This window comes from Winogradskyella psychrotolerans, assembly GCF_018860545.1.
In the GTDB taxonomy this organism is placed as follows: domain Bacteria; phylum Bacteroidota; class Bacteroidia; order Flavobacteriales; family Flavobacteriaceae; genus Winogradskyella; species Winogradskyella psychrotolerans_A.
This window is the reverse complement of record NZ_JAHKPN010000003.1, coordinates 1-57,671: the sequence shown is the minus strand read 5'-3', so window position 1 is coordinate 57,671 and position 57,671 is coordinate 1. Positions and strand designations below refer to the sequence as shown.

39 protein-coding genes and 1 tRNA gene (1 of these 40 running past the window's edge) are annotated in these 57,671 nt (G+C 34.1%); 23 read left to right on the top strand and 17 right to left on the bottom strand.

Features of this window, described 5'->3' with window-relative positions; all coding sequences use genetic code 11:
* From KO515_RS02070 to KO515_RS02035, 8 genes are all read right to left on the bottom strand, one after another.
* Positions 1-1,487, bottom strand: partial view of a cytochrome c oxidase subunit I gene (locus tag KO515_RS02070; RefSeq protein ID WP_215934725.1) — the 5' portion only. 310 nt of this gene lie to the left of the window's left edge; 1,487 of the gene's 1,797 nt are visible here — the first part of the coding sequence; its start codon is at positions 1,485-1,487; its stop codon lies beyond the left edge, outside the window.
* 30 nt (positions 1,488-1,517) lie between these two features.
* The gene (locus KO515_RS02065; RefSeq protein ID WP_215934724.1) at positions 1,518-2,576 is read right to left on the bottom strand and encodes a cytochrome c oxidase subunit II; all 1,059 of its coding nucleotides are present in this window, start codon (positions 2,574-2,576) and stop codon (positions 1,518-1,520) included.
* Between the two features lie 25 nt (positions 2,577-2,601).
* Positions 2,602-3,957: a quinol:cytochrome C oxidoreductase gene (locus tag KO515_RS02060; protein ID WP_215934723.1), complete on the bottom strand. Its 1,356-nt coding sequence runs from the start codon at positions 3,955-3,957 to the stop codon at positions 2,602-2,604.
* Positions 3,958-3,978: 21 nt separating this feature from the next.
* A complete protein-coding gene (locus tag KO515_RS02055) occupies positions 3,979-4,539 on the bottom strand; it encodes a c-type cytochrome (protein WP_215934722.1) in 561 nt (186 codons plus the stop codon).
* 1 nt (position 4,540) lies between these two features.
* The gene (locus tag KO515_RS02050; protein ID WP_215934721.1) at positions 4,541-5,080 is read right to left on the bottom strand and encodes a DUF3341 domain-containing protein; all 540 of its coding nucleotides are present in this window, start codon (positions 5,078-5,080) and stop codon (positions 4,541-4,543) included.
* Positions 5,081-5,088: 8 nt separating this feature from the next.
* Positions 5,089-6,822: an NrfD/PsrC family molybdoenzyme membrane anchor subunit gene (gene nrfD, locus KO515_RS02045; RefSeq protein WP_215934720.1), complete on the bottom strand. Its 1,734-nt coding sequence runs from the start codon at positions 6,820-6,822 to the stop codon at positions 5,089-5,091.
* 73 nt (positions 6,823-6,895) lie between these two features.
* The gene (locus KO515_RS02040) at positions 6,896-10,201 is read right to left on the bottom strand and encodes a TAT-variant-translocated molybdopterin oxidoreductase (RefSeq protein WP_215934719.1); all 3,306 of its coding nucleotides are present in this window, start codon (positions 10,199-10,201) and stop codon (positions 6,896-6,898) included.
* A 99-nt stretch (positions 10,202-10,300) separates the two neighbouring features.
* Complete coding sequence (locus KO515_RS02035) at positions 10,301-11,590, bottom strand: c-type cytochrome (RefSeq protein ID WP_215934742.1); 1,290 nt, start codon at positions 11,588-11,590, stop codon at positions 10,301-10,303.
* 297 nt (positions 11,591-11,887) lie between these two features.
* Here KO515_RS02035 and KO515_RS02030 point away from each other — a divergent pair, with 297 nt between their 5' ends.
* Positions 11,888-12,268: an SPOR domain-containing protein gene (locus KO515_RS02030; protein ID WP_215934718.1), complete on the top strand. Its 381-nt coding sequence runs from the start codon at positions 11,888-11,890 to the stop codon at positions 12,266-12,268.
* Positions 12,269-12,343: 75 nt separating this feature from the next.
* Here the strand turns inward: KO515_RS02030 and infB are convergent, their stop codons facing one another.
* From infB to rimP, 3 genes are all read right to left on the bottom strand, one after another.
* Positions 12,344-15,142 carry a translation initiation factor IF-2 gene (gene infB, locus KO515_RS02025; protein WP_215934717.1) on the bottom strand — a complete coding sequence of 933 codons (2,799 nt, stop codon included), beginning with the start codon at positions 15,140-15,142 and terminating at the stop codon, positions 12,344-12,346.
* 116 nt (positions 15,143-15,258) lie between these two features.
* Positions 15,259-16,491, bottom strand: coding sequence for a transcription termination factor NusA (nusA, locus tag KO515_RS02020; protein WP_215934716.1), 1,233 nt, complete (start codon positions 16,489-16,491; stop codon positions 15,259-15,261).
* Between the two features lie 12 nt (positions 16,492-16,503).
* Positions 16,504-16,968 (bottom strand): ribosome assembly cofactor RimP, encoded by a 465-nt coding sequence (gene rimP, locus KO515_RS02015; protein ID WP_215934715.1) that lies wholly within the window; start codon positions 16,966-16,968, stop codon positions 16,504-16,506.
* A 154-nt stretch (positions 16,969-17,122) separates the two neighbouring features.
* On the opposite strand from rimP, the gene KO515_RS02010 reads away from it, so the two are divergent.
* Complete coding sequence (locus KO515_RS02010; RefSeq protein WP_215934714.1) at positions 17,123-17,947, top strand: universal stress protein; 825 nt, start codon at positions 17,123-17,125, stop codon at positions 17,945-17,947.
* A gap of 250 nt (positions 17,948-18,197) precedes the next feature.
* Here KO515_RS02010 and KO515_RS02005 read toward each other — a convergent pair.
* Positions 18,198-18,271: transfer RNA gene (locus KO515_RS02005), tRNA-Gln, on the bottom strand.
* 151 nt (positions 18,272-18,422) lie between these two features.
* On the opposite strand from KO515_RS02005, the gene KO515_RS02000 reads away from it, so the two are divergent.
* Both KO515_RS02000 and KO515_RS01995 read left to right on the top strand, forming a co-directional pair.
* A complete protein-coding gene (locus KO515_RS02000) occupies positions 18,423-21,821 on the top strand; it encodes a glycosyltransferase family 117 protein (RefSeq protein WP_215934713.1) in 3,399 nt (1,132 codons plus the stop codon).
* A gap of 7 nt (positions 21,822-21,828) precedes the next feature.
* Positions 21,829-22,521: a polysaccharide deacetylase family protein gene (locus KO515_RS01995; RefSeq protein WP_215934712.1), complete on the top strand. Its 693-nt coding sequence runs from the start codon at positions 21,829-21,831 to the stop codon at positions 22,519-22,521.
* Between the two features lie 121 nt (positions 22,522-22,642).
* On the opposite strand, the gene KO515_RS01990 is transcribed toward KO515_RS01995, so the two are convergent.
* Together KO515_RS01990 and KO515_RS01985 are read right to left on the bottom strand one after the other, a co-directional pair.
* On the bottom strand, positions 22,643-22,939 hold the full coding sequence (locus KO515_RS01990) for a thioredoxin family protein (protein ID WP_215934711.1): 297 nt from the start codon (positions 22,937-22,939) through the stop codon (positions 22,643-22,645).
* Between the two features lie 107 nt (positions 22,940-23,046).
* Entirely contained in the window at positions 23,047-24,276 is a 1,230-nt protein-coding gene (locus KO515_RS01985; RefSeq protein WP_215934710.1) for a metallophosphoesterase, read from the bottom strand.
* A 345-nt stretch (positions 24,277-24,621) separates the two neighbouring features.
* On the opposite strand from KO515_RS01985, the gene KO515_RS01980 reads away from it, so the two are divergent.
* From KO515_RS01980 to KO515_RS01925, 12 genes are all read left to right on the top strand, one after another.
* On the top strand, positions 24,622-25,956 hold the full coding sequence (locus KO515_RS01980; RefSeq protein ID WP_215934709.1) for a sugar MFS transporter: 1,335 nt from the start codon (positions 24,622-24,624) through the stop codon (positions 25,954-25,956).
* Between the two features lie 61 nt (positions 25,957-26,017).
* Entirely contained in the window at positions 26,018-27,028 is a 1,011-nt protein-coding gene (locus KO515_RS01975) for a N(4)-(beta-N-acetylglucosaminyl)-L-asparaginase (RefSeq protein ID WP_215934708.1), read from the top strand.
* A 235-nt stretch (positions 27,029-27,263) separates the two neighbouring features.
* Positions 27,264-29,168, top strand: a complete 1,905-nt coding sequence (locus tag KO515_RS01970) for a histidine kinase dimerization/phosphoacceptor domain -containing protein (RefSeq protein WP_215934707.1) — start codon at positions 27,264-27,266, stop codon at positions 29,166-29,168.
* Positions 29,165-29,881: a LytR/AlgR family response regulator transcription factor gene (locus KO515_RS01965; protein ID WP_215934706.1), complete on the top strand. Its 717-nt coding sequence runs from the start codon at positions 29,165-29,167 to the stop codon at positions 29,879-29,881. Before KO515_RS01970 ends, KO515_RS01965 begins: the two co-directional genes overlap by 4 nt.
* A gap of 105 nt (positions 29,882-29,986) precedes the next feature.
* Positions 29,987-30,190, top strand: a complete 204-nt coding sequence (locus tag KO515_RS01960; protein ID WP_215934705.1) for a hypothetical protein — start codon at positions 29,987-29,989, stop codon at positions 30,188-30,190.
* Positions 30,191-30,202: 12 nt separating this feature from the next.
* Positions 30,203-30,895: a hypothetical protein gene (locus KO515_RS01955; protein ID WP_215934704.1), complete on the top strand. Its 693-nt coding sequence runs from the start codon at positions 30,203-30,205 to the stop codon at positions 30,893-30,895.
* 29 nt (positions 30,896-30,924) lie between these two features.
* Positions 30,925-31,536 carry a hypothetical protein gene (locus tag KO515_RS01950; protein WP_215934703.1) on the top strand — a complete coding sequence of 204 codons (612 nt, stop codon included), beginning with the start codon at positions 30,925-30,927 and terminating at the stop codon, positions 31,534-31,536.
* Positions 31,537-31,577: 41 nt separating this feature from the next.
* Positions 31,578-32,315, top strand: a complete 738-nt coding sequence (locus tag KO515_RS01945; protein WP_215934702.1) for a hypothetical protein — start codon at positions 31,578-31,580, stop codon at positions 32,313-32,315.
* Between the two features lie 61 nt (positions 32,316-32,376).
* Entirely contained in the window at positions 32,377-32,724 is a 348-nt protein-coding gene (locus tag KO515_RS01940) for a hypothetical protein (RefSeq protein WP_215934701.1), read from the top strand.
* Positions 32,725-32,770: 46 nt separating this feature from the next.
* Positions 32,771-39,031 carry a T9SS type A sorting domain-containing protein gene (locus tag KO515_RS01935; protein WP_215934700.1) on the top strand — a complete coding sequence of 2,087 codons (6,261 nt, stop codon included), beginning with the start codon at positions 32,771-32,773 and terminating at the stop codon, positions 39,029-39,031.
* Positions 39,032-39,043: 12 nt separating this feature from the next.
* Positions 39,044-41,704 (top strand): leucine-rich repeat domain-containing protein, encoded by a 2,661-nt coding sequence (locus KO515_RS01930; protein WP_215934699.1) that lies wholly within the window; start codon positions 39,044-39,046, stop codon positions 41,702-41,704.
* A gap of 24 nt (positions 41,705-41,728) precedes the next feature.
* Entirely contained in the window at positions 41,729-42,832 is a 1,104-nt protein-coding gene (locus tag KO515_RS01925; RefSeq protein ID WP_215934698.1) for a phage tail protein, read from the top strand.
* Positions 42,833-42,898: 66 nt separating this feature from the next.
* Here the strand turns inward: KO515_RS01925 and KO515_RS01920 are convergent, their stop codons facing one another.
* Positions 42,899-44,311: an aldehyde dehydrogenase family protein gene (locus KO515_RS01920; protein ID WP_215934697.1), complete on the bottom strand. Its 1,413-nt coding sequence runs from the start codon at positions 44,309-44,311 to the stop codon at positions 42,899-42,901.
* Between the two features lie 277 nt (positions 44,312-44,588).
* On the opposite strand from KO515_RS01920, the gene KO515_RS01915 reads away from it, so the two are divergent.
* Both KO515_RS01915 and KO515_RS01910 read left to right on the top strand, forming a co-directional pair.
* Positions 44,589-44,849 carry a hypothetical protein gene (locus tag KO515_RS01915; protein ID WP_215934696.1) on the top strand — a complete coding sequence of 87 codons (261 nt, stop codon included), beginning with the start codon at positions 44,589-44,591 and terminating at the stop codon, positions 44,847-44,849.
* 671 nt (positions 44,850-45,520) lie between these two features.
* Positions 45,521-45,781, top strand: a complete 261-nt coding sequence (locus KO515_RS01910; protein ID WP_215934695.1) for a hypothetical protein — start codon at positions 45,521-45,523, stop codon at positions 45,779-45,781.
* A 91-nt stretch (positions 45,782-45,872) separates the two neighbouring features.
* On the opposite strand, the gene cphA is transcribed toward KO515_RS01910, so the two are convergent.
* A complete protein-coding gene (gene cphA, locus KO515_RS01905) occupies positions 45,873-48,515 on the bottom strand; it encodes a cyanophycin synthetase (RefSeq protein WP_215934694.1) in 2,643 nt (880 codons plus the stop codon).
* Positions 48,516-48,612: 97 nt separating this feature from the next.
* Between cphA and KO515_RS01900 the strand changes: the two genes are divergently transcribed.
* Positions 48,613-49,476, top strand: a complete 864-nt coding sequence (locus KO515_RS01900; RefSeq protein ID WP_215934693.1) for a cyanophycinase — start codon at positions 48,613-48,615, stop codon at positions 49,474-49,476.
* 665 nt (positions 49,477-50,141) lie between these two features.
* On the opposite strand, the gene KO515_RS01895 is transcribed toward KO515_RS01900, so the two are convergent.
* Positions 50,142-51,071: an isoaspartyl peptidase/L-asparaginase family protein gene (locus tag KO515_RS01895; RefSeq protein ID WP_215934692.1), complete on the bottom strand. Its 930-nt coding sequence runs from the start codon at positions 51,069-51,071 to the stop codon at positions 50,142-50,144.
* A 116-nt stretch (positions 51,072-51,187) separates the two neighbouring features.
* Between KO515_RS01895 and KO515_RS01890 the strand changes: the two genes are divergently transcribed.
* From KO515_RS01890 to KO515_RS01875, 4 genes are all read left to right on the top strand, one after another.
* Complete coding sequence (locus tag KO515_RS01890; protein ID WP_215934691.1) at positions 51,188-52,939, top strand: histidine kinase dimerization/phosphoacceptor domain -containing protein; 1,752 nt, start codon at positions 51,188-51,190, stop codon at positions 52,937-52,939.
* A 204-nt stretch (positions 52,940-53,143) separates the two neighbouring features.
* Positions 53,144-55,555, top strand: coding sequence for a T9SS type A sorting domain-containing protein (locus tag KO515_RS01885; protein WP_215934690.1), 2,412 nt, complete (start codon positions 53,144-53,146; stop codon positions 55,553-55,555).
* A gap of 173 nt (positions 55,556-55,728) precedes the next feature.
* Positions 55,729-56,343 (top strand): response regulator transcription factor, encoded by a 615-nt coding sequence (locus KO515_RS01880; RefSeq protein ID WP_215934689.1) that lies wholly within the window; start codon positions 55,729-55,731, stop codon positions 56,341-56,343.
* Between the two features lie 481 nt (positions 56,344-56,824).
* Positions 56,825-57,671 (top strand): hypothetical protein (locus tag KO515_RS01875; RefSeq protein WP_215934688.1); only part of this gene is annotated, 847 nt, incomplete at its 3' end.

The following is a 57,671-nucleotide window of genomic DNA, read 5'->3' as shown; positions in this document are numbered from 1 at the left end:
GGGAAACTAGAATTAGTATAATAACGTCTAGGTAAACCTGCCATCCCAATAAAATGCATTGGGAAGAATACACCATAGGCACAAATCGCCGTAATCCAGAAATGTAAATATCCTAAGTTTTTGTTTAGCATGCGACCAAACATTTTTGGATACCAGTGATAAATCCCAGCGAACATACCATATAAGGCTGAAATACCCATAACTAAGTGGAAGTGAGCAATTACAAAATATGTATCATGTACATTGATATCTAATGCGCTATCTCCTAAAATAATACCTGTTAATCCACCTGTTATAAATGTTGAAACGAAACCAATACTGAACAGCATGGCCGGATTCATTTGTAGATTTCCTTTCCAGAGCGTGGTAATCCAGTTAAATGCTTTTACAGCTGAAGGTATAGCAATCAATAATGTTGTAAATGTAAATACAGATCCTAAGAAAGGATTCATACCGGATACAAACATATGGTGACCCCAAACAATGGTTGATAAGAATGCGATAGCTAATATCGACGCAATCATAGCACGGTAACCAAATATCGGTTTACGTGAACTTGACGCCATAATTTCAGACACTAATCCCATTGCTGGAAGAATAACGATATATACTTCTGGGTGACCTAAGAACCAAAATAAGTGCTCAAATAATACTGGTGAACCACCTTGATAATGTAATACTTCACCTTGAATAAATATATCTGATAAGAAGAATGATGTACCGAAACTTCTATCCATTATTAATAACAATGCTGCTGACAATAAAACTGGGAATGATACCACACCAATAACGGCAGTTACAAAGAACGCCCAAATTGTTAAAGGTAATCTTGTCATAGACATCCCTTTTGTTCTCAAATTGATTACGGTAACAATGTAATTTAATGATCCTAACAATGAAGACGCAATAAAAATAGCCATAGATATAAGCCATAAGGTCATCCCTAAACCAGAACCACCAGAAGCCATAGGTAATGCCGACAATGGAGGGTAGATTGTCCACCCTGCAGCAGCTGGACCAGCTTCCACAAATAAAGAACTTATCATAATAACACATGATAAGAAGAATAACCAATATGATACCATGTTAAGAAAACCAGACGCCATATCTCGGGCACCAATTTGTAACGGTATTAATAAGTTACTAAACGTACCACTTAAACCAGCAGTTAATACAAAGAATACCATAATGGTACCGTGTATGGTTACTAATGCTAAATAAACATCCGCATTCATAACTCCGTCAGGAGCCCATTTACCTAATAATGCTTCAAATAATACATTTGGCTCTTCTGGCCAAGCAATTTGCATACGAAACATAATAGACATTAAAACACCAATAACACCCATTATCGTACCAGTAATTAAATACTGTTTAGCAATCATTTTATGATCAATACTAAAGATGTACTTAGTTACAAATGTTTCTTTGTGATGATGTACGTCGTGGTCTTCGTCGTGACCGTGTGTATCTACTGTTGCTGACATAATCTGTTTATCTTTTTCTTAAAAGCTTAGTTAGTTTAATGAATTTGGGAATGTTTTTTGTTCTTTCATCCACGCATCAAATTCTTCTTGTGTTTCTACAATTATCTTCATTTGCATATTGTAGTGCGATTTTCCACAAATCTTATTACATAATAATAGGTAATCAAATTCGTAAAGTAATTCTTGACCAGATTCTTCAATCTCAACTATTCTTTCTTTTCGAAGGTCATTAATGTTTTTAACTTTCTCTACAATATCAGGATTCTGACGCATATCAGCAGTCGTCACAGTCGGAGTAAAAGCAAATTGCGTTACCATTCCCGGTACACAATTCATTTGCGCTCTAAAGTGAGGCATATAAGCTGAGTGTAGAACATCTTGAGAACGCATTTTAAATACAACTTGTTGACCAACTGGCAAATGCAATTCAGAAACAACAACATCATCCTGTGCATTTGGATCATCTTCATCAACTCCTAATGTATTAGCACGGTCAATATCAATTAATCTCACGTTAGCTTTTCCTAAAACGTTATCATTACCACTATATCTAGCCGTCCATTTGAATTGCTGAGCATATAATTCAATAACCATTGGGTCTTCGTCTTCATCGACATTCATGATGTCATTCCAAGTGAATAAACCATAAATAATTAAACCAGCTAAAACAATAACAGGTATAATCGTCCAGATAAATTCTAACGTATTATTATCAGCATAGAACAACGCTTTTCTTCCTTTCTCACCTTTATACTTATAGGCGAAATAGTGTAATAGAAATTGCGTGATCGTTTGAACTATGAAGATCACTACCATAGAGATAATCATAAGATTATCCACTTCAGCACCATGTTCAGAGGCCGCGTTTGATAAAAGTGGTAAATCACCGATATACCAAAAACACAGGATGGTAATCAGGTAGATAAACACTAAAAAACCTATCATTAAGTAACCATTAATCTTGTTGTCGTGATCATCCGCTATCTGCGAATTAACCGTTCCAACCTGAGCGAGGTCAAATATTTTTACCATTTGCCACAAGGCAACAGCTACAAAGAGTACAATTATAATTGTTAATAAAGCAGTCATTATCGTTTCTGTTCTAATTTAAAAATTAATAATGGAAATTTTCACTTTCCTTAACAAATGGATTTCCTTTTGCTAACAATGGATATTTACCAAGTGATGTAAATACTAAAAATATAAATAAGCCAGCAAAGAATAATATTGAGCTTATTTCTGGAATTCCAATAAACCATCTGTCACCTACAGTTGCAGGCATAATCATATTGAAAATATCTAAATAATGTCCGCAAAGAATAACAATTCCTGTCATAATTACAAACCAATTTACACGTTTAAAGTCACTATTCATTAATAATAATAGTGGGAATAAAAAGTTCATAGCCACCATACCAAAGAATGGTAATTTAAAATCATTAATACGTGTGATAAAGTATGTTACTTCTTCAGGTATATTTGAATACCAAATTAGCATAAATTGAGAAAACCATAAATAGGTCCAGAAAATACTAAAACCAAACATAAACTTTGCTAAATCATGAATATGACTATCATTTACATGCTCTAATAAACCTTTAGACTTCAAATAAACGGTAACCATCGCAATAACCGTAATACCACAAACTAGCATACCAGATAACACATACCATCCAAATAAGGTACTAAACCAGTGTGGGTCAACACTCATTATCCAATCCCAAGACATTATTGATTCTGTATATATAAAAAATACTAGGAAACCAGCCGAAATTCGGAAGTTCTTTTTAAAGTTACTTTTATCATTAATATCTGCATTGTCTTGTGCTAGTGAGAATTTTCTAGAAAAATACTGGTAAGCAGACCAACCTGCTAAGAAAATAATAGCACGTATAAAGAATCCGGTTTTATTTAACCAACCTGATTTATTAGCCACTAAAGCATCATAATTAGGACTCCCTTCTGTTGTCATACCATCTGTTAACCAAATAAATACATGGCTATCAGCAAAAAATGCAACTAATAGTAAAAGTATTCCACCCGGCAAAACATATGAAGTGATACCTTCCATCACTCTAAATAATACTGGAGACCAACCTGCTTGTGCAGCATGCTGTATAGCATAAAATGCCAATACACCTAAAGCTATCATAAAGAAAAAGAAACCTGCGACGTACAATGCTGACCAAGGTCTGTTATGTACTTGATGTAATACGTGCTCAACATGCGCTTTATGCTCATCAACATGACTACCATCTGAATGGTCACCTTCAGCATGCGAAGCCCCATGTGCTTCCTCAACAGTAGCAACTTCAGAAACCTCACCATGATGAGATTCTTCGTTTAGCATTGTTTCGATATCCTCAAAAGACTTATGAGAATCCATGAAGCCATAACCAACACCTAATGCACCTAAAATCATTAAAATGATTGCTCCTATTCTTAATCGATTTGAAATTTTATATTCCATTATATAATCTTTATCTAAATCTTATTTTTCTAAATCAGCCTTAAGTTTCTCAACATAAGCAACAACTTGCCAACGCTCTTCTTCATTCAATTGGTTAGCGTAAGAACCCATTGTATTTTTACCGTAATATAACGTATGGTAAATACTTCCGGTTGTAATGGCTCTACCAACATCAGCATAACTAGGTACACCTAAAATCTTTTCGCGAGAGACTAACTTACCTTTACCATCACCTTTATTCCCGTGGCAAATACCACAGTAAATTCCGTATAGTTCACCACCTCTATCATAATCGATATCAGCTGCATCAATAGGATTAGTTAGATTTGCTTTAGCAAACGTAAATCCTTCAACTGTGTTATCAATCTCAAACGGCATAAAATCACCTCTTGGTATTGAACCTTCAGCTGGTAACTGACCTTGCTTTCCATTTGGAAACGCATCTGATTCTTGATAAGTTTCATAACCAATCGGTTCATACATATTTGGCATGTATTGATAGTTTGGCCTAGAATTCTCTTGGCAAGATACAAGACTTACCAATAATCCTAATACTACGATATATTTTGTGGCTATCTTCATATTAATGTGCATCTTCATCTTTATCAATAATGTTTATCTCAACAGCCCCTGTTGATTTCAACAAATTCGTTAATGATTCTTCGTTATTATGAACTGCGATTTCCATTAAAAAATGGTCATCTGTAGTTCTTGGATCAGGATTCTCGGCGTCCTTAAATGGCCACATTCTACTTCTTAAGTAAAACGTTATTACCATTAAGTGCGCAGCAAAAAATACCGTTAGCTCAAACATAATAGGAACAAATGCAGGCATATTTTCTAAATAACTAAAGCTTGGTTTACCTCCAATATCTTGTGGCCAATCTTTAATCATTATAAAATTCATCATAGCAAAAGCGACAGATATACCAATACAGCCATAAATAAATGCTGTAATAGCTAAACGTGTCGGAGCTAATCCCATTGCTTTGTCTAGTCCGTGAACCGGAAAAGGTGTATATACCTCTTCGATATGATGTTTTTCTGCTTTTACCGTTTTAACGGCAGACATTAATACATCATCATCTGTATAAATAGCATGAATTACTTTCGAAGCTTCCATAAACTATATTAGTTGTTTAATAAATTTTTAGCTTGTCCTGACCAATCATCACGTTCTGCTCTTCCTGGGAAAGAACCTGCAATTTCATCTAACAAGTCGTATTCTCTTTTTGTCATTTTACTTACTTGTGCATAAGTAAAGATACCAATGTTATTAAGTACCTCTTCCATTTTTGGACCAATACCACTAATCACTTTTAAGTCATCTGCAGTTTGTAAAGAAGCATCAAATCTTCCGACACCTTCTAATAAGTTCCCTAATTTCTCCGTATTATCTTGAAGCGGTTTAGAGGCTGTTGTTTCTTCTGGAATCTTAAAATTAGATGTTCTTGCATCTGCACCAGAACCTACCAAGCTATCTCCACGCTCTCTAATATTCTTATAACTTTCACCTGAAGATTTTAATATGGTTTTAACTTCTGCTTGTGCTATTACTGGGAATGTACGTGCGTACAATAAGAATAATACAAAGAAGAATCCAATAGTTCCGATAAAAATACCGATATCCACAAATGTTGGAGAGAACATGGTCCATGATGATGGCAAGTAATCTCTATGTAATGAGGTTACAATAATTACAAAACGCTCAAACCACATTCCGATGTTTACAATAATCGATATAAAGAACGAGAACATAATACTTGTTCTTAGTTTCTTAAACCACATAAACTGTGGAGAGAATACGTTAAAAGTCATCATACACCAGTATGCCCACCAGTATGGTCCTGTTGCTCTGTTTAAGAATGCAAACTGTTCGTATTCTACACCAGAATACCATGCAATAAACAATTCTGTGATATAGGCTACACCAACGATAGAACCTGTAATCATAATGACAATGTTCATTAACTCGATGTGTTGTACTGTAATATAATCTTCAAGGTTACATACTTTTCTCATAATAATAAGAAGTGTGTTTACCATAGCGAATCCAGAGAATACCGCACCTGCAACAAAGTAAGGTGGGAAAATCGTTGTATGCCAACCTGGAATAACTGATGTTGCGAAATCAAAAGATACAATAGTGTGTACAGAAAGTACTAACGGTGTAGCTAAACCAGCAAGTACCAAAGATACTTCTTCAAAACGTTGCCAATCTTTTGCTCTACCAGACCAACCGAAACTTACTAAAGCATAAATTTTCTTTTGAAAAGGTTTGACAGCTCTATCTCTTAACATTGCAAAATCTGGTAATAAACCTGTCCACCAGAAAACTAATGATACGGATAAATACGTCGAAATTGCAAATACATCCCAAAGTAAAGGCGAGTTAAAGTTTACCCATAACGAACCAAATTGATTAGGAATTGGTAATACCCAATAGGCTAACCATGGACGACCCATGTGAATAATTGGGAACAATCCTGCTTGGAAAACCGCAAAGATGGTCATTGCTTCTGCAGAACGGTTAATTGCCATTCTCCATTTTTGACGGAATAATAATAGTACTGCAGAAATTAATGTTCCTGCGTGACCAATACCAACCCACCAAACGAAGTTAGTAATATCCCAAGCCCAGTTTACGGTCTTGTTAAGACCCCAAACTCCAATACCAGTTGATACGGTATAAATAATACAACCTATTCCCCAAAGAAATGCTACTAAAGCAATGCTGAAAACAATCCACCATGCTTTGTTGGCTTTGCCTTCCACTGGTCCTGCTACATCTAATGTAACATCGTGATACGATTTCTCGCCAGTGACTAAAGGTCTTCTAATAGGTGCTTCGTAATGAGACGCCATAATTATATACTTGTTTCTTTAATTATTTTATTCATTTGAAATTGAAACTCTCCAACTTCAGACTTATTACTTTCTATGTGTTTCTAACCTTTGTTTGATAAATCACGTTAGGTTTTGTACCTACGTATTCTAACATGTGATACATACGGTCATCTTCTTTTAACGCTGATATTTTGCTGTCTTTATCGTTAACATCACCAAAGATCATTGCTCCATTTCCACATGCCGCTGAACAGGCTGTTTCAAATTCACCATCTTTAATTTCTCTACCATCACGCTTAGCATCTAGAATTGTTTTCTGTGTTTTTTGGATACACATAGAACATTTTTCCATAACACCACGAGACCTTACAACAACATCTGGATTTAATACCATACGGCCTAAATCGTCATTCATGTAATAATCAAACTCATCATTCTTGTTGTATAAGAACCAGTTGAAACGACGAACTTTATACGGACAGTTGTTTGCACAATAACGTGTACCTACACAACGGTTATATGCCATTTGGTTTTGACCTTGACGACCGTGTACTGTTGCTGCAACAGGACAAACCGTTTCACATGGTGCATGATTACAGTGCTGACACATTACAGGCTGAAAAACAACTTGAGGATTATCTGCAGGATCTTCTAATCTAGCAAAAGTAGATAATGATCCATCACTCTGTCCATCACCAAACACATAATTTCCTAATCCAAGACCATCTGTAGCTTCTTTTTCTTCAATATCTTCACTAAACGTATCTTGATGAGAATAATAACGATCAATACGCAACCAATGCATATCTCTACTACGTCTCATTTCAGATTTACCAACTACTGGCACATTGTTTTCTGCATGACATGCAATTACACATGCTCCACAACCTGTACACGCATTTAAGTCGATAGATAAGTTAAAATGATGACCTATTGAACGATCAAACTCATCCCATAAATCAACATCTGGAGATGTTACAGGAGTCTCAACGTGATTAAGAGATACATTAGGAGTTTTGTTCCATCCATGCTCTTCATCTTCTTTGCCGTAAGTATTAAAAATTTCTAATCGTGTTTCTTTGATAATGTCACCACGACCCATTAACGTATTATGTAATTGTACACAAGCAAACTCATGTTCACCAGCTACTTTTTCAATAGTTACATTTTGAACGGCATTGAAACCTTGGTATAACGGATACGCGTTAACACCAGTTTTCATTTCGTCTTTTAGTGCATTAGATGTTCTACCATAACCAAATGCTAGACCAACAGATCCTTTTGCTTGACCTGGTTGAATAATAACAGGTAAAGTAATCGCTTCCGCTCCATTAACTGAAACTTTTGCATAACTACCATTTAATCCACCATTCGCAACATTCCAGTTTTTTATTTCTAATGTATCGGCATCAGCTTGAGAAATGGTTAAATAGTTATCCCAAGTTGTTCTTGTAATAGGATCTGGAAATTCTTGTAACCAAGGGTTATTAGCTTGTTGACCATCACCCATACCTGTTTTAGTATAAAGTGACAACTCCATACCTTCAACTAATTTCGTTTGCGCTAATGCTCTTGCCGCAGCACCACCAGTTAACACGGATGCTACATTTATACTATCAGATGTATTATTTACAGTTGTAGACGTCGTAGTAGTTACATACTCGTCTTTATCTTCATCTTTGATACCAACACCTACAGCAACATCATGAATGACACCACCTAAAAATGTTCTATCCTTTTTATCTTTTAATTCAGTAGTACTGGTTTCAGTAGTTGTAGAAGATCCTGTTGAACCACTTCCATTTCCAGAAGTACCTACAACAAAAACACCATCTTGAACTGCTTTATTAAATGAAGCACCATTTAATATACTTTGTGTCCAAACTGATTTTAAATAATCTCTATAGGCCCCAGATGTTTCAGTCCAGCTCATTAAAATTTCTTGAAACTGCTTCGTATCAAACAAAGGACGAATCGTTGGCTGCATCATTGAATAATGTCCAGCTTTTAATTCAACATCTCCCCAAGATTCTAAATAATGAGGTGCAGCTGCTATATAATGACATTTTGTTGACGTCTCATCTTGTTTCATTGAGAACGCAACAGATAAATCTGTCTTGGCAAGACCTTCAGCAAAATCAGCGGCATTTGGCAGCGTGTACATTGGGTTAACACCATTCATAATGATGGCTCCAACTTTACCCGCTTTCATATCAGCTACTAATTGGGTTATTGCCTTAGCACTACCCTGTCTAGTTTTAATTGTTGTTTTCGGATCAAACGCTTTACTTCTTAAGTGCGCATTGATTTCTAAAACTGTTGTTTGGGCATCCACATCTTGGATACCTGTAACTACAACAGCATTACTACCAGCTTTACTTAATTCGTTAGCCGCAGCTTGAACCGCTTTGTCTAATGCTTCAGGAAGACTAATACTTCCAACAGAATTTCCAGTAATACTACTATATAATTTAGCTAAAGCTAATTTTTGTTCACTTGGTGTTAAAGGCACACGCTTATCCGCATTAGCACCAGATAATGTCATATTAGATTCAAACTGAATATGTCTCGACATTTTACCGTTCTCTGGGATACGCTTTTTAGCATACGCAGACTCAAACCCTCCACCTTGCCAATCACCTAAGAAATCCGCACCAACGGAAACAATAGTCATGGCTTTAGAGAAATCGTAATTCGCCATTCCTCTTGAGCCATACTTTGCTTGGTAGGCATCTAAAGTTGCAGATTCTGAAACTGCATCATATGCAACGTGATTTACATTACCATATTTAGCTTTGAATTCTGCAATTAATTTATTTGTAGATGGACTTGGCATCGATTGCGTTAACAACACAATTTGTTTACCATTAAGCCCCTTTAATTTTGAAGTTGTTTCCGATAAAAACGTATCCCAAGAGATTTTAGACTCACCTTTCATTGGAGACTTCACTCTAAGGTTATCATACAATCCTAAAACTGAAGCATTAACTCTAGCATTTGCTGTTCCGTTTGTGGCAGCATCCGTATTGTTTTCAATTTTAATAGGACGTCCTTCTCTTGTCTTCACTAAAACACTAGCAAAATCAAAACCATCTGCAATTGTGGTTGCATAATAGTTAGCAACACCAGGAACAATCTCAGTGGGTTGCACTACATAAGGAATGGATTTAATAACAGGTCCTTCACAGGCCGCTAAAGAAGCAGCTGCTGTACTAAAACCAACGTATTTTAAGAAATCACGACGCGACGTAGATGAAGACTCTAAAGACTCTTTATCTCCCAAAAAATCGTCTGTAGGAATCTCTTCCACAAATTCATTCTGTTGAAGCGCCTCAACAATAGAGCTATTTTCGTTTAGCTCTTCAACACTTTTCCAGTATTTCTTGTTTGATGACATAATATATATTTACGATTTTTGATTTCTGATTTACGATTACTCGGCATTTTCAACACGTCGTAAATCGTCAATCGTAATTCTTTAAACTTCTTCTAATTATTAATAATGGCACTTACCACATTCCAAACCACCCATTTGTGCGACTGTCAATTCCTCAACACCATACTTTTTAGATAATTCTTCATGAATTTTAGTGTAATACTCGTTATCCTTAACTTTTACATTCGTTTCTCTGTGACAGTTAATACACCATCCCATAGTTAAAGGAGCATGCTGATACATGATTTCCATTTCTTCAACAGGACCATGACATGTTTGACATTCAATACCTCCAACCTCTACGTGTTGAGAGTGATTGAAATAAGCAAAGTCAGGCAGGTTATGAATACGTATCCATTTTACAGGGTGTGATTCGCCAGTGTAACCAGTTCCATCCCATCCAACAGCATCATATAATTTTTGAATTTCAGCGTTGTAGTCTACACTATGTTCACTCATCCCTTCTGCAAAGGTATCCTCAGATACTTCTGAAATCGATTTATGACAATTCATACAAACATTTAACGAAGGAATACCAGATGTTTTACTCACCCTGGCAGAAGAGTGACAATATTTACAGTCAATACCATTATCTCCAGCATGAATCCTGTGCGAATAATGAATTGGTTGCACTGGCTCGTAACCTTGATCTACACCCACCTGCATAAAGAAACCATAAACAAAATATCCACTAGCCAATAAGAAGACAACCGCAGTAACCAATACTAAAAATTGATTCTGAACAAACGCTTTCCATAATGGTGTTCTTTTATTTTCAGCCTCAACCTCGATTCCTTTAGCCTCAGCAAAACGATTCAATGTTTTATTAACTAAAAACAACGCCATTGCTAATAATGCGAATAATAAGGCGAGCGCTCCAAGAATTAAATCATTGGATATTCCACTTGTTTGAACAGCACCCCCATCAGTCGCACCCTCCACAACTACAGGTTCTGGTTTTGGTGCAGCCGTATAAGCTAAGATGTCAGAAATATTCTGATCACTTAACTGAGGAAAAGGTGTCATTGGAACATTATTCCACTCAGCTAATAATTTATTTGCATAAGCATCACCAGATTTAATAACTGATGCGCTATTTCTAATCCAAGCACTAATCCATGCTCTATCTAAACCTTGTTCATCCGCTAATCTTGCTTCTACATTACGCAAAGCTGGACCCGTCATTGGCTTATCTAGTTTATGACATGCTGCACAATTAGAATTAAAGAGCGATTTTCCATTTACTGGATCACCGTCTTGAGCTATAAGGGAGGTTGAAAAAGAAAGCAATAGAACAAGACAAAGACTAAAAATCTTTGAGGTTAAACTACAGTAAATCACCTGTTTCATATTATAAGTTGGATTATCTTCTAAACTTTGGTACGATTTTTTCATTCAAAAAGTGAAAAAAGATGTTATAAAAACTCTGGCAAAAGTAACATTTAAAGTGGATTTTGAAAATCTTAGAGAAGTGTTAATAGATAATTTATACTAATTCTAAATAATAATTTTTAAAATTTATTGTGCGAATATTCGTTACCCATTTATCGACCTCTTGAAGTGCAATTGATTACAATTGGAATGTCGATTAAAAAATATGACACAGGTTAATTAGAATACTTTACCTTTGTCAAATAATTTAAACTTATGAAATTAAAAAATAGAACAATTGCCCTTTTAATCGTTGGTTTTAGCCTGACCACTTCCATGCATGCACAACAAGGTGTGGTTAACGTGAGTCAAGACAGTGATATTGACAAATTACTAGAGTATAAAAAGGACATTAAAACCTTAAAGGTATATAAAATACAAGTGTATCAAAGTGTAGATATTGATATGGCGAAGCGAGAGAAAGAAAATTTCTTAAACACCTATGACGAATGGCCTACAGAGATTATTTGGAATACGCCAAATTATAAGGTTTGGGTCGGTAATTTTGCCACTAGACTGGAAGCTGATCGTGCTTTAGCGAAGATTAAAGAAAACTATATGTACGCTAATATTCTTCAGCCAAAAACCGAAAAATAAATATTTCATTTTATACCATAAAAAAAACCGACAATCTCTTGTCGGTTTTTTTATTTCTATAACTATTTATAGTTGTTATTTCAACTTTTTCTTCACTTCTACTTCTTGGAATGCTTCAATAACATCACCAATTACAATATCGTTATAGCCTTTAATTTGCATACCACAATCGTAGCCTTTTGCCACTTCTCTTACATCATCTTTAAAACGTTTTAAGGCTTCTAACGTTCCTGTATGCACCACAACTCCTTCTCTAATTATTCTAATGTTCGAATTTCTAAATATCTTACCATTCATTACCATACATCCGGCAATATTTCCAACTTTAGAGACTTTAAATATTTCTCTGATTTCGGCAGTACCTGTAACTTCTTCTTTTACTTCTGGAGATAGCATACCTTCCATAGCATCTTTAAGATCGTTAATCGCTGCATAGATAATTGAGTAAGTTCTGATATCAATTTCTTCCTTATCAGCTATCATTCTCGCATTTCCAACAGGACGCACATTAAATCCAACGATAATCGCATCAGACGCTGTTGCTAATAACACATCACTTTCTGTAATGGCACCAACACCTTTATGAATAATATTAACTTGAATTTCTTCAGTAGATAGTTTCTGGAATGAATCTGTTAATGCTTCAACAGAACCATCAACATCACCTTTAAGAATAATATTTAATTCTTGGAAATCACCAAGAGCAATACGTCTTCCAATTTCATCAAGTGTAATATGACGTTGTGTTCTAACGGATTGTTCACGTTGTAACTGTGCACGTTTTGTAGCAATTTGTTTCGCTTCACGCTCATCGGCAAAGACATTAAACTTATCACCTGCTTGAGGAGCACCATCTAAACCAAGAATAGATACTGGAGTTGCAGGACCTGCCGCTTTCACATCTTGTCCACGCTCATCTTGCATCGCTTTTACTTTACCGCTATTCTTACCAGCTAATACATAATCACCAACTTTTAAAGTACCTGCTTGTACTAAAATTGTTGAAACATAACCTCTACCCTTATCTAAATAAGCCTCCACAACTGTTCCACTTGCCGCTTTATTAGGATTAGCTTTTAATTCTAATAATTCAGCTTCAAGCAATACTTTTTCTAATAACTCTTTAACACCAGTTCCTTTTTTAGCCGAAATATCATGCGATTGAATTTTACCACCCCAATCTTCGACTAAGAGATTCATTTGTGCCAATTGCTCTTTTACCTTTTCAGGGTTAGCATCTGGCTTATCAATTTTATTAATTGCGAAAACGATTGGTACACCTGCAGCTTGCGCATGAGATATGGCTTCCTTTGTTTGAGGCATGATAGCATCATCCGCAGCAACCACAATAATCGCTATATCGGTTACTTGAGCACCACGAGCACGCATCGCTGTAAAGGCTTCGTGACCTGGTGTATCTAAGAATGCTATTTTTTGTCCGTTTTCTAGTTGTACTCCATAAGCACCAATATGCTGCGTAATACCACCAGATTCACCTGCGATAACATTTTCTTTACGTATGTAATCTAATAGTGATGTTTTACCGTGATCGACGTGACCCATTACAGTAACGATAGGAGCTCTTTCTACTAAATCTTTAGGATCGTCTTCAACAACCTTTATTGATTCTTCGATATCCGCCTTGATAAATTCTACATCGAAACCAAATTCTTCAGCAACAATAGTTAACGTTTCGGCATCTAATCTTTGGTTCATGGTTACCATCATACCTAAAGACATACATGCAGAAATAACTTGTGTAACTCCAACTTCCATCATGGTTGCCATTTCACTTACCGTAACAAATTCAGTAACTTTAATGGTTTTACTTTCTGCTGCAGCAATTTCTTGATCGATTTCCGTTTGTTGACGGTGTTGATCTCTTTTATCTCTACGGTATTTTGCTCCTTTACCTTTGTTAGATTTTCCTTGAAGCTTTTCTAAAGTTTCACGGATTTGCTTTTGAACATCTTCTTCACTTGGCTCTTCTTTAACTACCTTAGGTCTAGCAGCACCACCTCTTCCTTTTTGTCCACCTCTTCTATTATCGAAGTTTGGCTTTCCTGAAGTATCATTTCCACTTTTACTAATACGACGTCTTTTACGTTTATTAGCATCACCAGGTTTAGCTGTTTCAACCTTTTTCTTCTTAGGTTTATTAAATTGAGATAAATCAATTTTCTTACCTGTTGTTACTGGTCCTGTAAGCTTCTTATATTGTGTTTTCAGTGTTTCCTCTACAGGTTCACTTGGTTTTGGAGTAGGCTCTTCTTTTTTAGGCTCCACTTTAGGTTTTGCCTTTTCAGTTGTCTCTACTTTTTCAACCTTTTCTACTTTCTCAGCTTTCTCAACCTTTTCAACCTGTTCAGTTTTCTCAACCTTTTCAACATTTTCAGTTGCCTTTGGTTGTTCAACTTTAGGTGCTTCCTTTGGTGCTTCAGACTTCACCTCGGGTTTTTCAGCTTTAGGTTCTTCCTTAACTTCGGGAGCTTTAGGTGTTTCCTTTGTCTCTGCTTTAGGCTTGTTGTCTAAGTCAATTTTACCAACTTGTTTTGGTCCACTTAACTCAGCTTTAGCCTTAACCACAGATTCTCTTTCAGCTTTCTGCTTTTGCTTTTCTTCAATTTCACGTTCTCTCTGTTCGCGAAGCTCTTCCTTTTCTTTAAGTTTTGCTTCACTTACTTCTTGAGCTTTTTCACGCTTTGATGCATCTGTCTGAAATTCATCAGAAAGCGTGTTGTAAACCTCTTCCGAAATTTTAGTATTAGGGCTTTTCTCAATTTCAACACCTTTGGATTCTAAAAAATCCACAGCGCGATCTATTGAGATATTTAATTCCCTTAATACTTTGTTTAATCTTGTCATTTGAGCCATAAACTGCCTGTAAAATACTTAAATATATTATATATTAATTTTAAATAAAAATTAATATGATACCAATTAAACTTAAAAATGAGATAATACAAATCATTTTTAATATTTTTTTGATATTATTCTTCAAATTCTTCTCTTAGAATCCTAATGACATCTAAGATGGTTTCTTCTTCTAAATCTGTACGCTTCACTAAATCAACTAAATCTTGTTCTAAAATACTTTTCGCAGTATCTAAACCAGCTTTGCTAAATTCAGAAATTACCCAACCCTCTATTTCATCAGAGAATTCTTTTAATTCAACATCTTCTTCTGCACCTTCTCTAAACACATCAATCTCGTAACCTGTTAACTGACCAGCTAAACGAATATTGTGACCACCTCTACCAATGGCTTTAGAAACTTCTTCTGGTTTTAACAACACCTCAGCGCGCATCGTCTCTTCGTTTAATTTCAAAGATGTTACTCTTGCTGGGCTTAAGGCTCTTGTTACAAAAAGTTGAACATTATTAGTATAGTTAATAACATCGATATTTTCGTTTCCTAATTCACGTACAATACCATGAATTCTTGAACCTTTCATACCGACACAAGCTCCAACTGGGTCAATTCTATCATCATAAGAATCTACGGCCACTTTTGCTTTTTCACCAGGAATACGTACTACTTTTTTAACCGTAATTAAACCATCAAAAACTTCTGGTATTTCTTGTTCAAATAATTTCTCAAGAAATACAGGAGAAGTTCTAGACATTATAATTGCCGGCTTGCTTCCTTTTAATTCCACACTCTCTATAATTCCTCTTACATTTTCTCCTTTTCTAAAGAAGTCTGAAGGAATTTGTTTGTCTTTCGGAAGTATAATTTCATTACCATCATCGTCTAACAAAATAATTGCTCTATGACGAATGTGATGCACTTCTGCTGTATAAATCTCACCTTCAAGTTCTTTAAAGTGCTTGTAGATGTTCGTGTTATCATGCTCGTGAATCTTAGAAATTAAATTTTGTCTTAATGCAAGGATAGAACGTCTTCCAAGGTCAATTAACTTAACTTCTTCTGCAACGTCTTCACCAACTTCAAAATCTGGTTCTATTTTCTGAGCTTCTGACAACGCTATCTCTTGGTTTGGCTCTTCAACCTCACCATCTGCAACAACGATACGGTTTCTCCAAATTTCTAAATCACCTTTATCTGGGTTTATAATGATATCAAAATTATCGTCATCACCATATTTCTTCTTCAATGCATTACGCAATACATCTTCAAGAATCGCCATTAGCGTAACTCTATCTATTAATTTGTCGTCTTTAAATTCTGAAAATGACTCAATTAACGCTACATTTTCCATAATTAATATGAATTAAAATTTTATTTTAACTTTCGCTTCTTTAATATTATCAAAAGTAATAGTAGCCGTTTTAACCACTGTTACTTTTCCTTTTCCAACGGGTTTTGGTTCGCGTGCTTTCCAGCTTAAAACCACATCAGATTCGTTTACCTCTATGAGTTCTCCCTCTAAATCTTGATTATCTAAAGTCTTTACTTCTAAATTTCTACCAATATGCTTATTATACTGTCTTGGTAAAATTAACGGAGATGCTGCACCAGATGATAAAACTTCTAAAGAAAAATCATGTTCCTCTCTATCAATATGATGTTCAATGGCTCTACTAATAAACATACAATCTTCTACTAAGACACCATTATCACCATCTATTACAATTTTTATAGCGTTATCTCCAGACATAGAAAAATCTATTAAGAACAGATCTTGTCTTTCTGCTAATGCCGTTTGTAATAAGTCTTCTACTATTTTCTTAATCATTTCTTGATATAAAAAGAGAGGACTTTTCGTCCTCTCGCTTATTCATTTTTAGTAAATAACGGTGCAAATATACGTATTTTATATTAAATTACCCAAGCTATGTAATGTGGATTTATTTTCTTAAATTTAGAAGAACTAACATAAATCAATAAATATGAATAGAATATTAGTTCCAACAGATTTTTCGGAGCAAGCAGAAAACGCTCTAAAAGTAGCTGCTATGCTAGCGAAAACTTACAATGCAGAAATTTATTTATTGCATATGATGGAAATACCAATGCAACATCCAGACCCTGGACACGCTGAAAGCGATATTCCTGAAACCTTGTTTTTTATGAATTTGGCACGAAAAAGATTCGAAAATCTAATGGCACAAGACTATTTAGAAAACATAACGATACACGAAACAGTTAAGGCTGACATAACATTTGACGAAATTAAAGATTCTTGCAATGAATTTAATATTGACTTAATTATTATGGGGTCTCATGGTGCAACAGGCATAAAAGAAATGTTTGTGGGTTCTAATGCAGAAAAAGTGGTTCGCTCTTCCGAAGTACCTGTATTAGTTATCAAAAATGAACATCATAACTTTAAGGTTTCTAACTTTGTATTCGCTTCCGATTTTAAAAACGACAATAAAGAAACTTATAAACAAGCTGTAAAATTCGCTAAAGCCTTTGGGTCAAAAATCCATTTACTCTTGGTAATTACGTCTGGCAATTTTTTGACATCGTATGAAGCAAAATCTAGAGTCAATGATTTTATTTCCGGACAAGATTTTGATAATTACACCATTACCATACACAACGATCACACTGTTGAACAAGGGGTTTTAAATTTTTCCAAAGATATAGATGCAGACCTTATAGGAATTAGCACACATGGCAGACAAGGCATTGCGCATTTCTTCAATGGTAGTATCAGTGAAGATTTGGTAAATCATGCAAAACGACCTGTGATTACGTTTAAAATATAAATTACTTCACTTTTAAACTTAAAAACTAAGACTTCATAGTTTAAGTTTTGAAAAACATGTTTCGACTCCCCCCTAATAAAGAGGATGCCTTCAAAGCCTTCCTCTTTGTTGTTTTTAATACTTTTATAAAGCTATAGTATTTATTACAAAGGTATTTAGATGGACCTTAGCACTATACTCCCAGCTATTGTACAGAAAGACTTAAATAAAAAAATCCTAATTCATTTCTGAATTAGGATTTAAACTTTAGTTGGCCTACTAGGTTTCGAACCTAGACTCTTCTGTACCAAAAACAGATGTGTTAGCCAGTTACACCATAGGCCAATCTCTCATTTTGAGGGTGCAAATTTAATACAAAGTTTTACTTTGACAAAAAAAAAGAAGAAAATTTTTTAAAATACTTAACGTTAACTTAAAAATGTAGGCTTTTAGGGATTAATTAGTAAATTCGCCAGCATTAATAAGCAACGTTTTCATGAAAGATTTTAACTTTAAAAAGTGGAACAACATCTTAGGATGGTCTGTTTTTGCAGTAGCAGTTGTAGTTTACGGATTAACTATAGAACCAACCGTTAGTTTTTGGGATGCTGGAGAGTATATTTTAACCTCTTCCAAATTACAAGTCGGCCATCCACCAGGAGCTCCATTATTTCAAATGTTAGGTGCGTTCTTCTCAATGTTTGCTTTAGAACCCTCACAGATTGGAGCCATAATGAATATGATGAGTGGTGTTGCAAGTGCATTTACCATTCTTTTTATGTTTTGGACAATTAGTCTTTTACTTGTAAAGCTTACTAAATATAATGAGGACAAAGACACAAGTAAAGCTTATGCTATTTTAGGTAGTGCCTTAGTGGGCAGTTTAGCATTTACGTTTACGGATTCATTTTGGTTTAATGCTGTTGAAACAGAGGTTTATGCCATGGCTACCTTAATTATGGCGGTTTTATTTTATTTAGGTTTACGTTGGGAACGCGACATGAATGAACCACGAGGTAACCGCTGGTTAATCCTTATTGCTTTTGTGATTGGGCTATCGTTTGGAGTTCACTTTATGGGACTACTAACCATTCCTGCCATTGGTCTGCTTTATTATTTCAAGAATTACAAAACCATTACGGTCAAAAACTTCATCATTGCCAATATAGCTTCAGCAGCAATTTTACTTTTTATATTCAAATTACTTTTACCTTCTACCTTAAAACTCTTTGGTTATTTAGAAGTCTTTTTTGTGAACTCAATAGGCCTACCATTTAATTCAGGAACCATTATTACAGGTTTAATGGTGATTGCCTTGTTTTATTTTGGACTGAATTACACACGACAAAAAGGTATGAAACACACCAATACCTTAGTATTGTGTTTGATGTTTATTTTTATAGGATTTTCATCTTGGATGATGCTTCCTATTCGTGCCAATGCACAAGTTGTTATTAACGAAAACAACCCTTCAGATGCGAGAGAACTTTTAGCGTACTACAACCTAGAGCAATACCCTGAAACGCACTTATTTTATGGCCCATTCTTTACAGAAGTATATTCTGGTGCCGATAAAGACGAACCGTTTATTGATGATAAAAAGAATTATGAGCGCGATGATGAAGCTGGGAAATACGTAATTATAAACGAATGGGAAAAAAGTAAGCAGAATTATAACCACGAACACGCCTCAATTTTACCAAGAATGTGGAGTGCCGAACATGCTGAAAACTACATGATGTTTACGGGCTTAATTGATTTTAAAGTTGACCCCTCTTTACAAACACGTGCGTACAACGAAGCTATGAATGCTGGTTTAACCGAAGAGCAATCTGCGCAATATGCCCTTGGTGAAAAACAACAATTTGATCAGCTCGTTAATGATTTCAGAATGCGTGTTGCCAATGGCGAAATTGATTATGAAGGGTATAATCAGTTTTTAAAGCGCTACGGTCAACAGTATTTAATTATTGAAAAACCGTCCTTTATGGACAATATTATGTACATGTTTCAATATCAGTTTGGCTATATGTATTGGCGCTATTTTATGTGGAATTTCACAGGACGACAAGATGATATCCAAGGACGATACACTCACAAAAATGGAAATTGGATTTCGGGTATAAACTTTATAGACTCAATCCATATAGGCATGTCTCAAGATAATTTACCAACTGATGTTTTGGAAAACAAAGCGAGAAACACCTATTATTTCTTACCATTAATATTAGGCCTTATTGGTTTCTTTTTCTTGATGTATTCCGATTTAAAACGGTTCTGGGTCCTTTTAGTGTTCTTCTTACTGACAGGTTTAGCCATTCAGTTTTACACCAATGTAAGACCTTTTGAACCAAGAGAACGTGATTATTCTGTTGTAGGTTCATTCTATGTCTTTGCCATTTGGATCGGCTTTGGAGTATACGCTATTTATGACCTCTTAAAATCGAACATAAAAACCAAACTTTTAGCTCCTGTAGTAACCTTAGCTTGTCTTGTTATTGTACCTGGTGTTTTAGCAGCAAATAACTGGGATGATCACGATCGTTCTGGGAAGTACACAACCAATTCTATGGCTCGTAAGTATCTCGAGTCCTGTGCACCAAATGCCATTCTATTTACCATTGGAGATAACGACACTTTCCCACTGTGGTATTTACAAGAAATTGAAGGTGTACGTACAGATGTGCGTGTAGTAAACACTAGTCTATTTCAAACGGATTGGTATATTGACCAAATGAAGCGTAAGGCTTATGATAGTGACCCAATCCCTTCACAGTTGACCCATAATCAATACCGAGGAGGCACAAGGGATGTTATTATTAGAAGAGAAATCACAAGAGATACTATAGACATCAAACGATTTATGGACTTTATATCTAGTGATAGAGCGGATACTAAATTTAAACATGTTGTTGAAATGCAAGGGGAAGACCCAAGTCAGTACCCAACTCACTTATTGAGTACAAATTATTTCCCTACCCGAAATATTAGTATTCCTGTAAACAAGGACGTGGTACTAAAGAATGGTGTGGTTAAACCAAAAGATGCAGATAAAATAGAAGACAACCTATACACTCAAATTGAAGGGAGTTACCTTTATAAAAATCGCCTCTTAATGTTAGACATCATTGCTAATAATAATTGGGAGCGTCCAATATATTTCACGGGAGGTGCCTTTGGAGCTGAAGATTATGTTTGGCTAAAAGACTATTTACAACTTGATGGCATGTGTTACAAATTGGTGCCAATTAAAACACCTGTTGATAAAGCTAATCCTTATGACATGGGACGTGTAGATCCAGATCTAATGTACAACATGGTTAAGAATTGGAAATGGGGAGGTAGCGGAGAAGACATGTATTATGATATTGAAACGCGAAGAAACGGTATCACTTATAGAGGCAATTTAGCACGCTTAATAGAGCAACTTATTAATGAAGACAAACTAGATAAAGCGGAAGAAATAGCAGACATCGCTATGGAAAAAATGCCTGTAGATAAATTTGGTTTTTACTCTTTATTAGAACCTTATGTTAGCGCGTATTATGAAATAGGTAATATTGAAAAAGGACGTGCACTTTACAAAGATGTGGCTAAAAAATATCAAGAAAATTTGGTGTATTACAGTGGTCTTTCGTTAGAAAATCAAGAACGTATGGTTGGCGAAGATATTTATTTAGATATTCAACGCTACAGAGGTCTAATTGATATTTTAGTCATCTACAATGATAAAGAATTTGCTTTACAAGAAACAAAGACGTTTAATAGCTATTTGAGCTTATTTGATGAACTTATGAATCGTTATAATGAAGATGAATTACCTGAAATACCTAACGATTTAGATTTACAAGAAATGACTACGGACACTATAGATCTTATAGCGCCAGAAAATTAAGGTATGCATGCAGATCATTCCAGTTAAAACGCCCGGCATTGTAAAACTAGTGTTCCCAAATTTTATCTGGAATATCAATACCAAAAACAAAGAGCTCTATTTAACGTTTGATGATGGCCCAACTCCTGAAATTACAGATTGGGTACTTTCCACATTAGACGTTTATAATGCTAAAGCGACTTTCTTTTGTATTGGAAATAATATTGAAAAGCATCCTGAACTTTTTCAAACTATTATTTTAAAAGGTCATACCATTGGAAACCATACTTACAATCATTTAAAAGGCTGGAAGCACAAAACAAAAGATTATCTTGATGATGTCATTAAAACTGAAGAATTAATCAATTCCCAAATCCAATTACTAAATTCCAAAACTCAAAATACTCAGCTTGACAATTTGGAATTTGAACATTGGAATTTTAAAATTTTTCGCCCACCATACGGAAAGTTTAAATCTAAACAGCGTAAACAACTTCAAGACTTAGGTTATAAAATTGTTTTATGGGATGTATTATCTTATGATTGGGATAAAGCTGTATCAGAAGACGCCTGTCTTCAGAATGTAACCTCTACAGCTAAAGAAGGCAGTATCATTGTATTCCATGATAGTCTAAAGGCTTCTCGAAATTTAAAGCATGCGCTTCCTAAGGTTTTAGATTATTTTAGTACGCGAGGGTTTGTTTTTAAAAGTTTAAATTGATGCTGTTGAAAGCTGTCGCATCTTTGATAGATAGGAGATATACCTATGTCAACCAATTACTAATTATGATTTAAGCCAAATTATGATTGCCTTAGATAAGACATCTATTGTAGTTATAATTCTAAACGTATTCTTGAATAATACCAATCAACGTATTAGCATCTTGCCCACCACTATGGCGCCATTTCATTTCGCCACCTTTATAGATTATTAAAGTCGGCAAACCTTTAACACGTAAAGCTTCTGCGAGATCTTTATTTTTCTCAATATCAATTTTAATCACTCTGGCTTTATCGCCTAAAGCTGCAGCAACATCTCTAAGAATAGGATGCATAGCTATAGATTGATTGTCATTTTCTGTGTAGAAGTCCAGAAGTACTGGAATTTCAACATCTATTAATTCCCCAAATTTTGACATACAGTATAGTTTTAGTCAAATACATAAGCTTTTCAAATTGGCATAGCCCTAAAGCTAAGCCGTATAAATTCACTACTTATATCATAAAAATAAGCAATTCTTTACAATTACGCACTTTTCGGACCTTTTTTGAGTTCAATCACCGTGATTTCTGGCCAAATACCCACACGACCTGGATAACCTAAATAGCCAAAACCTCTATTAACATTAATATACTGATCTAATTCCGTATAAATTCCTGCCCATTGTTTATACCTCCATTTTGCTGGACTCCATTTGATCCAACCCGGAATTTCAATTCCAAATTGCATACCATGTGTATGGCCACTTAACGTTAAGTGATAATGATACGGATCGTTAAGCACCTTGGCTTCCCAATGACTTGGATCGTGTGACATTAATATTTTAAAATCATCGGCATTTATTTCTGAGGACGCTTTTTCTAAATTTCCAGCCTTTTTAAAACCACCTTTTCCCCAATTCTCTACTCCCACCAACGCTAAACGCTGACCATCTTTTTCAAGGTAGCGGCTTTCATTTAATAACAAATCAAATCCTATATCTTTTTGAATGGTTTTTAAATCTTCAAGGTTTTGAGCTTTGTCTTCTGGCGAATTCCAATCGACATAATCCCCATAATCATGATTACCTAAAACAGAAAACTTACCATCTTTAGCTTTCAACTTCGCAAAAGTATCCTTCCAAGGTAACATTTCAGAGGCTTTATTATTCACCATATCACCTGTAAACAATAATACATCTGATTGCTGCTCATTAATTAAATCGACGGCATATTCAATCTTTTCCTTATTATCAAAACTACCCGAATGTATATCACTAATTTGAGTGAGTTTATACCCATCAAAAGCCTCTGGTAGATCTTCAAAATGAAGGGTGTAGTTGAGAACTCTAAAATCATACTTCCCTTTAAACATACCATAAAGTAATGACGAAAACGGAATTGCTGCCAACCCTAAGGCGACTTGACTCACAAACTTTCGGCGTGATGGCGCATGAAACGTCTCGTTTTTAGTGACAAATTTATCGTATAACCCAATAATTCCTCTAATGATATCTTCACCAATTAAGAATGGTATTATCACTAAATTAAACGCCATAAATGCCAATAAGAATCCAAAAGCAAAACTTTTAGCCGTTGTTAAAACTCGACCTTCACTAGACATGGTAAACTGAACAATAAAATTGCCGGCCACTAGAATAGCAATACCAAAAAACAGATAGTAAACCCACATCTGTTTGGTTACTGTTCTTACAGCTTGAAAACCATAGAGCGTGATCATTAAAAATAAAAGAGCAAATAGTATCCAGCGAATCATATTGTGTTTTTGAATTTACAAATTTAAGGATATGACGTACGACTTATCTTATCAAAGTGTTAAAGGTTTTAAGCTTACTATTTTAAGGTGTTTTCTTTTTTAACATTGCAATAGTACGCCATGAAGTAGCAAAAAAGGAATTCAACAAAGACGTTCTTGAAATCCATTTTACTATATTAGATGCCTTGAATTTGAATTTAAGACATCTATATTTAGTCAACCATACGCAATCCCATTTAGACCTACAAGATTTTAAGGGTCTTGTAAATCTAAATTAACCAAACCTACAAGACCTTGCAGGATAAAAAATTAAGACTACACCCTAACACCAATGACAATTAAATTATGAATCAACAAAAATCCTATCGCTCCTCGTTTATTCTATTAACCACTTTATTTTTCCTTTGGGGATTTATAACGGTTTTAGTTGATTCTTTAATTCCACGACTGAGAGAACTTTTTACATTATCTTATTTTCAAGCTGGCATGGTACAATTTGCTTTTTTTGGAGCTTACTTTCTACTTTCAATTCCTGCAAGTTATATCTTATCTAAAATCGGTTATAAGCGCGGTATTATTTTAGGTCTATTAACCATGGCATTGGGTTGCTTGTTATTTTATCCTGCTGCTTCATATCGTGAGTTTGGTATATTTATGTTGGCCTATTTTATTTTAGCTGGAGGTATTACTATTCTTCAGGTAGCTGTCAATCCCTATGTTGCCGTTTTAGGTTCTGAAGAAGGAGCATCAAGCCGATTAAATCTCTCGCAAGCCTTTAATTCTCTTGGCACTGCAATTGCACCAGCCATAGGCGCCTTGTTTATATTAAGTGATAAAATTAAAACCAAAGACGAAATTGCAGCGCTCACTGGCACAGCAAAAGAAACTTATTTAGCGGCAGAAGCCGCAGCAGTTCAAACACCGTTTCTAGGTTTGGCAGTATTTATTGTTGGTATTGCAGGTATCTTTTTATTTGCAAAATTACCTAAGCTCATTAGTGAAGAATCCTCAGGAACGTATGCTGATGTTTTCAAACAAAAAAACGCAATGCTTGGAGTTTTAGGGATACTGTTTTATGTAGGAGCTGAAGTTGCTATTGGTAGTTATCTAGTCAACTATTTTTTAGATATGAATTTGGTGGACGTAATAAAAGAAAATGGAGTAATGAAATCCATTGCAGAAGCTATTCTCAATTCCGGTCTCGCAGAAAGTGATAATAAAGCGATTGTTGGAGTGTTTGTCACCTTTTATTGGTCCGGAGCTATGATTGGTCGTTTTGTAGGTTCGTATTTAACTAAAATTATTAAACCAGGAAAAGTCCTTAGTATTTTTGCCTCAATTGCCATTACATTGATCGTCATCTCAATAAGCACAACCGGCTTAGTAAGCATGTGGAGTATTTTAGCCGTGGGATTGTTTAATTCTATTATGTTCCCAACCATTTTTACTTTAGCACTTGATGGTATTGGAGATTTAAAACCTAAAGCATCAGGCATCTTATGCACAGCTATTGTTGGTGGTGCAATTATCCCTCCGCTTTATGGCTATTTCACGGATATTATTGGTTTTAAATCCGCTTATGTTTTTGTAATAGTCTGTTATGCTTATATCCTTTGGTATGGCTATAGAAATTCCCAAAAACATCTTGAACCTGCCAATAAAAAAATGGTGTATCTATAACACTATTGTGTTGTAAATAGGACTAAAAGTAGAACGTATTATTCATATAATATAGCACAATATGGAACGTAGAAAATTTATAAAGACAGCATCCTTAACTGGCGTTGGCTTAACCCTTGGAAGTACTTTACTTAATTGTGATGAAACCGTTTCTGAAAAAATAACAGAACAACATAGTGAAGCTATCAATGATTTATATGGCATACCTCTAGTCGTTGCGACGTGGCATGTTGAAAATGCAACTGCAAAAGCAATGGAAATTTTACAGGCTGGAGGGAATGCTCTAGATGCTGTAGAGCAAGGCTGCAGAGTTGAAGAAGCCGACGCAAAAGGACAAACCGTTGGCAAAGGTGGTTTGCCCGATCGCGAAGGTAATGTCACCCTAGATGCTAGCATAATGGATAAACATGGTAATTGCGGTTCCGTGGTTTACCTTCAAAATGTGACACATGCGGTTTCAGTGGCTCGCAAAGTGATGGAAGAGACACCACATGTTATGCTTGCAGGCGAAGGAGCCAAACAATTTGCCCTTTCTAAAGGCTTTCAATCCGAAGATTTATTAACCGAAGCTTCAAAGAATGCTTGGGAAAAATGGAAAATTAATGCCCAATACCAACCCATCATTAATATTGAAAACCACGATACTATTGGGATGTTAGCCATTGATAAGAATGGTGATATTTCTGGTGCGTGTACAACTAGTGGATTGGCATACAAAATGGAAGGACGCGTTGGTGACTCTCCTATTATTGGCTCAGGGTTATTTATTGATAATGACATTGGTGGCTGTGTAGCCACTGGTTTAGGTGAAGAAGTCGTAAAAACAGTGGGGAGCTTTTTGGTTGTTGAATTGATGCGACAAGGTAAGTCACCACAACAAGCTTGTGAAGAAGCAATTGGTCGAATTGTGAATAAACCGAATAGTGATTATAAAAATTTTCAGGTCGGTTATGTAGCCGTCAATAAACAAGGAGAAACGGGATGCTACTCCATTCATCAGAATTTTAATATGACGAAGTTTCAGGATGGTGTGAATACCCAAATTCAATCGGATTATTTTAATAAAGCTTAACATGTTTAAATTTTAAATCCACAAACGTTCATTCACTAAAAAAAAACGTCCATTCACCAAATAAATCTATACAATTAGAGCGTTAAGTTTATTTTTAACCGGCTATTAATTCATTCATTAAGTGTTTAGAAAATGCTCGCTATTAAGAGCGAGCTTTTTCTTTTCATTTGCACTCACTTTTATTAATCCGTAAATCACTAATTTAGTGAGGCATTTTTAATTAAAAAATATTCTTTTGAAATATTTAGTCGTCCTCTTATTTTTTTCAAATATTATTTTCTGCCAAGATGATGTAAAGCAACAAATTGATAGTTTGATGGTAATCGAGGATAGCGTAAATTTATCTCATTTTAAAAATCTACTCCGTACAATAGATCAACTACCTAGTGAAGCATCGTTTGCAAACTATAATTATATTGAAACCAAAATAGACCGCAACGACACTTTAAAACTTTACCTGTACCTCTATAAAACGAGTACGCTTTTACGCCAAGGAAAAGCAGATGAAGCACTTCTTCTAAATACTAAAGGACTCAATCTCCTAAAGCAACATCATATACCGCTTTCACTTTATGAGTTTTATCAAATGCGCGCTAATGTTTTTGATAACAAAGCTATTATTGATTCTACAGTTATTTACATTAATAAGGCTGAAGAAGTTATAAATGATAATATTGAAACCTTAGGTCAATATTTAACTCGAATTTATCATCAACGCGCCATGGTTGAACAAACCATAGGAAATTTTGAAAAGGAAGATTATTACATGGAAAAAGTTGCAGATGTTATTGAATCCTATCCTGAAAGTAGTGGCAATGCATTTAGCCTATCCATGGTCGTTTATCATTTTAAAAAACGCAAAAATTACGCTAAACATGCGTATTACTCACAAAAGTTACAAGAATATTATTTAAAAAAAGATGGTTTTAATACGCCAAAATCACATGAATCCATTGCTTCAATGGTTAAAATGGACAATACCACTGAACAGATTAGAGAGCTTAAACATATCATTAGCACAAGAGATAGCTTACAATATAATTTCTTATTACCATCTACTTCAAATTTACTAGGAGATATCTATTTAGAATCTAAAAACTACGACGAAGCCATTTTTTATCTCAAAAAATCGTTAAACTATAACAAGGAAAATATAAACCCTTACAGTAAGCTTATTACTTACAATCTATTATATCAAACCTATTACGACACCAAAAATTACGATAAGGCTATTGAAGCTTTAAATAAAAAAATAGACATTCAAAACAGAATTAAACAAGAGGAATTAATAGAAAAAGTTGCCGATTTTGAAGTAAAATATGAGACGGAAAAGAAAACCGTTCAATTAAAACTGCTACAAGCCGAAAATGAATATAAGGAAGAGCAAAAACAGTGGTATCTTATTTTAGCCTTTTCTGGGTTAATTGCAACATCACTCTTAGGGTATTTTGCGTATAGAAATAGTAAACAAAAATTGATTTTATCAAAGCAAAAAGACCAATTGGAAGTGACGATTGACGAAAGAGATATTCTTTTCAAAGAAATACATCATCGTGTTAAAAATAGTTTACAGATGGTATCTTCTTTACTGTTTTTACAATCACAAAATATTGAAAATAGTGATGCCAAAAATGCTATTAAAGATGCTCAAAACAGGGTGCGCTCATTGAGTTTAATTCATCAAAAACTATACAGTAAACAACATTTAATTGGTGTTGAGACTAAAGATTACATCAGCGAATTAACCCAAGATATTTTTTACAGCCATCAGTTAGAATCCCAAGATTTAGATTTTCAATTAGATGTCGAAAACTTAGTCCTAGACATCGACACTTTAACACCAATTGGCCTAATTCTTAATGAGCTTATAGTAAATGTATTAAAACATGCTTTCACTCCAAGTGGTAAAAATCACAAACTATCAATTCAATTTAAAAAGACAGGAAAAACACTAGTACTAAAAGTGATTGATAATGGAATTGGTTACAAAGAACCAAGTAAAAAAAACTCATTTGGACTTAAACTTATTAATTCCTTAGCTAAAAAATTAGATGCTACGTTCACCATCAAATCCATAGATCCTACAGGAACCGAAGCTGTTTTAATCATTAATGATTTTGAAATTATCCCTAACTCATGAAACCACTAAACATACATATCATAGAAGATGAGCCTTTAATTGCAGAAACTATCAAAGCGGTTTTAGAAAATGAAAATCATACGATTACAGGAATAAGCTTAAGAGGGAAAGATGCCATTTTTGATATTGAATATTTAAAACCAGATTTAGTATTGGTAGATATTATGATTAAAGGAGACATGGATGGTATTGAAATTGTAAACCATTTAAGACAAAAAATAGACATTCCGTTTATCTACTTAACATCATTATCAGACGAAAAAACACTAGAACGTGTTAAGGCTACAAATCCGTCTGGTTTTATTGTAAAACCATTTAACGAAAACACACTGACGGCAAATATAGAACTAGCCTATCATAAATATGAAGCCAGTAAATCTAGTATTGAAGTTAATACACAAAGTGATGCATTCTTTATAAAAAACAAAGGAGAACTGCTAAAAATAGTCCAAAGCGACATTTTGTTTTTTGAAGCTTATGATAACTATTGTAATTTATACACTTCAGACAAAAAACACCTTTTAAGTCACACCCTAAAGCGTGTTGAAGAAAAACTACCTTCATCCCAGTTCTTAAAAGTACATCGTTCATACATTATCAACTTCTCTAAAATAGATTCTATTCACGACGGTTATATCTTTATAGAAAAACACAAAATACCTTACAGTAAATCGCATAGAGAACAATTAATGAAAAAATTGAATTTGTTCTAAATTCACTTACCAAAGAAATCTATCCATTCACTAAATAATGAAATAGGTTCACCAAATAACAAATTACACACTTCTTTATCGCTCTATTTTTATGGAAACTTATCCATGAAGTCAGATAGACAAACCAATTATATAGAGCTCAAAACAGATTTCGATGTTGACTTTAAGGTCACTATTCTATCTCAGAAAGGCATGATACTGTTTAGTCAAAATATGAGTAGCAATAATCGGAAAATTGTCTTAAAAGGCTTTACGCTCAAAGAACATACGGTTATGCTAGCACCGATACATCATAAAAACAATACATAAACCCGTTTAAAAATGAATCGATTTTATATCCTATTTATTAGTCTATTAGTCTCGTGTGCATCCGAACAAGAACAAGAAGTATTCAATGTTATTGGAGATTATTTTGAATCTAAAGTGACACACACTAAGGGATTTTCTTCAGAATTAGGTAAAAGCAACGTCAGTTATATTAACCTTAATATAAAAGGCGGGCCTTATATAAACACCATACGACCAAAAGTAATGGCCGCATATGCAGCAACCTTGCTATATACTAATCTAGGCGATGAAGCTGCTAATAAATATACCAACATTATTATTAGCCTTTTTGAGAATGAGACTCAAAAAAATCCGATTTATACACAATCATATACTATAGAAACCATACGCAACATTGCTGTGTTATCTGCACAATTCCAAGAAGCAGAGCAGATATTGATGCATGACTCATCTAGTAAACTCTATGATTTATTAGAAGAAAAATATAAATCACAAGAAGAGAAAGAACGCTTTGTGTCGGTCATTGAAAAAATGAAAATCGATCGCTCTGGAGTAACATCTGTAAAATTATTAGGAGTTGAATTATTAATTAACAGCGACACCAAGGAGCGTTTTTTAAGCTTTAGTGGTCATGTAGAATGGGGAAATAACCTCCATACAGAAATATCAGTAAGAACAGCAGAAGACCCCAATAACAAGAGTATAATACACCTCAACATAAAATAAAAATACCTCATGTATAAATCATAGAACAAATGAAAACACTAACATTATCACTGACCATATTAATTGGCGCCTTATATTCTTGTAATGCTATGAAGCCTTCAGCACAAGATACTTTGGTCCTATTAAATCCGTCGGATACAATTACTAAAAACATCACTCAAGAGCCTAAAAAACCAATCTATTTTAAAAATGGTAATGGTGTTTTAAAAGGCAACTTAAATGAAGGCGCTATAATGAGCGATTTGTCTTGGGCCTGGAGTAGTAACAATGCTTGTTTTGTAGAACCTCAAAAAAAGAAATTCACAGGCAACCACGTCTTGTATTACACAGACTTACCAGCCTATTCCGAAATGGAGGTTACTGTTATCCCTAAAGACCCAAATGCCAACTTTAGCATCTACGCATACCAAGTTGGCACAGTTAAAGAAGGTAAAATAGTTCCTAACCTTAATAGTTGCACGCGCTGTGAAGCTGACTTTAAATGGGACTATAAAAAACGCGGTAAAACACAAGATCATACACGTACCGTAACAGACTTACTAGCTATAGCAAATCCGTTTCAAGTAGTAATTGGTGTAGTGGGTGCAGACGGTTTAACCGAAGGAGATTACGAATTACATATAAAACTTAAAACAAGATAAATTTTACGTCAAAATTTAAAAAACAATAAAAACATTCTAAAATGAAAAAAGCAATTTTAATTATTTCGTTAATGCTAGCCTCAATGTTTTGCTACACTATGTCAGCACAAATTATAAAAGGTAAAGTAAGTGCAATTTTACCGGTAAAAATATGTGAGGTCGCAAACGCAACGCATGACATATCCATAACAGGTAACAAAACTAAAACCTATTCAATTTTAAAAAAGGGGAATCTATTTTCTACATATAAGCTTGTGGTTCATAAAACAAACGGAAAAGCCAACGCAACCTTCACAATATTAATTGACGGTATTCAAAGTCAAAAATGGCAATTTGATAATAAAGTGTCTACTGGTAGAAAAGAAATTACTCTTGATAACATCAAAGGAAAAGAAGTAGTATTAAAAGTAAAAAACCACTCTTTTAGCGATAGAATTGTTGGTAAATACAATGGATTATATGATAGTAATAGTATGCTTCACGGCAAATTATCTGACGAAACTATAACAGAAAAAATCACAAGTTCATTTGACACAGATCTTAGAACACCATGTAACGGAAAAGGAACTATTGAAATCAATAGACTAAGAGGCGATTCTAGTGCTGAGATTGTAATTACTCAAGGTTATACCGTTTTAAAAACAGAAATTATTGCTGCTAATGAAACGTCAAAACGAATTAATCTCAATAATATATCTGGTGACGAGCTAGTGTTAACCATAAGAAATATTGAAACCAACAAGTTTATCAGAGCAAAAATTGGAGCGTGGTTTAATTAAAAACCTTTGCAAAATTAAATGATAACCAACCTCATTTAATAATAAATTAAAACATCAAAAAATGAAAATAAACATTCAAGAAAAAGCCATAGATATTGAAGACTTAAAACTCAATTTAGCGTCACACTTTTCTGGTAAATACGGAGTCACAACCCGAAACAAAAAGATGTTAGATGTGGCAGCAACCAAAAACATTGGAGCGACTGTAATCTTAACAAAAAAACATCTAAACGTCACCGGAGGATTTCCATCCGCAAAACGAACTATGGTTTTTACACTCTTAACGATTGCCTTAGGAGTATTAATACCACTCATTGTTTATTTTTTAGTCTTCCATAAAAAAATGAAAGCTGTAGAAAAAGATGTGGTAGACTACATCAATACACACTATATAAAACAGCTTAAATAGCACAGAATTTTTAGTATCACAGCTTAGCTATTAAATCCCAATCCATATGAAAACAATTACCAGTACTATAGTATTATGTTTATTTACCTTAATAGGGTATTCGCAAACTACAGCCATACCAGACCCAAATTTTGAGCAAGCCTTAATTGATTTCGGTTATGATATTGCGCCTATTAATGGATCTGTGCCAACGGAGTATATCGATTTTATTAGCGCATTAGATTTAACGAACCGAAACATAACAGACCTTACCGGTATTGCCGATTTTACTTCATTAACTTATTTAGAATGTAGCAGTAACCAAATAACCTCGTTAAACTTATCTAACAACACCATTCTTTCATTATTAAACGTGGCAGATAACAATCTCTCTTACTTAAATGTCAAAAATGGTAATAATACAAATTTCACCAATTTTAAGGTTTTTAATAATCCTAATCTAACCTGTATTGAAGTTGATAATGTCGCATATAGTGAAACGAATTGGCAAAGTGGTATCGATGAACAAATGAATTTTAGTGAAGGGTGTTATACTGCAATTCCAGATCCAAATTTTGAACAAGCCTTAATAGATTTAGGATATGATTTTGTCATTGACGGTTTTGTAGTTACAGAATCTATTAACACACTAACGTTCTTAGATGTTTATGATAAAAATATTTCTGATTTAACAGGTATTGAAGATTTTGTCAACCTTAATTACTTAAACTGTGCCCAAAATATGTTAACAACACTAGATATAAGTCAAAATACAGAATTACTTAATCTAGCAGCAAGTCACAATCAACTAACAACACTTGATGTTAGCAACAATACATTGTTAGATCAACTACACGCAAACGACAATCAGCTAACATCTATAGACTTAAGCCTAAATACAGCATTAACATATATAGATATTTCAACTAATCTGATTACAAGTTTAGATCTAAGTAATAATACATCTCTTCTTACTCTAGGAGCTCATTCTACTCAGTTAAATACATTAGACTTGAGCTTGAATACAAATTTTCACAATTTAGTAGTTAGCAGTGATCAACTTACTAATCTCAATGTCAAAAATGGAAATAATAGTAATTTTATTTTTTTTGATGCCGATAATAATCCAAACTTAACGTGTATTGAAGTAGACGATGCCACATACAGCACAACTAATTGGACAAACATTGACCCACAAACTAGTTTTAGCGAAGATTGTCATTATAACGAAACCTATGTTCCAGACGATAATTTTGAGCAAGCCCTTATAGATTTAGGATATGATTCTGGACCTTTAGATGATTATGTACCAACCGACAATATAAATACCGTTACTATATTAGATGTTACAAATGAAAATATTGCAGACTTAACAGGAATTGAAGATTTCGTAATGTTATCTATGTTAGAAGGTAGCAGTAATCTACTAACCATTTTAAACTTAACCAATAACATAAACCTTACCGAATTAAATTGTTCAGGGAATAATTTAACTTATCTAAATGTTAAAAATGGTTTTAATATTAATATCACAAATTTTAAAACTATTGATAATCCAAATTTATTATGCGTTGAAGTAGATAATGCAGTATACAGTACAGAAAATTGGACTGAAACTGTTGACCCACAAACCAGTTTTAGTGAAAATTGTCATTATAACGAAACTTATGTTCCAGACGATAATTTTGAACAAGCCTTAATTGACTTAGGTTACGATGCTGGTCCTTTAGATGATTATGTGTCAACAGCTAATATTGACACCATTCTTACACTAAATGTCGCTTCAAAAAATATTGCAGACTTAACTGGGATTGAAGATTTTGTAGCGCTTGAAGAATTAGATTGTAATACAAATCAACTTACAAGTATTGATATTCAGAACAATAATGCCTTATATTTTTTAAATGTAAATTACAATTTAATTTCTACTCTCGACGTATCAAATAACGTATTGTTAACTTCTTTAAGTTTCATGAGTAATCAAATTTCAAATATCGATTTATCTAATAACGAGGCGTTAATAAATTTGTTTTGTAACAATAATAACTTAACCACTATAGACTTATCGAATAATCTTGAATTAAAATTCTTATGGTGTGCTACAAATGACCTAACAAATTTAGATTTATCCAATCATAGTCTTTTAACCCATATTCGTTTACAGTATAACGAACTTACAAGTTTAAACGTAAAAAATACAAATAATATAAATTTTTTAGATTTCAATACTAGTTTCAACTTCAACCTAACTTGTATTGAAGTAGACGATGCTGCTTATAGCGCAACCAATTGGATAAACGTTGACTCCCACACCAGTTTTAGTGAAGATTGTCATTATAACGAAACCTACGTACCAGACGATAATTTTGAACAAGCCTTAATTGACTTAGGTTACGATGCTGGTCCTTTGGATGATTATGTGCCAACCAACAATATTAATACCGTTACTATATTAGATGTTGCAAATGAAAACATTGCAGACTTAACAGGAATTGAAGATTTTGTAGATCTTGAAGATTTAAACTGCGCAAATAATAGTTTAACAGCTATTGATCTTAGTCAAAATAATGCCTTAACAGTTTTAGATATTGCCAGCAATGATTTTATATCGCTAGATTTGACTCAGAACATTTTATTATTAGATTTAGACGTCTCCTCAAATAATCTTAGCTCACTAGATATCACTGAAAATGTATTATTAACTAATTATCGTGGCACTAATAATAATATATCAAATATAAATTTTAGTCAAAATACGGCTTTAACATCTTTAGTTATTGACAGCAACCAATTAACAACCATAGACATTAGTCAGAATACGGCATTAACATCTTTGCTTGTTGGTTATAACTCATTAACGAGTATAGATATTAGTCAGAATACAGCATTAGTTAGCTTTTACGCACAAGATAACTTATTAACGTCTATAGATATAAACGCAAATATAGCTTTAGAGCGGTTATTAGTACAAGACAATCAATTAACTAACTTAGATGTAAGTGCTCAAAGTTTTTTAACATCTTTACGTTGCTCTTCAAATAATCTTTCAAGTTTAAATTTAAATGACCATAATGCATTAACGAATTTATTATGCGATAATAACCAACTCACAAGTTTGAGCGTGAAAAATGGAAACAATACTAATTTTATCACATTTATTGCAAACAATAATCCAAATCTAAATTGTATTGAAGTAGATGATGCGGTATACAGCACAACCAATTGGCCAGATATTGATGCACAAACTAGTTTTAGCGAAGATTGCACGCCAGAACCACAAACTTATGTTCCAGACGATAATTTTGAGCAAGCACTTATAGATTTAGGGTATGATTCTGGGCCTTTGGATGATTATGTGCCAACCAACAATATTAATACCGTTACTATATTAGATATTACAAATGAAAACATTTCAGACTTAACAGGAATTGAAGATTTTGTAATGTTATCTATGTTAGAAGGTAGTAGTAATCTATTAACCACTTTAAACCTTACCAATAACATAAACCTTACCGAAATAAATTGTTCAGGTAATAATTTAACTTATCTCAATGTTAAAAATGGAACTAATATTAATATCACAAATTTTAAAACTATTGATAATCCAAACTTATTATGCGTTGAAGTAGATAATGCGGCATACAGTACAGAAAATTGGACTGAAACTATTGATCCGTATACTAGTTTTAGTGAAGATTGTAGTGCTATCTCGTTAACTTATGTTCCAGACGATAATTTTGAACAAGCACTTATAGATTTAGGATACGATGCTGGCCCTATGGATGATTATGTGCTAACAGCTAATATTGACACCATTCTTACACTAAATGTCGCTTCAAAAAATATTGCAGACTTAACCGGAATTGAAGATTTTGTAGCGCTAGAAGAATTAAATTGTTACGGTAATGATCTTGCCAATATAAACTTGGATGCCAATACCGCATTACTATCCTTGCAGATGGAATCCAATGATCTTTCAAGTTTAGATGTGACAAATAATACGGATTTGGTATTTCTAAATTGTGGTATTAATAACCTCTCAAGCATAGATCTGACGAGTAACCCTAGCTTAAGATTTTTAGATATTTTAGGTAATAATATTTCAACTTTAGATATAAGCAATAACACTTTATTAGAACGACTAACAATAAGTTACAACCCAATTAACGTTATAGATATTAATAACCATACTGCATTAACAGAATTTTATTGTAGTAACAATAATCTAACGAGTTTAAATGTTGCCAACAATACGGAGTTAATAATCTTAGACTGTAGTGGCAATAGTTTTTCGAGCTTAAATGTTGATAATAATATCGGTTTATTAGGTTTAGTATGTTACACTAATAATCTCACAAGCTTAAACCTTGAAAATAATACATCATTATCAGGACTAGTTTGCCATGAAAATGATCTTACGAGCTTAAATTTAAAAAATGGTAACAATAGTAATATTATTGATTTTTTTGCCGCAGACAATCCTAATTTATTTTGTATTGAGGTGGATGATGCTGCTTACAGTACAACCAACTGGACAAACATTGACCCACAAACCAGTTTTAGCGAAGATTGTACACCAGCACCACAAACCTATGTACCAGACGATAATTTTGAACAAGCCTTAATTGACTTAGGTTACGATGTTGGGCCTTTGGATGATTATGTGCCAACGGCTAATATTAATACGGTAACATCATTAAATGTTGGTTATAAAAATATAAGTGATTTAACGGGTATCGAGGATTTTGTGGCACTTACTGGTCTAGGCTGTATAGATAACCAATTAACCACCTTAGATCTTAGCCAAAATTTAGTATTAGAAACACTTGCTGCGGCTAACAATGAATTAACTGCAATAGATTTAAGTCAAAATTTAGCATTAACCTCTATAGCATTAATTAACAATGAACTAACAACTTTAGACATTAGTCTAAATACGGCTTTAACTATTATACTGATTCAAGATAATTTATTAACGAATTTAGATGTTAGCCAAAACAATGCATTAATAGGTTTAGATGCTGGTAACAACCAATTAGCAACATTAAACGTAAAAAATGGCAACAATGAAAATTTCATAACCTTTAATACGGTTGGAAATCCTAACCTAAGCTGTGCTGAAGTCGATGACCCTGCTTACAGCACAACCAACTGGACAAATATTGACTCACAAACCAGTTTTAGTGAAGATTGTAGCCTTATCGCATTAACCTATGTACCAGATGATAATTTTGAGCAAGCGCTAATTGATTTAGGTTACGACTCAGGACCATTGGATGATTACGTCCCTACGCAATACATAAATACAGTGACACAGCTAAATATTATTAATGAAAATATTGGCGACCTAACAGGTATTGAAGCCTTTGCAGCACTACAACAATTAGTCTGCTTAAACAACCAAATAACAAGTTTAGATCTTAGCAACAATAGTGAGTTAAATGAATTAATCTGCTATAATAACAACCTTACAAATCTTAACGTAACCGGCAATCCGTTATTAACTATACTACAATGCTATAACAATGATTTAACAGATTTAGATGTTTCCAACAATCCCTTATTAGAAGATTTGAGATGTGGTAATTCGCAATTAACCACTTTGGATGTTACGAATAATTCACAATTAAAAACCCTAATTACCAACCATGCGGCTTTAACAAGTTTAGAGCTTTCAAATAACACCTTGCTAGAGTTATTAAACTGTGGTAACAATCAATTAACAAGTCTAAATGTAGATAATAACCCTGCGTTAACAGATTTAAATATGCAGACTAATATGATTGCAAGTTTAGATGTAAGTAATAACCTCAACTTGGCAGTTCTTAATTGTACAGGTAATAACCTTACAGAAATAGACTTAAGTCAGAATACAGCTATAACGACTCTAAACTGTAGAAGTAATCAACTGACAAGTTTAAATTTAAAAAACGGAAACAACATAAATATCACCTACGTTAGCACTACTAGCAACCCGAATCTTGAATGTATAGAAGTCGATGACGCTGCCTACAGCGCAATCAACTGGACAAGCATTGATAGCCAAACTAGTTTTAGCGAAAACTGTAGCACATTAAGTATTGGCGATAGCGATGAACCATCAATGGCCATCTATCCAAATCCTGCTTCGAATGTGGTAACCATTGACTATCCGTTTAGTGTAGAGAAAATAGAATTCTACAATCTTTTAGGTCAATTAGTATTGCAAAAACAACAGTCTAAAACCATTAGTATTAGCGATCTATCAGATGGTATATTCCTAGTAAAGATTTATACTAAAAGCTCCGTCGTGACCAAGAAGGTAATTAAAAAAACAGACCAAAATTAAAACTTAAATATTATGAGAACACCCATCATAACCTTTGTAATTGTCCTATTTACTTTCATTGGTCATTCACAAACTACGGCAATACCAGATGTTAATTTTGAACAAGCCTTAGTAGATGCTAACATAGACACTAATGGCTTAAACGGTAATATTTTAAATAGTGATGCTGAAGCTGTAATCTCGCTTTCTGTGGTATCTAAAAACATTTCAAACCTAACTGGTATTGAGGCTTTTACTAACATTACATCTTTAAGTTGCCAAGGAAATAATTTAACCAGCCTAAACTTAACTGCCAATACAGCATTACTTACATTGTATTGTAGTGCAAATTATATAACAAATTTAGACCTTAGCACTAATGTTAATTTGCAATATCTTAATTGTGGTGGTAATTCCCTAAATGCCTTAGACCTATCAACAAATACGGATTTGACTAGTGTGTTTTGTAATGCTAATAATATAACTTTACTTAATGTTTCTGCTAATAGCAATTTAGAAACTTTACATTGCTTCCAAAACAATTTAACAACGCTGAATGTATCTAACAATACAAACCTTGTAGAACTTCATTGTGCTCAAAATTTTTTAACGGAGTTGAATGTAGACGTTAATACTAATCTATCTACTTTATATTGTTACAACAATAATCTTTCTACATTAGATTTAAGTACGCTAATTGCTTTAGAAAATCTAGGCTGCAATAACAATCATTTAATAGAATTAAACCTAAAAAATGGAAACAATACCAACATCACTTATTTCGACGCCAGCAATAATTCTAATTTAAGTTGTATAAGTGTAGATGATGTAAACTATAGCCAAACAAACTGGACCTCTATTGAAGCACAAACTATTTTTAGCGAAAATTGCTCTACAATCACGTATGTACCCGATGATAATTTTGAACAAGCCCTTATAGATTTAGGCTACGATTCAGGCACTTTAGATAATTATGTGTTTACTGATAATATTAATACTATTACAGATTTAATGCTAACTAATGAAAGTATTTCTGATCTTACCGGAATTGAAGCTTTTTTAAATCTAGAAACCCTTAATCTTTCAAATAATATTATATCTTACATAGATATTAGCCCCTTAAATAACTTAGAAAGCTTAATCATAAACAACAATAGTTTACAGTACTTAGATCTTTCTGAACATTCTAATTTAACGGAATTAAATTGTGCGGACAATGCGATAAGAATTCTAAAAGTTAATAATGGGAACAACAGTAATTTTACTTTATTTGATGCCACCAACAATCCTGGCTTAGACTGTATTGAAGTTGATAATGTCACCTATTCTTCAACCAACTGGACAGCTATTGATACGCAATCAGGATTTAGTTTAGATTGTGTTTATGACATCACTTACATCCCAGATTATAAATTTGAACTCGCTTTAATTAACCTCAGTCACGATACTGGACCTGTAGATGGTTTTGTTGCTACGGCTTCAATAGAAAATATAACGAACCTGAGTATGGTATCTAAAGGTATCACAAACCTCACTGGAATTGAAGACTTTACTAATCTCGAAATTCTAACATGTTATAATAATTACATTTCAAACATCAATATAGCTGAAAATTCTGCTTTAAGGATTTTAGATTGTAGAGCTAATAATTTGTTAGGTCTAGATATCAGTAATAATACACAATTAGAAGAATTGCAATGCGCTGGTAACAGCCTAATGAGTTTAGACCTTAGCAACAATCCAAGTTTAGAGGTATTAAATGCCAATAGTAGTAACTTAGAAACTATAAACCTCTCTAATAATGCTAATTTAATATCACTATCAATCAGAAATAATCAACTTACTGATATAGATCTTTCAAGCAATAGTAGCCTCAATTATTTAGATTGCAGCAGCAACCAATTAACAAATTTAAGTATTGCGAATAATTTAGCCTTAGAAACTCTGACATGTACAGGTAATCAATTAACAAGTTTAAATTTTGGAGTTAATCCATTATTAACTTATGTAGATTGCAGCAACAACCAATTAGATGATATTGATATTTCAGACCTTAATGACCTTACTGTTTTTAAATCTTCGGGTAACTTATTACATAACTTAGACCTCACAGAAAATATCAACCTTATTCAATTAACCTGTGCAGGAAACCAGCTAACCAACTTAGATGTCACCAATAATACGGCATTAGAAATCTTATCCTGTACTTTTAATGAATTAACAGAATTAGATCTATCATCAAATACAGCGCTAAATACGCTTCATACAGAATACAATAACTTAAGTAGTTTAAATATTAAAAATGGAAACAATATAAACATACTTGAGTTTAGAACTTACAATAACCAAAATCTAACCTGCATAAATGTAGATAACGAAGTGTATAGCTCAGCGAATTGGACCGACATAGATACACAAAGCTTTTATAGTGAAAATTGCGCAACATTAAGTATTGACACATTTAATAAGCCTTCCATTCAAGTCTATCCAAATCCGGCTTCGAATGTGATAACCATTGACTATCCGTTAAGTGTAGCGAAAATAGAATTCTACAATCTGCAAGGACAATTAGTATTGCAAAAATCCCAGACTAAAACCATTAATATTAGCAATCTACCTGATGGTATGTTCTTAATTAAAATCTTTAGCGATAACGGAGTCATTACCAAAAAGATTATTAAAAAAAGTAAGTAAAGTTATAAGCTAAAACTGTATAGGTTGGCGATATTAATATTACCATCCTATTACAACAGTATTAAATATTATTTAGCCGAACTAAACGAAACTATAATAAGCGGATTACAACAAGAAACTTTACGCTTAACTAGATACGGTTTTAATGTCAACTGTAAAATCAATTCAATGAAATACCTATTCTACACTTTAGCAATCTTAGTATCATTTACAATTTCATTACAAGCACAGGTTGGTATTGGCACCACAACACCCGACGCATCAAGTATTTTAGATGTCGAATCAGATGACAAAGGACTACTAATTCCAAGAATGACTGCTTTAGATCGCTTAGCAATAATAAGTCCTGCCGAAGGACTTATGGTATACCAAACAAACGATGTAAAAGGTTTTTATTTTTATGATGGTTTATCTTGGGATCGATTGCTTAATGAAACCAAAGACGCCATTCCGATTGGTGCAATTTTTACATTTCCTATGGCAGCAACTCCTGTGGGTTATCTCGTTTGCGACGGTAGTGCCGTAAGCCGAACCACCTATGCTGATCTATTTACGGTTCTTGGTGTTACTTATGGAGAAGGAAATGGTTCAACAACATTTAATCTACCAGATTATCGAGGCAAATTCTTAAGAGGTCATGATGCTGCTGCAGGTAATGACCCTAACGCTTTAACCAGAAATAACAGAGGAGATGGAACAACTGGAGATGCTGTAGGTACACAACAGGACAATGCCTTTACAGATCATACTCATTCTATTGATCCACCAAATACAGAATCAACCACCAATGGAAATCACAATCATACAGCTACTGCTTCCTCTAGTACTTCAACGACCACAGGTTCTCATATGCATCAATTAAAAGGTGAATTAGGTAAATTTCAACTTTCGACATCAACTTTCGCACCCCAATATTTTTTAATAAGACCAGGTAGTGGACCTGATAATTATAACACACCTAGCACAGGTAGTCATAACCATTCAACGACTCCGACAATACATGTTGCATCTAATGGTGATCATATCCACAATGTTAATATAGATGCTTTTAGTTCTGGTGGATCTTATACCGGTAGCACTGAAAGTAGACCAATTAATATATCTGTTATTTGGTGTATTAAATATTAATAATAATTGCTTGAAGACACAATGGTTCTTGAAAAAGTCAATGTAAGTAGCAACTTTTCTTAGTTTCTAAAACCACTTAATAGTCAATCGTGCCAACTTCTCTTTAAATCCCGAATAAGGTGGAAACAATAGCTCGGTAACCCCAAACGTGTGTTGTTTCATCACGGCACGCTCATTACTAAACGCTTTAAAGCCAAAAAACCCATGGCTTTTACCAATACCACTATTATTAACCCCTCCAAACGGCAAATTATGATTGGTATAATGGAGCACACTATTATTAATACACGTCCCTCCTGCCCTAGTGTTATTTAAAATCGTATTCGTATTCGCTTTACTTTTACTGTAAATATATAGCGCTAATGGTCGCGGCTTAGAATTAATGTAGGCCATGGCCATATCTAGACTATCATAGGTTACAATCGGTAAAATTGGTCCGAAAATTTCATCTTCGAGTAATTGAGCTTCTGGTTTTAAATCGGAAATGATTGTAGGTGCTATATATTTTGAAGTACTATCGGTGTCTCCTCCAACTTCAAATTTGGCATTTAATGTTTTTGCATTGTCTAAATACGAACTTAAACGTTCAAAGTGTTTATCAGTAACGATTCTACCATAAGACGCTGAGGCTTTAGGATTATCGTTATAAAACGTTTGAAGCCATTTTTTGCAAGCGTCTATAAATTGTGCTTTTACATGCTCATCTATTAAAACATAATCTGGAGACACACAAATTTGTCCACAGTTCAGAAATTTCGCCCACATTATTTTTTTAGCCGCTTTATCTATGTTAGCTGTTTGATCTATAATAGTTGGTGATTTCCCACCTAATTCTAAGGTTACCGAAGCTAAATGTTGCGATGCGGCTTTCATTACAATCTTACCCACTTGTGGAGACCCTGTAAAAAAGATATGGTTAAAAGGTAGTTTTAGTAATTGCGTAGAAACGTCCACTTCACCTTGTAGAACGGCGACTTCATCTTCAGGAAAAATATCTGCGACAATCTTAGCCATTAATGCTGATGAGTTTGGTGTCATCTCAGAAGGCTTAATAATAACCGTATTACCAGCTGCAATTGCAGAGACTAAAGGCCCAAAGGTAAGATTGAAAGGAAAATTCCATGGAGATATAAGTAAACACACACCTTTAGGTTCATACTTTATATAAGCACTAGAACCCAATAGAGCCATTGGTGTTTCAACAGATTGCTTTCGCATCCATTGACGCAGATGCTTTTTAGCATGTTTTATATCACCTACAATGGCGTAGATTTCAGTGAGCTCAGTTTCTAATACTGGTTTCCCTAAATCCTTATGCAAGGCGTCTTGAATTTGAGTTCTATAAGTCCCCTCAATGGCCTGCTGTAGGTTAGTTAACGTTTTAAGCCTTTCTTTATAAGTACGATTCCCTACGGCATATTGATTTATGCTTTGTTTTGAAAATAAGTCATAATAAGGGTTATTACTAAAATCATCCATAATAATTTCTCTATTTACAAGTGTTTCAAGCTCATTTTACGTAGTTCATCGACAAAACGGATCTCAAAGTGTTTTTTATCTTAAAAAAAATGTCGTTCAACTTCTAACTCAACGCATTTAAAGGGCTACAAGCTCATTTTGCGTATTTCAACGATATTATTTACTACCCTTTACCACTTAACAGTTTATCGATATGCTTCATCTAAAAATTTCATTCACACAAGATATGTTGCGTTTCTTTGACCCGAAGTTAAAACAAAAATAACGTCTTACGATTATGAAAAAAGGTTTATTCATCATATTATTTTTAACAATGTCTTTAGCAAGTTTCGCACAACAAGACGTCATCGTTAATAATGAAACTGAAGTTGTTGAAACCTCTAAAACTGTAAAATCTGAATCTAGCGACGCTGCTATTTCTTCTGAAGTTAAAGCTAAGGTTTTAAAAATGAATCGTAAAAAGAATAATGAAATTATCAGTATCAAAACGTTTAGAAAAAGTCTTCAAATTAGAGTGAAGACTAAAAAGCTTTGTTAGAATACTATAAGAAATGCTATTAACCATATATTATTAAAGAAAGCCGGAACGTGAGTTTCGGCTTTCTTGTTTTTAGCTGGAAATTTTTTAAGTACGATTTCAAATGTTTCCAATTTTAAAACCGTTGCTTTCGTCCATATCATTCAATTTAGCATTAGCATTTTTAGCTCTAACGTCCCAATCAATTATAAAGCATCAAGACTCAACTTAGAGCATCAAATTATAACCTTCGAGGTCATGCGGCTTGAATGTTAACTTTAAAAAGGATTCAATACTAGCCTTAAGTTTGATGACCGTTTTAGTTGTTCAGTGGATCTGTAGTAGCCAATAGCATATAGATTTTTGATTTATCCTTTAAACATTTCATAATATTCGGAATTCCTAAATTTAGATAGAATATTAAAGTGTTTATAGGCGCTTCAAGCATATTTTATGCATTTCATCGATAAAACCCAACCAGAAGTGTTTTTAATCTTTTAAAAAATAACATTCACCCTAAAAACTAACCTATTTAAAGGGCTACCGACGCAAATAGTGTATTTCATCGGTGCTTTTTGTTAGCACTTACCACTTAACCGTTTATCGATATGCTTCATCTAAAAATTTAATTCACATGAGATATCTTGTGTTTCTTTGACTCGAAGTTAAAACAAACATAGCTTCTTACGATTATGAAAAAAGGTGTATTCATCATATTATTTTTAACAATGTCTTTAGCAAGTTTCGCACAACAAGACGTCATCGTTAATAATGAAACTGAAGTTGTTGAAACCTCTAAAACCGTAAAAGCTGAATCTAGCGACGCTGCTATTTCTTCTGAAATTAAAGCTAAGGTTTTAAGAATGAATCGTAAAAAGAATACTGAAATTATCAGTATTAAAACGTTTAGAAAAAGTCTTCAAATTAGAGTGAAGACTAAAAAGCTTTGTTAGGTCATTAAAAAGATTACCCGCTATTAACCATATATAAAAAAAGCCGAAACTCACGTTTCGGCTTTTACTGTTTTAAACTGTTCCAAAAGTACTAATCCGCATAATTGAGTTCTCCATTCGCTTCTTGCTCTTTAAATTTCTTCACCAATTCTAAAGCATCTGGAATCACATCACTACATAAAACAATCAATGAGCCTTTTACCGCATTCTTTACGGCATATTTAATTGCTTCTTTCTCCGAAGGAATTATAGTCGTCTTCTTATTAGGATCTCGTTTTTTAATCCCATCATCGAGCATCTTAATGAGCTCTTGTTCTGTTTTACCTCTTAAACGTTTGTCTTGTCTAATAATAATTTCATCAAACATGTCTGCTGCAATCGCTCCCATTTCGTTATTATCTTCTACACGTCTGTCACCAATACCTGCAATAATTCCGACTTTTACGGTCGCATCAAGTTCGTTTGTAAAGGCTTGTAAAGCCCGCATTCCTGCAGGATTATGAGCATAATCTAATAGGATAGAGAAATCTTTAAACTTAAATAAATTCAAACGACCAGGTGTCTGTGAAGCTGAAGGAATAAACGTTTCTAATCCTGCTTTCATATCTTCAATACTAATACCGTGCACATGCGCTCCTAAAATTGCAGCCAGCACATTTTGAATCATGAATTTAGCTTTCCCACCATAAGTCAACGGAATGTTTTCTGCTTTCATTAAGCGCATTTTCCATTCCCCTCTACAAATAGTCACATAACCATTTTCGTAGATTGCTGTAATCCCATTAAGACGTTGTAAAGCTTTTATTCTAGGATTATTTTCATCCATAGAAAATAAAGCCACATTACAATCTACACTTCTACGCATATCATAAACCAAATCATCATCGGCATTTAAAATCGCATAGCCATCTGGTAACACGGTTTCTGGTACAACTCCTTTGACTTTGGCCAATTGATCGATGGTATGAATACCTTTTAAACCTAAATGATCTGCTGCAACATTGGTTACAATAGCCACATCACATTTTTTAAAGCCTAAACCTGCTCTTAATAAACCGCCTCGTGCACATTCTAAAACCGCAAAATTCACCGTCGGATCTTTTAATACAAATTCTGCACTTGCAGGCCCTGTACAATCACCCGTCATTAATAAGCGATTCTGAATATACACACCATCACTGGTAGTATACCCCACACGATACCCATTCATTTTGGCAATATGAGCCATTAATCTAGAGGTGGTTGTTTTGCCATTGGTTCCTGTAATCGCGATAATAGGAATACGACCTGTATCTCCTTTTTGAGGAAATAATTTATCAATCACTGGAGCGGCTACATTTCTTGGCAATCCAGATGTTGGAGCCAAGTGCATTCTAAATCCTGGACCTGCATTAACTTCCAAGACAGCTCCTCCGGTTTCCGATAAGGGCTGCGAAATATCAGTCGTCATAATATCAATACCACAGATATCTAAATCTATAATTTTAGAAATACGCTCTGCCATGCTCACGTTTGCCGGATGTATAATGTCCGTGATATCTTCAGCGGTTCCGCCTGTACTTAAATTGGCGGTGTCTTTTAATATTAAACGCTCACCTTCAGGAATCACGGAATCTAAAGTATATCCTGCATCTTTAATAATGGTCTGTGTTAATTCGTTTGTAGTGATTTTTGTCAATACATTTTCATGTCCAAAACCACGACGCGGATCACTATTCACGTTATCTATTAATTCTTGAACTGTAGATGAGCCATCTCCAATCACATGGGCAGGAGTTCTAATGGCTCCGGCGACTAACTTATTATTAATAACTAGTAACCTGTAATCTTCCCCAACAATAAACTTTTCGACAATAATAGCTCCACTTTTAGAACTCGCTTTGGCATGATGAAAAGCCGCCAAAGCATCATCATAATTTTGAATATCTACAGTAATACCACGACCATGATTGCCATCAATAGGTTTAATCACCAAAGGGTAACCTACATAACGGCAAGCCTCTTCTAAACTGCGTTCTCTTCTAATAATATCTCCACGAGGCACCTCAACCTCAGCTTGTTCTAATAAATACTTGGTATCTTCTTTATCACAGGCCAATTCTACACCAATACTACTCGTTTCAGAAGTTACAGTGGCTTGAATACGTTTTTGGTTCGCTCCATAACCTAATTGACAGAGTGAATATTTATTTAATCGAATCCAAGGAATTCCTCGTGCTTCAGCTTCTTCAACAATAGATCCTGTACTTGGTCCTAAACGATCGGCTTCACGCAATTCCCGCATTTCCTGAATATCATCAGACATATCATAGGCTTCACCTGCAATTAAGGCTTCACAAATTCTAACGGCTGCTTTCGCTGCAAATCGTCCAACGGATTCTTCCATATATGAAAACACCACACTGTAAACTCCATGCTCGCCATAACCTCTGGTTCTTCCAAAGCCTGTGTCCATACCTGCAAGGGTCTGGATTTCTAAAGCAATATGCTCAATAATATGACCCATCCAAGTCCCATCATCCACACGCATAAAAAATCCACCTTCACAACCTTCAGAACAACGATGGGAATACATACTTGGAAACATAGCTTTTAATCGTTCTGGGAATCCTTCAATTTTATTAGAAGGCAACTCCTCCATCTCTTCGAGATCGAGAACCATTACTATTAATTTATGTCGTCTTACAGACCAATAATTAGGGCCTCTCATCGCATTGATTTCGCGTATTTTCATGTTGGTTGGTTTGTTTTAGTTAGTGAAAGATTCTAAATATAGTATTTTTCACTAAAAAAATTGGCTTATTTTTGCCCTATATTTTTAGATGAAAATTATGCAGAAGATTAAAGGGACCCTAATACCTATTGGAGGAAACGAAGATAAAGGTATAGAGGAAAGTGAAATTTACACCTTAGAATTTATTGATGAAGGGATTTTATACCATGTGGTAAAAGAAGCTGGTGGTGTAGATGCTCAAATTGTTGTGGTGCCTACGGCCTCAAGTATTCCGTTTGAAGTGGGTGAAAATTACTTAACCGCATTTGATACTTTAGGCTGCAAAAATGTGGACGTTTTAGACATTCGTTCGAGAGAAGATTCTGAAACTGAACATGCCATTCAGCTGATTAAAAATGCGGATTGCGTGATGTTTTCTGGTGGTGACCAATCTAAGATTACCGATAAAATTGGCGGGACTATCATCCACACCATTTTAGCGGAACGCTTCGTTAATGAAGCTGGTTTTGTTATCGCAGGTACCAGTGCTGGCGCTATGGCCATGGCCAACGAAATGATTGCAGGCGGAAGTGCTTCGGAATCCTTTATTAAAGGTGCTGTTAATATGTATAAAGGTTTAGGCTTGATTCCTGAATTAATCATAGATACCCATTTTATTCGTCGTGGTCGCTTTGGAAGACAGAGTGAAGCGGTGGCAAAATTCCCGAATCTAATAGGATTTGGATTGGCAGAAGATACTGGCATGATTATTAAAAACGGAAACGATTGCACGGTTATTGGCTCTGGAATGGTGATTGTTTTTGATGGAAGTACCCTAACCCATAACAACGAAAAAATCCTAGAAGAAGGCACTCCAATGACGATGGCAAATCTTACCATCCATGTTTTATCTAATGGCGATGAATACAATATTAAAACTCGAAAAGTAAAGGTGTTACCTATTGAAGCTCCTTTCATCTAAATTCCTGCGAACGCAGGAATCTCATGACTATATACTAGATCTTACGGATTAATAAAAACGTTTCATCTAATAATACTCGCATCTTAAGCCTTTGCGTGAAATTATTACCCAGAGATACACATAGGTTGCACGGAGACAGACAGAGCGAAAGATCTCAAAAACAAAACTAAACAACAAGCAACCACACTTCGCACCTTTGCGCCTTTGCGCCTTTGCGCCTTTGCGCCTTTGCGTGAAATTATTACACAGAGATACACAGAGCTTGCACAGAGATACACAGAGCGAAAGATCTCAAGAACAAAACTAAACAAAAAGCAACTACACTTCGCACCTGAGCGCCTTAGCGCCTTTGCGTGTAATTATTACTCAGAGATACACAGAGCTAACACGGAGATGCACAGAGCGAAAGATCTCAAGAACAAAACTAAACAACAAGGAACTACACTTTGCGTCTTTGCGCTTTTGCGAGAACATCACACAAATTTCATAAACCTACATAAATACCCATTAGAAGCGACATCTTAACCCTTAGAGACTCTGAGACTTTGCTACTTTGATACTTTGATACTTTGATACTTTGATACTTTGATACTTTGATACTTTGCTACTTTGCTACTTTGCTACTTTAAAGCTCTGAAAATCTGCAACTTCACAACCTCACAATCCTACCCATAAATAGCAACTTCGTCAATCCCATCAGAAGATTTCTGTCCGCGATACATCCCTTCCGTATTAAAAGGCATCGCAATGTTCCCTTTCGTATCCACAGCAATTAAGCCACCATCACCACCAATGTCTAGAATACGTTTATGAATCACTTCGTTTGAGGCATCTTCTACAGACATGCCTTTATGTTCCATTAAACAAGCTACATCGTAAGCTACAACTCCCCTTATAAAAAACTCACCACTTCCAGTACAACTGATTGCACAGGTTTTATTGTTGGCGTAATTCCCAGCACCAATCATAGGGGAATCCCCTACCCGTCCCCATTTCTTATTCGTCATGCCTCCTGTAGATGTTGCCGCTGCAATATTGCCATCTTGGTCGCAAGCGACCGCTCCAACGGTTCCGAATTTTGAATCCTTTTTTGTAGAATGATCCAACTGAAAACTGTCGGTATCTTTAATATCTAACCATTGTTGATGTCTGAATTCATCATAAAAATAGCTTGCATCTTCTAGCTTATAATCCAATTCCTTCGCAAACTGCATGGCTCCCTCTCCTGCTAAAAATACATGTTCACTTTTTTCCATGACATCACGAGCCAAAGACACCGGGTTTTTAATTCCTGTAATTAAACTCACACCACCAGCATTTAAGGTTTTACCATCCATAATACTCGCATCCATTTCGTGCGTTTCGGTGGCTGTAAATACAGCGCCTTTTCCTGCATTAAATAATGGGGAATTTTCTAAAATTTGAACAGCAACCTCAACAGCATCAGTCGCTGATCCGCCTTCAGCTAAAACGGCATAGCCTTTATCTAGTGCTGCTTTTAAATCACGTCTGTATTTAGATTCCAATTCTGGTGTCATCATCCCTTTAACTAATGTTCCTGCTCCACCATGTATGGCTATTGAAAATCTGCTCATGTATCATTGCAATGTTTAGACATCAAAAATACATCTAGATTTTAAATGGATCCTATTAGAAGTAATTTTTATTTTTTTAAAAAGCAGTATATTGTTGGTCTAAATCAACCACAGATTTGAAACAACTTCTATACTTATCTATTGTATTCGTTTTTTTAGTCCTAAATAAGGCTCGTGGTTTTGAGTATCAGACCGAACAACATCCAAGTCAATTTAACAAGAAAACCGTCCAAAATTATATAGACAAGGCCTGGGAGTACACCATACGTGAAAATGACAGTGCCTTAATTTACGCCAAAAAAGCATTACAATTTTCTAGAAAAAACAACTACCCTTATGGTGAAGCATTGGCCATTGAAAGTCAAGGCCTATATCATGAAATCGTAACAGGAAATTACGATTTAGCCAGTAAATTTTATTTTGAAGGCATAAAATTTTGTGAAGAAAACAACCTTACTTATGCCTCATCACTTTATCATTCTCTAGGTATTATGTTTCACACCTCAGACAATTATGAAAAAGCATTAGAGTATTACAACATTGCTTATGAAAGAGCAACCAATGATAACGATGCTATTCTTCAAAAAAGATGCTTAGTTAATATAGGCTCTATTTATTCATCATTAGAGGAATATGACAAGGCTAAGGCAACATTACTTCAAGGCTTAGATATTGATGTTAATCGTTATATCGATTACAACATCTACGCCAATCTTGGAAACTTATTAATAAGGCAACAACACTATAAAGAAGCCATTTCTTACTTAGAAAAAGCGGTTGTAGTACACCCTGACAATAAAGATTCGGAAACAAACCTTATGTATTTATTAGAAGCTAAAGCAGCTTTAAAAGATTCTATAGGGATGCAACCCAAAATAAAACGAGCCGTTGCTGAAGCTGAACGTATTAGTTCGCTAAGAAATAAAAGTCATTTATATGATGCACTTTCAAAATATTTTTATGCCTTTGAAGATTTCAAAATCGCAGCTGACTACCAACAAAAATATCACGCTATTTTTGTTGAAATCAAAGAAAAGCAACGCGACCAAACTGTTTATGATTTAGAAACGAAATATCAAACGGAAAAAACCAATCGCGAACTAGAGAACAAAACATTTAACGAAAAACTATTTATTATTAGTTTAATTTTCCTCGGGATTTTACTCACTTTAGTCACATTTTATTACATAAAAAATCGCAAAAAAAATCGTTTACTAGATAAACAAAAAACACTTTTAGAAAGCACTGTGGAGGATAAAAACTTTCTACTCAAAGAAATTCACCATCGCGTTAAAAATAACTTACAAGTTATTTCGTCTTTATTAAGTTTACAGCAACGTCAAATAAGCGACGTCAAAGCGTCTCAAGCGATGCAAGAAGGTAGAGATCGTGTAAAAGCCATGGCGCTTATTCATCAAAACCTATATCAAGACACAGATCTTATTGGAGTTCAAATTAACGATTACGTTAAAAAATTAGCTAATAGTCTGGTTAAAAATTATCAAACTGAAAACAAACCTATTCAACTCAATTTAGATGTCGATACTATAAAACTAGATATTGATACTATTATCCCTTTAGGCCTTGTCATTAACGAGCTTATAAGCAATGCACTAAAATATGCGTTTACGGAACAAGACTCAGGAACTATAGACATCCATTTAAAACATAAAAACAATTCATTAACTCTAGTTGTTACAGATAACGGCAAAGGCTTACCTGAAGGGTTTGACATCAACCAGATTTCTAGTCTAGGCTTTAGACTCATCAAAGCATTTAGCGATAAATTAAAAGCCGATTTACGTATTAATTCTTCAAAACAAGGCACAGAAATACACTTAGACATTCCTAATATAACGCCTAATTAATTTAGAAAACTCACGTCTATAAATTACACCTACTAACGCAACTTCTTTCACCTATTAGCATCTGTTTCAAAGATCTAACAAGGTAGATTACACTTCATATCAACTATTTTCTTACAAAATCACCTAAATAGGTGAGCCATAGGTATAAATCTCTAATTAGCTTTGCTTTTTATTAAGAATACTCACTTAACACTATTTTCTATTATGATTAAAAAATTACCTTTATTAGTATTACTAACTTTAATTAGTTTACCTGCAATTGCACAAACCACCTATGTGCCAGATGATAATTTTGAACAACGATTAATAGACATGGGACTGGATGACGTGTTAGACGATTACGTACTTACTGCAAATATAAGTAGTGTTACTGAGTTAGCTATAGGAAGTGAAGGAATCGCTGACTTAACAGGTATTGAAGGTTTTACAGCTTTAACAGAGCTTAAATGTCAATTAAATAATTTAACCTCTTTAGATCTATCCAGCAACACAGCTTTAACACTACTTTGGTGCAACACTAACGATTTAACCGCTTTAATTCTACCTAATAGTAATACTTTAATAGACCTTAATGCCTCATATAACGATTTACCAACTTTAGATGTATCTAACTATACAGCTTTAGAAAAAATTGCTTTTAATGAGAACAATTTAACCTCTTTAGATGTATCTAATAATACCGCTTTAATACAACTATTGGTTACCAATAACGATTTAACCGAGTTAAACGTAGCTAATGGTAACAATAGCAATATTACTTATTTTAACGTAATAAATAACAACGACTTAACGTGTATACAAATAGATGCTGGATTTGATCCTGAAGCCGCAGGGGGTTGGACAAAAAACAGCTATACAGATTATAGCGAAGACTGTAGTATCGTTATCCCAGAGCCTACCACCTATGTGCCAGATGATAATTTTGAACAATACTGTATCGACAGTGGATGGGATGATGTGTTAGATGATTACGTGCTTACAGCAAATATAAATGGTATTGTAAATATAAATATAGCTAATAAAGGTATCGCTGACTTAACCGGTATTGAAGATTTTGTAGCTTTAAAAATACTTACCTGTGAATATAATGACATAACAACTTTAGATCTATCTAATAACACAGCGTTAGAAAGACTTAGATCTTCTAATAACAATATAACTACTATAGATATATCTAATAATACTGCTTTAATAGAGCTTAATCTTGGTGGGAATGCTTTAACAACTATAGATGTAACTAACAATACAGCTTTAACAGAATTTCTTATTAGTAGCAACGGTTTAACAACTTTAGATGTTTCTAATAATACAGCTTTAACAGAATTTAGATGTGGAAGTAACAACGTAACAACTTTAAATGTTTCTAACAATACAGCTTTAACAATTATTAATTGTGGGAACAACAACTTAACAACTTTAGATGTTTCTAACAATACAGCGTTAGAAAGTCTTTATTGTGGCAATAATAGCTTAACCAATTTAGATCTATCTAATAATTCAGTTTTAAATACCCTTTCTTGTTACGACAATACTTTAAGCAACTTAAATGTCGCTAATGGAAACAATAGTAACATTACGTATTTTGACGCTACAAATAACCCAAGCCTATACTGTATACAAGTAGATGCTGCATTTACGCCACCAACAAATTGGGCCATAGACAGTACATCAGCTTATGGAGATAATTGTAATGAACTTACTATAATTCCTGACACTAATTTTGAACAAGCATTAATAGATTTAGGGCATGATACAGGAACACCAAACGGTTTTGTTCTAACAGAAAACATTAATACGCTAACTAGCTTAAATGTAACAGGCAAAAATATTTTAGACTTAACAGGTATTGAAGATTTTACAGCTTTAACAGAGCTTATTTGTTCTGTTAACGATTTAACATCTTTAGATGTCTCCAACATTACAACTTTAACATCTATTAGATGTGATAATAATGACTTAACAACTTTAAATCTGTCTCAAAACACAGCGTTAACTAATCTTGAATGTTTTTTTAACGATCTAACTAGCCTAGATCTATCTAACAATACAGCTTTAACAAATCTTAGGGCGCGTTCTAACAACTTAACTAACTTAGATTTATCTAATAATTTAGCTTTAACCACCATTGGCTTATTCAATAACCAAATAACAAGTTTAGACCTGTCTCTTAATTCTGAATTAACCTATATTATTGCTACAGATAATGCGCTTACCAATCTAAATGTTGCCAACGGAAATAATTCTAATTTCACTTATTTTAATATCACAGGAAACTCAGGTCTTAGCTGTGTACAAATAGATACAGGATTTACACCACCAACTAGTTGGCTAGAAGATGCTACCACAACTTATAATGAAAGCTGTGAAGCGCTAGGGTTAGAAGAACACAAAGAATCCTTGTCATTTCAACTATACCCTAACCCAGCTACAGATATTATTAATGTGACTTCAACACAACCCATCACAAAAATTGAAGTGTTTGATGTCTCAGGTAAATCTGTATTAAAAGCAACACATTCAACTGAGATCAATATTAGCAGTTTACAACCAGGTTTATATCTGTTAAATATTGCTAGTGACCAAACACAAACTGTTAAGAAATTGATTGTAAAATAATTAATACCCTTTAAAAAATCATGTCTTGTTTAACTTTTACACCTGTTTAAACAAGACATGATTTTATATATAAATGAAGAACTACAGACGGTACAATTAATCCTAAAGCTTTTGTTATTCAACAACCTAAGATATAAAACCCTTTTATATCTTTACACTTTAAAGAAAAACGTATGAGTAAAATCCATGTACTTGTTGTTGAAGATGACCCTTTTATTGCCGAAGATATTAGAGAAGCACTGACCAATGTAAATTATGAAGTGGTAGGTGTTGCTCATAATAAAAATGATGCTATTAAGGCTCTTGAAGCAACCTCTCCAGACATCGCTTTACTCGACATAAATCTTGGTGACAACCTAGATGGCATTGTAATCGCTGAAACGATTAATACTGAATTTCAAATTCCATTTTTATACCTTACATCCTATTCTAATAGGGAAATTTTAGACAAGGTAAAACACACCCTTCCTATGGGTTACATTGTAAAACCTTTTGATGAATCTGATTTATTTTCTGCCATAGAAATAGCGGTGTCAAACTATTACCAATTTAATAAAACGGAGGCTTTACATATCGCATTAATTAATAATGCCATTCCTAATACAATTACTCAAAAAGAATTTGAGGTTTTAAAGGACATCTATCAAGGTAAAACGAACAATCAAATGGCAGAAGCCCATTTTGTAAGTATCAACACTATTAAAACACACATTAAAAACATTTACGAAAAACTAGATGTACACTCACGTTCCGAAGTTATTGTAAAAATAAGAACACTTCTTAATTAAGGACTGCGATCTCATTAAGAAACTTATATTCATTGGCGTTAAATTAATGATGCATCATAATAGCCCATTTTAAAATGTTTGTCGACGCAACGCTTTTATACCTTCAAAGTTTAAAATCGTTTCATAAGAATTTTCTAAATTTAATGATGCAAACGACTCTAGCCATCATAATATCACCCAAATGGGTGAGACGAGACATTAAAACTTACAATATATTTGTATCTCAAACAAAATCAAACAATTAACATCAATAGGTTTATTTAAGTTCAGTAATTCTAAAAGGTCGGAGTATTATACTTCGGCCTTTTTTACTAATTCAGTAGACGTTGTCATGAATACGCTTTCAATAAAACAATAAGGGTAAAAAATGATACGCACACACGTAATGAAATACATAGTAAAAAAAATGAGCATTTGTGTTTCATAATTTATTGTATTTAAACATAAAATACTTATATTTAATACTTTAACCATGTCAATTATGAAAAAACTTTACTTTTTATTAACTACAATTTTGTTAACTCAAATTACATTAGCACAACCAGCTAATGACGATTGCGCTTCCGCAGAAACCATTGCAGTGACAACAACAGCGTCTACTGTTAATTTTGAAATTGCTGAAGCGACTATTACTAATGAAACGGGTTGTGCCGAAACCACTAGCAACTATGCTGATATTTGGTACAATATCACCATGCCGGTAAACGGAAATCTTTACGTCGATGGCACCATTGGCTGGAACAATTTCGCTTTATACGATACTTGTGGAGGTACACAATTACAATGTGGATCCGACAATCAATTATTTACAAACCTTACCGCAACAACCAATTACAAATTGCGTCTATTTAGAACGGAAGCAAATGCAGATAATAACAGTTACAGAACGTTCACCATTCAAGCGTTCGAAGCGGTTTCTAATGACGATTGTGCTTCTGCAGAAAACATTGCAGTGACAACATCAGCGTCTACGGTTAATTTTGACATTGCAGGAGCTGCTATTAATAATGAAATAGGCTGTGCTGAAACCACCAACGACTATGCCGATATCTGGTACGATTTTACCATGCCGGTAAATGGAAATCTTTACGTCGATGGCACCATTGGCTGGAACAATTTTGCTTTATATGATACTTGTGGAGGTACACAATTACAATGCGGATCCGACAATCAGTTATTTACAGACCTTACCGCAACAACCAATTACAAATTGCGTCTATTTAGAACTTTAGCAAATGCAGACAATGCTACTTATAGAACCTTCACAATTCAAGCGTTCGAAGCAGTATCTAATGACGATTGTGCTTCTGCAGAAAACATTGCAGTGA

What these genes read in the sequence shown, in the direction of transcription:
- KO515_RS01885 (WP_215934690.1), top strand. Translation starts at nt 53,144, where the DNA reads ATGATTAAAAAATTACCTTTATTAGTATTACTAACTTTAATTAGTTTA.
- KO515_RS01935 (WP_215934700.1), top strand. Translation starts at nt 32,771, where the DNA reads ATGAAAACAATTACCAGTACTATAGTATTATGTTTATTTACCTTAATA.
- nrfD (WP_215934720.1), bottom strand. Translation starts at nt 6,822, where the DNA reads ATGGCGTCTCATTACGAAGCACCTATTAGAAGACCTTTAGTCACTGGC.
- KO515_RS01880 (WP_215934689.1), top strand. Translation starts at nt 55,729, where the DNA reads ATGAGTAAAATCCATGTACTTGTTGTTGAAGATGACCCTTTTATTGCC.
- KO515_RS02010 (WP_215934714.1), top strand. Translation starts at nt 17,123, where the DNA reads ATGAATAGAATATTAGTTCCAACAGATTTTTCGGAGCAAGCAGAAAAC.
- infB (WP_215934717.1), bottom strand. Translation starts at nt 15,142, where the DNA reads ATGGCTCAAATGACAAGATTAAACAAAGTATTAAGGGAATTAAATATC.
- KO515_RS01930 (WP_215934699.1), top strand. Translation starts at nt 39,044, where the DNA reads ATGAGAACACCCATCATAACCTTTGTAATTGTCCTATTTACTTTCATT.
- KO515_RS01995 (WP_215934712.1), top strand. Translation starts at nt 21,829, where the DNA reads ATGCAGATCATTCCAGTTAAAACGCCCGGCATTGTAAAACTAGTGTTC.
- KO515_RS02035 (WP_215934742.1), bottom strand. Translation starts at nt 11,590, where the DNA reads ATGAAACAGGTGATTTACTGTAGTTTAACCTCAAAGATTTTTAGTCTT.
- KO515_RS01985 (WP_215934710.1), bottom strand. Translation starts at nt 24,276, where the DNA reads ATGATTCGCTGGATACTATTTGCTCTTTTATTTTTAATGATCACGCTC.
- rimP (WP_215934715.1), bottom strand. Translation starts at nt 16,968, where the DNA reads ATGATTAAGAAAATAGTAGAAGACTTATTACAAACGGCATTAGCAGAA.
- KO515_RS01980 (WP_215934709.1), top strand. Translation starts at nt 24,622, where the DNA reads ATGAATCAACAAAAATCCTATCGCTCCTCGTTTATTCTATTAACCACT.
- KO515_RS01910 (WP_215934695.1), top strand. Translation starts at nt 45,521, where the DNA reads ATGAAAAAAGGTGTATTCATCATATTATTTTTAACAATGTCTTTAGCA.
- KO515_RS01950 (WP_215934703.1), top strand. Translation starts at nt 30,925, where the DNA reads ATGAAAACACTAACATTATCACTGACCATATTAATTGGCGCCTTATAT.
- KO515_RS01965 (WP_215934706.1), top strand. Translation starts at nt 29,165, where the DNA reads ATGAAACCACTAAACATACATATCATAGAAGATGAGCCTTTAATTGCA.
- KO515_RS01920 (WP_215934697.1), bottom strand. Translation starts at nt 44,311, where the DNA reads ATGGATGATTTTAGTAATAACCCTTATTATGACTTATTTTCAAAACAA.
- KO515_RS02030 (WP_215934718.1), top strand. Translation starts at nt 11,888, where the DNA reads ATGAAATTAAAAAATAGAACAATTGCCCTTTTAATCGTTGGTTTTAGC.
- KO515_RS02040 (WP_215934719.1), bottom strand. Translation starts at nt 10,201, where the DNA reads ATGTCATCAAACAAGAAATACTGGAAAAGTGTTGAAGAGCTAAACGAA.
- KO515_RS01900 (WP_215934693.1), top strand. Translation starts at nt 48,613, where the DNA reads ATGCAGAAGATTAAAGGGACCCTAATACCTATTGGAGGAAACGAAGAT.
- KO515_RS01990 (WP_215934711.1), bottom strand. Translation starts at nt 22,939, where the DNA reads ATGTCAAAATTTGGGGAATTAATAGATGTTGAAATTCCAGTACTTCTG.
- KO515_RS01945 (WP_215934702.1), top strand. Translation starts at nt 31,578, where the DNA reads ATGAAAAAAGCAATTTTAATTATTTCGTTAATGCTAGCCTCAATGTTT.
- nusA (WP_215934716.1), bottom strand. Translation starts at nt 16,491, where the DNA reads ATGGAAAATGTAGCGTTAATTGAGTCATTTTCAGAATTTAAAGACGAC.
- KO515_RS01975 (WP_215934708.1), top strand. Translation starts at nt 26,018, where the DNA reads ATGGAACGTAGAAAATTTATAAAGACAGCATCCTTAACTGGCGTTGGC.
- KO515_RS02000 (WP_215934713.1), top strand. Translation starts at nt 18,423, where the DNA reads ATGAAAGATTTTAACTTTAAAAAGTGGAACAACATCTTAGGATGGTCT.
- KO515_RS01960 (WP_215934705.1), top strand. Translation starts at nt 29,987, where the DNA reads ATGAAGTCAGATAGACAAACCAATTATATAGAGCTCAAAACAGATTTC.
- KO515_RS02060 (WP_215934723.1), bottom strand. Translation starts at nt 3,957, where the DNA reads ATGGAATATAAAATTTCAAATCGATTAAGAATAGGAGCAATCATTTTA.
- KO515_RS01915 (WP_215934696.1), top strand. Translation starts at nt 44,589, where the DNA reads ATGAAAAAAGGTTTATTCATCATATTATTTTTAACAATGTCTTTAGCA.
- KO515_RS02065 (WP_215934724.1), bottom strand. Translation starts at nt 2,576, where the DNA reads ATGACTGCTTTATTAACAATTATAATTGTACTCTTTGTAGCTGTTGCC.
- cphA (WP_215934694.1), bottom strand. Translation starts at nt 48,515, where the DNA reads ATGAAAATACGCGAAATCAATGCGATGAGAGGCCCTAATTATTGGTCT.
- KO515_RS02055 (WP_215934722.1), bottom strand. Translation starts at nt 4,539, where the DNA reads ATGAAGATAGCCACAAAATATATCGTAGTATTAGGATTATTGGTAAGT.
- KO515_RS01940 (WP_215934701.1), top strand. Translation starts at nt 32,377, where the DNA reads ATGAAAATAAACATTCAAGAAAAAGCCATAGATATTGAAGACTTAAAA.
- KO515_RS02050 (WP_215934721.1), bottom strand. Translation starts at nt 5,080, where the DNA reads ATGGAAGCTTCGAAAGTAATTCATGCTATTTATACAGATGATGATGTA.
- KO515_RS01895 (WP_215934692.1), bottom strand. Translation starts at nt 51,071, where the DNA reads ATGAGCAGATTTTCAATAGCCATACATGGTGGAGCAGGAACATTAGTT.
- KO515_RS01955 (WP_215934704.1), top strand. Translation starts at nt 30,203, where the DNA reads ATGAATCGATTTTATATCCTATTTATTAGTCTATTAGTCTCGTGTGCA.